Origin of the sequence: Streptomyces sp. NPDC048659, from assembly GCF_040650575.1 — a bacterium.
Taxonomy (GTDB): domain Bacteria; phylum Actinomycetota; class Actinomycetes; order Streptomycetales; family Streptomycetaceae; genus Streptomyces.
Genome location: NZ_JBEZHM010000009.1, coordinates 1 through 55742 on the forward strand (window position 1 = coordinate 1; position 55742 = coordinate 55742).

General features: G+C 72.1%; 66 protein-coding genes and 1 pseudogene (1 of these 67 running past the window's edge). 57 read left to right on the forward strand and 10 right to left on the reverse strand.

Going from position 1 to position 55742, the window contains the following annotated elements; all coding sequences use genetic code 11:
* The first annotated feature begins 116 nt into the window (after positions 1–116).
* The 3 genes from AB0C99_RS09480 to AB0C99_RS09490 all read left to right on the forward strand — a co-directional run bounded on the left by AB0C99_RS09480 (position 117) and on the right by AB0C99_RS09490 (position 2177).
* Entirely contained in the window at positions 117–1016 is a 900-nt protein-coding gene (locus tag AB0C99_RS09480; protein ID WP_362471836.1) for a F510_1955 family glycosylhydrolase, read from the forward strand.
* Between the two features lie 81 nt (positions 1017–1097).
* Positions 1098–1622 carry a DUF4396 domain-containing protein gene (locus AB0C99_RS09485; RefSeq protein WP_362471839.1) on the forward strand — a complete coding sequence of 175 codons (525 nt, stop codon included), beginning with the start codon at positions 1098–1100 and terminating at the stop codon, positions 1620–1622.
* 144 nt (positions 1623–1766) lie between these two features.
* A complete protein-coding gene (locus AB0C99_RS09490) occupies positions 1767–2177 on the forward strand; it encodes a four-helix bundle copper-binding protein (protein WP_362471842.1) in 411 nt (136 codons plus the stop codon).
* Positions 2178–2350: 173 nt separating this feature from the next.
* On the opposite strand, the gene AB0C99_RS09495 is transcribed toward AB0C99_RS09490, so the two are convergent.
* From AB0C99_RS09495 to AB0C99_RS09505, 3 genes are read right to left on the reverse strand one after another with little or no spacing between them, the layout of a single operon-like run.
* Positions 2351–2857: an N-acetyltransferase family protein gene (locus AB0C99_RS09495; RefSeq protein ID WP_362472320.1), complete on the reverse strand. Its 507-nt coding sequence runs from the start codon at positions 2855–2857 to the stop codon at positions 2351–2353.
* A gap of 25 nt (positions 2858–2882) precedes the next feature.
* Positions 2883–3257, reverse strand: a complete 375-nt coding sequence (locus AB0C99_RS09500) for a metalloregulator ArsR/SmtB family transcription factor (RefSeq protein WP_362471844.1) — start codon at positions 3255–3257, stop codon at positions 2883–2885.
* A gap of 42 nt (positions 3258–3299) precedes the next feature.
* Positions 3300–4361: an FAD-dependent oxidoreductase gene (locus tag AB0C99_RS09505; protein WP_362471847.1), complete on the reverse strand. Its 1062-nt coding sequence runs from the start codon at positions 4359–4361 to the stop codon at positions 3300–3302.
* A gap of 110 nt (positions 4362–4471) precedes the next feature.
* Between AB0C99_RS09505 and AB0C99_RS09510 the strand changes: the two genes are divergently transcribed.
* The 31 genes and pseudogenes from AB0C99_RS09510 (at position 4472) to AB0C99_RS09660 (ending at position 30268) form a co-directional block, all read left to right on the forward strand.
* Positions 4472–5875: an NAD(P)-binding domain-containing protein gene (locus AB0C99_RS09510; protein WP_362471850.1), complete on the forward strand. Its 1404-nt coding sequence runs from the start codon at positions 4472–4474 to the stop codon at positions 5873–5875.
* Positions 5872–7098, forward strand: a complete 1227-nt coding sequence (locus tag AB0C99_RS09515) for an MFS transporter (protein ID WP_362471853.1) — start codon at positions 5872–5874, stop codon at positions 7096–7098. Before AB0C99_RS09510 ends, AB0C99_RS09515 begins: the two co-directional genes overlap by 4 nt.
* Positions 7099–7623: 525 nt before the next feature.
* Positions 7624–8001: a hypothetical protein gene (locus AB0C99_RS09520; protein ID WP_350572394.1), complete on the forward strand. Its 378-nt coding sequence runs from the start codon at positions 7624–7626 to the stop codon at positions 7999–8001.
* A gap of 155 nt (positions 8002–8156) precedes the next feature.
* Positions 8157–8669: a hypothetical protein gene (locus tag AB0C99_RS09525; protein ID WP_362471856.1), complete on the forward strand. Its 513-nt coding sequence runs from the start codon at positions 8157–8159 to the stop codon at positions 8667–8669.
* Positions 8670–8949: 280 nt separating this feature from the next.
* A complete protein-coding gene (locus AB0C99_RS09530) occupies positions 8950–9501 on the forward strand; it encodes a hypothetical protein (protein WP_362471859.1) in 552 nt (183 codons plus the stop codon).
* Between the two features lie 167 nt (positions 9502–9668).
* Entirely contained in the window at positions 9669–9953 is a 285-nt protein-coding gene (locus AB0C99_RS09535; protein ID WP_362471861.1) for a hypothetical protein, read from the forward strand.
* A gap of 115 nt (positions 9954–10068) precedes the next feature.
* A pseudogene (locus AB0C99_RS09540) lies at positions 10069–10302 on the forward strand (BRCT domain-containing protein); the annotation flags it as partial.
* A gap of 79 nt (positions 10303–10381) precedes the next feature.
* Positions 10382–10762 carry a hypothetical protein gene (locus AB0C99_RS09545; protein ID WP_362471864.1) on the forward strand — a complete coding sequence of 127 codons (381 nt, stop codon included), beginning with the start codon at positions 10382–10384 and terminating at the stop codon, positions 10760–10762.
* 174 nt (positions 10763–10936) lie between these two features.
* The gene (locus tag AB0C99_RS09550) at positions 10937–12073 is read left to right on the forward strand and encodes a hypothetical protein (protein ID WP_362471866.1); all 1137 of its coding nucleotides are present in this window, start codon (positions 10937–10939) and stop codon (positions 12071–12073) included.
* A gap of 77 nt (positions 12074–12150) precedes the next feature.
* Complete coding sequence (locus AB0C99_RS09555) at positions 12151–12636, forward strand: hypothetical protein (RefSeq protein ID WP_362471869.1); 486 nt, start codon at positions 12151–12153, stop codon at positions 12634–12636.
* On the forward strand, positions 12633–12893 hold the full coding sequence (locus tag AB0C99_RS09560) for a hypothetical protein (protein WP_362471872.1): 261 nt from the start codon (positions 12633–12635) through the stop codon (positions 12891–12893). The genes AB0C99_RS09555 and AB0C99_RS09560 overlap by 4 nt, the downstream gene beginning before the upstream one ends.
* The gene (locus tag AB0C99_RS09565) at positions 12890–13399 is read left to right on the forward strand and encodes a hypothetical protein (RefSeq protein ID WP_362471875.1); all 510 of its coding nucleotides are present in this window, start codon (positions 12890–12892) and stop codon (positions 13397–13399) included. The genes AB0C99_RS09560 and AB0C99_RS09565 overlap by 4 nt, the downstream gene beginning before the upstream one ends.
* A gap of 60 nt (positions 13400–13459) precedes the next feature.
* On the forward strand, positions 13460–13708 hold the full coding sequence (locus AB0C99_RS09570; RefSeq protein WP_362471878.1) for a hypothetical protein: 249 nt from the start codon (positions 13460–13462) through the stop codon (positions 13706–13708).
* The gene (locus tag AB0C99_RS09575) at positions 13705–14115 is read left to right on the forward strand and encodes a hypothetical protein (protein ID WP_362471881.1); all 411 of its coding nucleotides are present in this window, start codon (positions 13705–13707) and stop codon (positions 14113–14115) included. The genes AB0C99_RS09570 and AB0C99_RS09575 overlap by 4 nt, the downstream gene beginning before the upstream one ends.
* Positions 14116–14397: 282 nt before the next feature.
* The gene (locus AB0C99_RS09580; RefSeq protein WP_362471883.1) at positions 14398–15174 is read left to right on the forward strand and encodes a hypothetical protein; all 777 of its coding nucleotides are present in this window, start codon (positions 14398–14400) and stop codon (positions 15172–15174) included.
* Positions 15175–15306: 132 nt separating this feature from the next.
* Positions 15307–16029, forward strand: coding sequence for an HNH endonuclease family protein (locus AB0C99_RS09585; RefSeq protein ID WP_362471884.1), 723 nt, complete (start codon positions 15307–15309; stop codon positions 16027–16029).
* Positions 16030–16076: 47 nt separating this feature from the next.
* Positions 16077–17066: a hypothetical protein gene (locus AB0C99_RS09590; protein WP_362471887.1), complete on the forward strand. Its 990-nt coding sequence runs from the start codon at positions 16077–16079 to the stop codon at positions 17064–17066.
* Positions 17053–17460 (forward strand): hypothetical protein, encoded by a 408-nt coding sequence (locus tag AB0C99_RS09595; protein ID WP_362471889.1) that lies wholly within the window; start codon positions 17053–17055, stop codon positions 17458–17460. The genes AB0C99_RS09590 and AB0C99_RS09595 overlap by 14 nt, the downstream gene beginning before the upstream one ends.
* 440 nt (positions 17461–17900) lie before the next feature.
* Entirely contained in the window at positions 17901–18362 is a 462-nt protein-coding gene (locus AB0C99_RS09600; protein ID WP_362471892.1) for a helix-turn-helix domain-containing protein, read from the forward strand.
* Between the two features lie 252 nt (positions 18363–18614).
* Positions 18615–19184 carry a hypothetical protein gene (locus tag AB0C99_RS09605; protein WP_362471895.1) on the forward strand — a complete coding sequence of 190 codons (570 nt, stop codon included), beginning with the start codon at positions 18615–18617 and terminating at the stop codon, positions 19182–19184.
* The gene (locus tag AB0C99_RS09610) at positions 19178–20131 is read left to right on the forward strand and encodes an ATP-binding protein (RefSeq protein ID WP_362471898.1); all 954 of its coding nucleotides are present in this window, start codon (positions 19178–19180) and stop codon (positions 20129–20131) included. The genes AB0C99_RS09605 and AB0C99_RS09610 overlap by 7 nt, the downstream gene beginning before the upstream one ends.
* A gap of 88 nt (positions 20132–20219) precedes the next feature.
* The gene (locus AB0C99_RS09615; protein ID WP_362471900.1) at positions 20220–20849 is read left to right on the forward strand and encodes an SAF domain-containing protein; all 630 of its coding nucleotides are present in this window, start codon (positions 20220–20222) and stop codon (positions 20847–20849) included.
* Positions 20849–21670 (forward strand): hypothetical protein, encoded by an 822-nt coding sequence (locus AB0C99_RS09620; RefSeq protein ID WP_362471902.1) that lies wholly within the window; start codon positions 20849–20851, stop codon positions 21668–21670. The genes AB0C99_RS09615 and AB0C99_RS09620 overlap by 1 nt, the downstream gene beginning before the upstream one ends.
* Positions 21667–23229 (forward strand): CpaF/VirB11 family protein, encoded by a 1563-nt coding sequence (locus tag AB0C99_RS09625; protein ID WP_362471905.1) that lies wholly within the window; start codon positions 21667–21669, stop codon positions 23227–23229. The genes AB0C99_RS09620 and AB0C99_RS09625 overlap by 4 nt, the downstream gene beginning before the upstream one ends.
* Positions 23226–24155, forward strand: a complete 930-nt coding sequence (locus AB0C99_RS09630) for a type II secretion system F family protein (protein WP_362471907.1) — start codon at positions 23226–23228, stop codon at positions 24153–24155. The genes AB0C99_RS09625 and AB0C99_RS09630 overlap by 4 nt, the downstream gene beginning before the upstream one ends.
* Positions 24152–25051: a type II secretion system F family protein gene (locus AB0C99_RS09635; protein ID WP_362471910.1), complete on the forward strand. Its 900-nt coding sequence runs from the start codon at positions 24152–24154 to the stop codon at positions 25049–25051. Before AB0C99_RS09630 ends, AB0C99_RS09635 begins: the two co-directional genes overlap by 4 nt.
* Before the next feature lie 27 nt (positions 25052–25078).
* Complete coding sequence (locus AB0C99_RS09640) at positions 25079–25276, forward strand: hypothetical protein (RefSeq protein ID WP_362471912.1); 198 nt, start codon at positions 25079–25081, stop codon at positions 25274–25276.
* Entirely contained in the window at positions 25273–25695 is a 423-nt protein-coding gene (locus tag AB0C99_RS09645; protein WP_362471914.1) for a TadE family protein, read from the forward strand. The genes AB0C99_RS09640 and AB0C99_RS09645 overlap by 4 nt, the downstream gene beginning before the upstream one ends.
* The gene (locus AB0C99_RS09650; protein ID WP_362471916.1) at positions 25692–26129 is read left to right on the forward strand and encodes a TadE/TadG family type IV pilus assembly protein; all 438 of its coding nucleotides are present in this window, start codon (positions 25692–25694) and stop codon (positions 26127–26129) included. The genes AB0C99_RS09645 and AB0C99_RS09650 overlap by 4 nt, the downstream gene beginning before the upstream one ends.
* 78 nt (positions 26130–26207) lie before the next feature.
* Positions 26208–26579: a hypothetical protein gene (locus AB0C99_RS09655; RefSeq protein WP_362471918.1), complete on the forward strand. Its 372-nt coding sequence runs from the start codon at positions 26208–26210 to the stop codon at positions 26577–26579.
* 5 nt (positions 26580–26584) lie between these two features.
* On the forward strand, positions 26585–30268 hold the full coding sequence (locus AB0C99_RS09660) for a LysM peptidoglycan-binding domain-containing protein (RefSeq protein WP_362471921.1): 3684 nt from the start codon (positions 26585–26587) through the stop codon (positions 30266–30268).
* A gap of 75 nt (positions 30269–30343) precedes the next feature.
* On the opposite strand, the gene AB0C99_RS09665 is transcribed toward AB0C99_RS09660, so the two are convergent.
* Positions 30344–30997, reverse strand: coding sequence for a hypothetical protein (locus AB0C99_RS09665; protein ID WP_362471924.1), 654 nt, complete (start codon positions 30995–30997; stop codon positions 30344–30346).
* A gap of 304 nt (positions 30998–31301) precedes the next feature.
* On the opposite strand from AB0C99_RS09665, the gene AB0C99_RS09670 reads away from it, so the two are divergent.
* Positions 31302–31955, forward strand: coding sequence for a hypothetical protein (locus tag AB0C99_RS09670; protein ID WP_362471927.1), 654 nt, complete (start codon positions 31302–31304; stop codon positions 31953–31955).
* Between the two features lie 296 nt (positions 31956–32251).
* Positions 32252–32827, forward strand: a complete 576-nt coding sequence (locus tag AB0C99_RS09675) for a hypothetical protein (protein ID WP_362471930.1) — start codon at positions 32252–32254, stop codon at positions 32825–32827.
* A 431-nt stretch (positions 32828–33258) separates the two neighbouring features.
* On the opposite strand, the gene AB0C99_RS09680 is transcribed toward AB0C99_RS09675, so the two are convergent.
* Both AB0C99_RS09680 and AB0C99_RS09685 read right to left on the reverse strand, forming a co-directional pair.
* Complete coding sequence (locus AB0C99_RS09680; RefSeq protein WP_362471933.1) at positions 33259–33954, reverse strand: N-acetyltransferase; 696 nt, start codon at positions 33952–33954, stop codon at positions 33259–33261.
* Positions 33955–33994: 40 nt separating this feature from the next.
* Positions 33995–34726 (reverse strand): hypothetical protein, encoded by a 732-nt coding sequence (locus AB0C99_RS09685; RefSeq protein ID WP_362471935.1) that lies wholly within the window; start codon positions 34724–34726, stop codon positions 33995–33997.
* Between the two features lie 301 nt (positions 34727–35027).
* On the opposite strand from AB0C99_RS09685, the gene AB0C99_RS09690 reads away from it, so the two are divergent.
* The 16 genes from AB0C99_RS09690 (at position 35028) to AB0C99_RS09765 (ending at position 48033) form a co-directional block, all read left to right on the forward strand.
* Entirely contained in the window at positions 35028–35606 is a 579-nt protein-coding gene (locus AB0C99_RS09690) for a hypothetical protein (RefSeq protein ID WP_362471938.1), read from the forward strand.
* Positions 35603–36082 carry a hypothetical protein gene (locus AB0C99_RS09695; RefSeq protein ID WP_362471941.1) on the forward strand — a complete coding sequence of 160 codons (480 nt, stop codon included), beginning with the start codon at positions 35603–35605 and terminating at the stop codon, positions 36080–36082. Before AB0C99_RS09690 ends, AB0C99_RS09695 begins: the two co-directional genes overlap by 4 nt.
* Positions 36083–36113: 31 nt before the next feature.
* Positions 36114–36740 carry a hypothetical protein gene (locus tag AB0C99_RS09700; RefSeq protein ID WP_362471944.1) on the forward strand — a complete coding sequence of 209 codons (627 nt, stop codon included), beginning with the start codon at positions 36114–36116 and terminating at the stop codon, positions 36738–36740.
* Between the two features lie 58 nt (positions 36741–36798).
* Positions 36799–37437, forward strand: coding sequence for a hypothetical protein (locus AB0C99_RS09705; RefSeq protein ID WP_362471947.1), 639 nt, complete (start codon positions 36799–36801; stop codon positions 37435–37437).
* 96 nt (positions 37438–37533) lie between these two features.
* Positions 37534–38118, forward strand: a complete 585-nt coding sequence (locus AB0C99_RS09710) for a hypothetical protein (protein ID WP_362471950.1) — start codon at positions 37534–37536, stop codon at positions 38116–38118.
* A 97-nt stretch (positions 38119–38215) separates the two neighbouring features.
* The gene (locus AB0C99_RS09715; protein ID WP_362471953.1) at positions 38216–38881 is read left to right on the forward strand and encodes a hypothetical protein; all 666 of its coding nucleotides are present in this window, start codon (positions 38216–38218) and stop codon (positions 38879–38881) included.
* A 101-nt stretch (positions 38882–38982) separates the two neighbouring features.
* Complete coding sequence (locus tag AB0C99_RS09720; protein WP_362471956.1) at positions 38983–40236, forward strand: hypothetical protein; 1254 nt, start codon at positions 38983–38985, stop codon at positions 40234–40236.
* Between the two features lie 134 nt (positions 40237–40370).
* A complete protein-coding gene (locus AB0C99_RS09725) occupies positions 40371–41402 on the forward strand; it encodes an AAA family ATPase (protein WP_362471959.1) in 1032 nt (343 codons plus the stop codon).
* A 196-nt stretch (positions 41403–41598) separates the two neighbouring features.
* Positions 41599–43062, forward strand: a complete 1464-nt coding sequence (gene dndC / locus AB0C99_RS09730; RefSeq protein ID WP_362472323.1) for a DNA phosphorothioation system sulfurtransferase DndC — start codon at positions 41599–41601, stop codon at positions 43060–43062.
* Positions 43059–43451, forward strand: coding sequence for a hypothetical protein (locus AB0C99_RS09735; protein WP_362471961.1), 393 nt, complete (start codon positions 43059–43061; stop codon positions 43449–43451). The genes dndC and AB0C99_RS09735 overlap by 4 nt, the downstream gene beginning before the upstream one ends.
* Before the next feature lie 44 nt (positions 43452–43495).
* Complete coding sequence (locus AB0C99_RS09740; protein WP_362471964.1) at positions 43496–44119, forward strand: hypothetical protein; 624 nt, start codon at positions 43496–43498, stop codon at positions 44117–44119.
* Positions 44120–44158: 39 nt separating this feature from the next.
* A complete protein-coding gene (locus tag AB0C99_RS09745; RefSeq protein WP_362471967.1) occupies positions 44159–44797 on the forward strand; it encodes a hypothetical protein in 639 nt (212 codons plus the stop codon).
* 133 nt (positions 44798–44930) lie between these two features.
* A complete protein-coding gene (locus tag AB0C99_RS09750; protein WP_362471970.1) occupies positions 44931–46787 on the forward strand; it encodes an RNB domain-containing ribonuclease in 1857 nt (618 codons plus the stop codon).
* A gap of 134 nt (positions 46788–46921) precedes the next feature.
* Complete coding sequence (locus tag AB0C99_RS09755; RefSeq protein WP_362471972.1) at positions 46922–47143, forward strand: hypothetical protein; 222 nt, start codon at positions 46922–46924, stop codon at positions 47141–47143.
* A gap of 143 nt (positions 47144–47286) precedes the next feature.
* Positions 47287–47697: a hypothetical protein gene (locus tag AB0C99_RS09760; RefSeq protein ID WP_362471975.1), complete on the forward strand. Its 411-nt coding sequence runs from the start codon at positions 47287–47289 to the stop codon at positions 47695–47697.
* 36 nt (positions 47698–47733) lie between these two features.
* Positions 47734–48033, forward strand: coding sequence for a hypothetical protein (locus AB0C99_RS09765; RefSeq protein WP_350572461.1), 300 nt, complete (start codon positions 47734–47736; stop codon positions 48031–48033).
* 86 nt (positions 48034–48119) lie between these two features.
* Here AB0C99_RS09765 and AB0C99_RS09770 read toward each other — a convergent pair whose 3' ends face one another.
* Positions 48120–48710 carry a hypothetical protein gene (locus AB0C99_RS09770; protein ID WP_362471978.1) on the reverse strand — a complete coding sequence of 197 codons (591 nt, stop codon included), beginning with the start codon at positions 48708–48710 and terminating at the stop codon, positions 48120–48122.
* 319 nt (positions 48711–49029) lie between these two features.
* On the reverse strand, positions 49030–49923 hold the full coding sequence (locus tag AB0C99_RS09775) for a hypothetical protein (RefSeq protein ID WP_362471981.1): 894 nt from the start codon (positions 49921–49923) through the stop codon (positions 49030–49032).
* Positions 49924–50228: 305 nt separating this feature from the next.
* On the opposite strand from AB0C99_RS09775, the gene AB0C99_RS09780 reads away from it, so the two are divergent.
* On the forward strand, positions 50229–50810 hold the full coding sequence (locus tag AB0C99_RS09780; protein ID WP_362471983.1) for a hypothetical protein: 582 nt from the start codon (positions 50229–50231) through the stop codon (positions 50808–50810).
* Between the two features lie 102 nt (positions 50811–50912).
* Here AB0C99_RS09780 and AB0C99_RS09785 read toward each other — a convergent pair whose 3' ends face one another.
* Together AB0C99_RS09785 and AB0C99_RS09790 are read right to left on the reverse strand one after the other, a co-directional pair.
* Complete coding sequence (locus AB0C99_RS09785) at positions 50913–52403, reverse strand: hypothetical protein (RefSeq protein ID WP_362471986.1); 1491 nt, start codon at positions 52401–52403, stop codon at positions 50913–50915.
* Between the two features lie 52 nt (positions 52404–52455).
* A complete protein-coding gene (locus tag AB0C99_RS09790) occupies positions 52456–52980 on the reverse strand; it encodes a hypothetical protein (protein WP_362471988.1) in 525 nt (174 codons plus the stop codon).
* Positions 52981–53440: 460 nt separating this feature from the next.
* Between AB0C99_RS09790 and AB0C99_RS09795 the strand changes: the two genes are divergently transcribed.
* From AB0C99_RS09795 to AB0C99_RS09810, 4 genes are all read left to right on the forward strand, one after another.
* Positions 53441–53899, forward strand: coding sequence for a hypothetical protein (locus AB0C99_RS09795; RefSeq protein ID WP_362471991.1), 459 nt, complete (start codon positions 53441–53443; stop codon positions 53897–53899).
* 69 nt (positions 53900–53968) lie between these two features.
* Complete coding sequence (locus AB0C99_RS09800; protein ID WP_362471993.1) at positions 53969–54181, forward strand: hypothetical protein; 213 nt, start codon at positions 53969–53971, stop codon at positions 54179–54181.
* A gap of 86 nt (positions 54182–54267) precedes the next feature.
* Positions 54268–55098, forward strand: coding sequence for a hypothetical protein (locus AB0C99_RS09805; protein WP_362471996.1), 831 nt, complete (start codon positions 54268–54270; stop codon positions 55096–55098).
* 249 nt (positions 55099–55347) lie between these two features.
* A protein-coding gene (locus AB0C99_RS09810; protein WP_362471999.1) for a hypothetical protein crosses the window boundary here: on the forward strand, positions 55348–55742 show its 5' portion. Its footprint extends 160 nt past the window's final position; only the first 395 of its 555 coding nucleotides appear in the window; the start codon lies at positions 55348–55350; the stop codon falls past the right edge of the window.

Consider the following 55742-nt stretch of genomic DNA (forward strand, 5'->3'; position numbering starts at 1 on the left):
GCCACCAGGTCATCCAGGCGGGGAGCGGGGGAGGGGACGGCCGGAGGCTCACGGGTGGCTTCTCCTTCGGGAGGGACGGGCCCCGCTCCGATTCCCGCCGACAGCTTGGACCCGACGTGATCACCCCTGCCCGCACACTCCAGCGCCGCGGCTGGATGGCCGCCCTACTGGCAGCAGCCGTTGCCCTGCTCGCCGCCTGCTCCACCTCCGGCCCCGACCAGAACACCACCGCCGCCGCAGACCCCGGCACCGGTCACCTGCACGGGCTCGGCGTCGACCCGGCCGACAACGCCGTCTACGCCGCCGGCCACCACGGCGTCTTCCGCCTCACCGGCAAGAAGGCAACCCGGGTGGCCGACCGCTACCAGGACACCATGGGCTTCACCGTCACCGGCCCGTCCACCTTCCTGGCCAGCGGCCACCCCTCCCCGGCCGACCCGGACGCCCCACCGCACCTGGGCCTGATCCGCAGCACGGACGCCGGCCGCACGTGGAGCACGCTGTCCACCGAAGGCGAAGCCGACTTCCACGCCCTCGAACAGGCCGGCAGCACGCTGTACGGATTCGACAGCCAGAGCGGAAAGCTGTGGGCCAGCACCGACGGCGGCCGCAGCTGGGACCAGCGCGCCGCCCTGCCCCTGCTCGACCTCGCCGCCCACCCCCAAAACCCCCGCACCCTCTGGGCGGCCACCGGGAAGGGCCTTGAGCGCAGCACGGACAACGGACGCACCTTCCGGGCCGTCCCCGCGGCGCCGGGGCTGGTCGCCATCGACGAGCCGGGGCCCGGCCTCCTCATCGCGCTGGCCGCGGACGGCCGCGTCGTCAGCAGCCGCGGCGGCCAGACGTGGACGGAGAGCGGCCGCCTGCCCGAAGGCGGCGAGCCCACCGTGCTCACCGCGGTGACCGCGCAGCGGCTGCTGGCCGCCGACAGCACCGACACCGTCTACGAGTCCACCGACACCGGCCGCACCTGGACCGTCCTCCACCGCCCCTCCGCACCCGCCGACAACCACTAGAGGAATACCCCTGGGGGGTATATGGTTCTGGGTGTGGGACCCGGGAACGGGCCACACAGGACGGGAATGGGGATGAACGTCATGGACCACACCGCTCACCACACCGGCACCGCGCACGACCACGCCGCCCATCAGGCACACCAGGGTCACGACCACGGCGGCCATGCGGCCGGGGCGTCCTGGCCGACGGCGGCGAAGGCGACGCTGCACTGCCTGACCGGGTGCGCCATCGGCGAGATCCTCGGCATGGTCATCGGCACCGCCCTGATGTGGGGCAACGTGGAGACGATGGTCCTGGCGATCGCGCTGGCGTTCGTCTTCGGCTATTCCTTCACCCTGTTCGCGGTCCGCCGGGCCGGCCTGGACTTCAAGACCGCGGTCAAGGTCGCGCTCGCCGCCGACACCGTCTCGATCGCGGTGATGGAGCTCGTCGACAACGGCATCATCGCTCTCGTGCCCGGCGCGATGGACGCCCACCTCTCGGACGGGCTGTTCTGGTCGGCGCTCCTGGGCGGTTTCGCGGTCGCCTTCGTGATCACGACGCCGGTGAACAAGTGGATGATCGGCCGCGGCAAGGGCCACGCCGTCGTCCACGCCTACCACTGACTCGGCCGCTGCCCCCACCGCCCGGCGCACCCCACGGTGCGCCGGGCGCGTTCGCGCCGGCGGGGGTTAGCTGGAGGTGTACCGAGGGCTCGCGAGGCGGCCGAACGGATCCGCCGGCCCGCGGTGCGTGAGGAGGCATCCGCGATGTCCAGCACCGTCAAGGACATGCTCGCCACCTACCCGGCCGACCTCGGCGACATCGATCAGGCCAAGCTCACCGCCTGCATCGAAGCATGCATCGCCTGCGCGCAGGCGTGTACGGCGTGCGCGGACGCCTGCCTGTCGGAGGGCATGGTGGGCGATCTGACCAAGTGCATCCGGACCGACATGGACTGCGCCGACATCTGCACCGCCACCGCCTCGGTGCTCTCCCGCCACACCGGCTACGACGCCAACATCACCCGCGCGATGCTCCAGGCGTGCGCCATGGTCTGCAAGGCGTGCGGCGACGAGTGCGCATCCCACGCCGACATGCACGAGCACTGCCGCGTCTGCGCCGAAGCCTGCCGTTCCTGCGAGAGTGCCTGCAACGAACTGATCGAGGCCCTGGGCTGAGATGCGCGCTGCCGGTCCGCAGACCGGCCGGTTCAACGCAGAACTCCGCGATCTCCTTGGCGACGACGGCTTCAACCGCACCTCGGCCGCGCTGCACAAGCTCGCACAGTGGAACCCGTAACCCGGTCTCGTCGCCCCGGCCCACCAAAACGATCAAAGGCAGCCACTGACAACTATGTGAGGGCGGCACTGCGACGCTCGACCAGCACGACGTCGCGCCAGACACCGTGATGGCGCCCGATCCGCTCCCGCGTGCCGATGACACGGAAGCCGGCCCGCTGGTGAACAGCGAGGCTGGCGGTGTTCTCAGGGAAGATCCCCGACTGGATCGTCCAGATCCCGGCCCGTTCCGTGGAATCCACCAGAGCCTTCAGCAGCGCGGAGGCGACGCCGCGGCCGCGGGCAGCCGGGTGGACGTAGACGGAGTGCTCGACCACCCCCGCGTACGCGCACCGGTCGGAGACCCGGCTCGCGGCCACCCAACCCAGCATCGCCCCGCTCTCGTCGAGCGCGGCGAAGCGGTGCTCGGGCAGCTTCGCCGCATCGAACGCCTCCCAGGTCGGCGCGACGGTCTCGAAGGTGGCGTTCCCCTCGTCGATCCCCGCCTGGTAGATAGCCAGCACCTGCCCCGCGTGTTCCGGTGCCAGCAGCACGATCACCGCGCTCGCCGATCCACTCACCACGACGTCCCCCTCCCCGTCCCGGTCAGGCCGCGGCCGGCATCGTCAGCAGCTTGCCCATCGCGGCGAGCACCGACGGCTCGACCCGGTAGTAGACCCAGGTGCCGCGCCGCTCGGAGGTGAGCAGCCCGGCCTCCTTGAGCTTCTTCAGGTGGTGGGACACGGTGGGCTGGGAGACGCCGACGTCGGAGATGTCGCACACGCACGCTTCCCCGCCCTCGTGCGAGGCCACCGCGGAGAACAGCCGCAGCCGGACCGGGTCACCGAGGGCCTTGAACATCCGCGCGGCCGTCTCGGCCTCCTCGGCGGTCATCGGGCGCTCGGTCAGCGGCGGGCAGCACGGCACCACACCCTGGCCGTCGACGGGCTCGAGCAGCGGCAGCACCTTCGCATTCGACATGCGTCTATGTTGACACATGTCGAACCAGTGCGGGAAGTTCCGTCACCGGCCTGCGAGGTGGGCGGCCAGACCCCGGGCGATGCGCTCCGCGTCCCGGCCTACACCGCGCAGTGAGTTCGACGACAGGCTGCGCTGCCATTCCAGCCCGACGAACGCCAGCCCCGGCACCCCGGTGGCGATCCCTTCGCGGTGCCGGGGGTCCCCTTCGGTGTCGAGAGCGCCGTCGAGGCCGGCGAGGTAGGGCAGGTCGGGGCGGTAACCGGTGGCGAGCACGATCGCGTCCACCTCCTCCCGCTGCCCGTCCGGCCAGACGAGCTTGGCTCCGTCGGCGCCGGTGAAGATCTCTCGCCGCTCGGGCCGCCCGGCGGCAAGGGCAGCCCGGTATCGGCCGTCGTCGAGGACCGGCTGCGCCGGCGGGCGCGTAAGGAACCGGCCGAGGGGCGCGGTGTCCAGGCCGGTGCGGGCCGTCCAGAAGTGCAAGTCGCGACCGAGGACGCGCTGGGCTGCGAACTTCACCGGCCCGCGGGTGGCGAGCGTGACGCGAGCGGTCTCGGCGAGCTCGGCGGCGATCTGCACCGCAGAGTTCCCGGCCCCGACCACGACCACCCGGCGACCGGCGAAGGGGGCCGGACTGCGGTAGTCGGCGGCGTGCAGCACCTGCCCGGTGAACTCCTGAAGGCCCGCCAGCGCGGGCCGGTGCGGGTGGCCGAATGTCCCCGAGGCCGCGACGACGGCCCGCGCGGACAGCCGGCCGCCGCCCTCCAGCTCCACCGCGAAGCCGTCACCGGTGCCGTGGACCGCGCTGACGCGGCAGCCGGTGCGGATCTCGGCGTCCAGGCGGTCGGCGTAGGCGGTGAGGTAGGCGACGACCTCGTCGCGGTGCGGGTAGCGGTCGCGGTCGGCGCCGGGGAACGGCATCCCGGGCAGGGAGCTGTACCGGGCGGGTGAGAACAGCGTGAGGCTGTTGTAGTAGTGCGGCCACGACCCGGCCGCCCGGTCGGACGCCTCCAGTACCACCGGCCGCAGCCCGCGCCGCAGCAGTGCGTGGGCGGTGGCGAGGCCGGACTGGCCGCCGCCGATCACGGCGACGTCGATGTACTCCATCAGCGAATCCCCCTGGGTTCGACGAATGTCTATGTTGACGCTCATCAATACAGGTGCCATGCTGGGCCGCGCAAGCCATCGACAGATGTCGAAACACGCAAGGAGTCGCCGTGAACGCGCCCGCCACCACCGAGCTGCCCGTCCTCGTGATCGGAGCCGGACCCGCCGGCCTGGCTGCCGCCGCCCACCTCCTCGACCAGGGCATCGAGCCCTTGGTCCTGGAAGCGGGGCCTACCGCTGGCGCCGCGGTGCGCGAGTGGTCGCATGTGCGGCTGTTCTCCACCTGGGGCGAGGTCGTCGACCCCGCCGCCGAGAAGCTCCTCGCCCCCACCGGATGGGCCCGCCCCGACCCGGCCGCCTACCCCTCCGGCGGCGATTGGGCCGACCTCTACCTGCAGCCGCTCGCCGATGTCCTCGGCGACCGCGTCCGCACCGGCGCCACCGTCACCGGCGTCTCCCGGACGGGCCGGGACCGGATCGTGGACGCCGACCGCGAGGCCCAGCCGTTTGTCGTGCACGTCGCCCACACCGACGGCCGTGAGGAGCGCCTCTTCGCCCGCGCCGTCATCGACGCCTCCGGCACCTGGGCCACGCCGTCCCCGGCCGGCGGCAGCGGACTGCCCGCGCTCGGTGAGAAGGCCGCCGCGGACCGGATCACCTACCGCGTACCGGACCTGGTGGACCCCGCCGTCCGGGCCCGGTACGCGGGCAAGCGCACCGCCGTCATCGGCTCCGGCGCCTCCGCGTTCACTGCCCTCGCCTACCTCGCCGACCTCGCCAAGTCCGACGACGGCGCGGGCACGAAGGGCGTGTGGATCCTGCGACGGGGCATCTCGGGCTCCACCTTCGGCGGCGGAGAAGCCGACCAGCTCCCGGCGCGCGGCGCCCTCGGCCTGGCGGCCAAGGCCGCCGTCGACGAGGGCCACGCCGACGCGGTCACCGGCTTCCGCACCGAGGCGATCGAGCGCACCGGCGACGGCCGCCTGGTCCTGGTAGGCGAGGACGGACGCCGCCTGGACCCGGTCGACGAGGTCATCGTGCTGACCGGCTTCCGCCCCGACCTCACCTTCCTCGACGAGCTGCGCCTCGGCCTCGACGAGCGCCTCCAGGCCCCGGTCGAGCTCGCGCCGCTGATCGACCCCAACCAGCACTCCTGCGGCACCGTCTACCCCCACGGCCACCGCGAGCTCTCCCACCCCGAACAGGGCGTTTACCTGGTCGGCATGAAGTCCTACGGCCGCGCCCCGACCTTCCTCGCCATGACCGGCTACGAGCAGGTCCGCTCCGTCGCCGCCGCGATCGCCGGCGACCTCGACGCGGCCGACCGCGTCGAACTCACCCTGCCCGAGACCGGAGTCTGCGGCGGAGCCGGCCTGTTCGACACCCCCGACGCCGCTGAGGCCGACGGCGGCTGCTGCGCGCCCGCGCCGCAGCTCGTCCAGCTCGCCGCCCCCGCCACGGTCGGTGCGGCGGCTGCCGAGGAGGCCCCGGCGGGCGGCTGCTGCGGCTCGTGACCGACCTGGGCACCCCTGCGCGCGGGGTCGCGACCGGAACAGGGGACCGGTCGCGACCCCGCGCCGCCCTGCCCGCCCTCTGCGCCACGCAGATCGTGAGCTGGGGCATCGTCTACTACGCCTTCCCCGTCCTCAACCCCCAGATCACCGCCGCCACCGGCTGGCCGGCCGGGGCGACCACCGCCGCGTTCTCCCTCGCTCTGGTCGTCTCCGCCCTCGCCGGAATCCGCGTCGGCCGCATCCTCGACCGAAGCGGCCCGCGCACCGTCATGACCGCCGGATCCGTACTCGGCGTCGTCAGCCTGCTGATCGTGGCCGCGGCCCCGAACTTGCGGGTCTTCTTCGCCGGTTGGGCGCTGGCCGGGCTCACGATGGCGGCCACCTTCTACCAGCCCGCGTTCGCCGCCCTCACCCGTTGGTGGGCCCCCGACCACATCCGGGCCCTGACCATCGTCACCCTCGCCGGCGGGCTCGCCTCCACCGTCTTCGCACCCCTGACCGCGACCCTCGCCGACCATCTGTCCTGGCGCCACACCTACCTCGTACTCGCCGCGATCCTCGCCGCCGTCACCATCCCCGCCCACGCCCTGGCCCTGCGCGCACCCTGGCCCGAGGCTCCAACCAGCCCTGCACACCCGGCCGAAGGCGCTTCCGAAGTCAGTCGCAGCCGACCGTTCCTGCTGCTCGCCGCCACCTTCACCCTGTCGGCCTTCGCGATGTACGCCGTCGTCGTCGCCCTCGTCCCACTCCTGCTGGAACGCGGGTATACCACCAGCCAGGCCGCCTGGGCCCTCGGCATCGGCGGCGCCGGACAAACCCTCGGCCGCACCCTGTACGCCGCCCTCGCCCGACACACCACCACCACGGCCCGCACGACGATCCTCATCGCGCTCGGCGCTCTGACCACCGCGGCCTTCGCCGCCGTCCCCGGGCCGTACGCCCTGCTCATCGCCGTGTCGGTCGTGGCCGGCATGGTCCGCGGCAACCTCACCCTCCTCCAGGCCACCGCCATCACCGACCGCTGGGGCACCACCCACTACGGCCGCCTCTCCGGACTTCTCGCCGCACCCGCCCACACAGCAGCAGCACTCGCGCCGTTCGCCGGTGCTGCCCTCGCCGTACCGCTCAACGGCTACGGACCGCTGTTCTTCCTCCTTGCCACCGTCTCCATGGCCGCCGCGCTCATCACCCCGTGGACAGCCACCGACGCCGTACGCCGCTGATCCCCACGTGCTCTGACGGTCGTCACATGCCCCGCAGGCACAGACGAACCCGCCCTCGTTCCCGCCTCCAACCGGGCGACGACGCGCGGGTTCAGCGGTTGGCACCTCCAAGAATCTGCGAACTCGCGCGCTTCGGCTCGGTCTCGGGCCAAGCTGACCGGCCGCGAGCCCGGGGCCGCAGGGGTGGAAAGCCGGCTGGCCGCTCTCGGGGCACCGCCCCGCACGGCCGGCGAATCCCCGGCGCAGTGGCTACCGAGGGCCCTGGAGCACCTCGGAGCCCGCTCAGTACGCCACCCCGGCAACTTCCGATACGTCCTAGCTGTGGGCCGCACACGGGCCGAGCGATCGCGCACCGTCATCGCGATGGGAGCAGAGCCCTACCCGAAGGATGTTGCTTAATTCCATGAGAGTGCGTATGGTTTCTGTCAGTCGGGCAAGCCGCTCGCCAATCTGGCCCCTCTTCCCATCAGGAGTGTCGTGTCCTACATAGCCACCACCGCGTCCGCCCTCGCCCCGGGATACCCCGTGAGCTTCCAGGTGTACGGCGACCACCCCGTCCAGGACTACATCGCCGAAGGCACAGTCACCGCGATCAAGCGGATTGCCTTCGTGGCGACTGAGGTGTCCTTGGACAACGGCAGCACGTACCAGCTGCCGGTCACTCGCCGAGTGCGCGTGTATGCCGCCTTCCTCAAGGACGGGTACGCGAGCGAGGTGGCGAACTCCGGTCCGGCCATCGACTGGCTCGCCGACGCGGCGCAAATCTGGACGGAGAGCCTGACCGACCAGCTCAAGGCGCAGCTCAAGTCCAACACCGAGGCCTTCTTCGCGTCCTGGTGGCCCGGGCGTGACAGGCTCATCGCCGAGCTGCGGGCTCGGGCCGCGCAACAGCGGACTCGGTGAACAGCACCCGTCAGACCCGCAGCACCGCTATTCGCAGCCCTCTCCGACGACCGCCGGGCAGCGCTCCGGGCGGTCGGCGACGCCAGCACGGCCCCCGCTGCACCGTCAGCCGCTGCGCGCCTATCGCAGCGCCCCACCCGACTTGGAGCCCAACGATGCCCAAGGCCCTGTCCGACTCCGAGCGTTGCGCCCAGGACGCCGTACTCCGCGCCGCCGAAGGCGACCTGAAGCGAGCCTTCAGCGCCTTGGCGACCGCACCCAAGGCCCTGGGGCCGGACCTCGGCGCCACGGCCCTTCAGGCCCTTCCGGCGGAGCTCGTCGCCGCGCTGCGCGCCGCCTTTCCCGCTCCTCGGGGCCCCGCGCACGATGTGTACCCCCAGGTTCCGGAGGAGCTGCGCGTGGACCTCCGCGACGCTCTGATCGAGTTCTTCGCGGACCGCCCGGAGCACCCGCTGCCGAGCGCGGTCACGTTCATCGTGACCAACGACTACGACGACGGGCCGGCGTGGAACACCTACGGCGCGACGCTCCACTACGGCCCCCACCTCGCGGTCGAGGCCCCTGACTTCGATCGGACGTTCGTGGCTGACGCCCTGATCGAGATCGGCGATGACGAGCAGCCGTACGGGACGCCGAGCCCCGTCCTCTTCGTGCCGCTCCCCGCTTGAACCAACACCTCGGGGCCGTGCACGCCGCACGGCCCCGGCCATCGCTCCAAGAGGTAGACCGATGACCCCCACCACGGAAATCGCAGTCGACGTCCCCCGCGACGCCGCACCCCCGTGTCCCGCAGGTGAACCCGATCCCGCCCCGCCCGCGACGCCGTGCCCGGACTGCGACGGGAACGAGGGGTGCTGGACATGCTCCACGTGTGCGGACTGCGACGGAAACCAGGACTGCACCACGTGCGGGGGATCCCAGCGCTGCACCCGCTGTCAGGAAACGATCATGGATGACAATCGCGCCGAGAACGGCGACGGCAAGGAGTGCCACTACTGCTTCAACCGGCCTCGGCCCCCTGCTCCCGCTCGGCCGTCGGGCGCCGCACCGGAGTGCCGCATCCCGCTCACCCGGGCGATGCTCACCAAGGAGCAGCTTGAGCCGCTGCTGCCGCAGCTGAGCCGAGACGAGCTGTACGAGCTCGGTAGCTGGCTGCGTGACGCTGCGCACGAACGGGTCGAGCAGGAGCTGCTCCAGGTGTTGCGGGCCATGTGCGCCCGCTGCCCTGACCAGGCCGGCACCAGGGCGACCAGCGTCGAGTTCGTGACCTACTCGGACGCCCCGGACGGCATGTACTGGGACGAGGAGGTATGGCTCCTGGCGGATGGTCAGGCATGGCGGTACGAGGGCCCGGAGCAGCACGACGACGCGGCCACCGCGTTGGAGGGCCGGTTCCGGGACCTCCTTGGGGTCTACTCCCGCTTCGACCGGCCGAAGCTCAACGCGAACCTCACCGTGGACCTCTCCAGTGGTGCCTTCGAGGTCACGCCCCCGCCGTAGGCGCAGAGACGGTCCGTCCGTGGACGGCGCAGAGGTACGCGAGCCCGTCGCCTTCGGGCAGCCGGCACACCGGTATCCGGCTGGTGCGCCGAGGTCGACAGCACTCTTCCCACACCGCCGCGCCGGCCGGAGCCGCGCAGGGCGTCCGCACATGATCGGAACTCCGCATGACTGCGCAAGTGGTGGTCTTCATCGCCTCCAGGAACACAAGCACCACCCACCGGCGGGTGCTCTGGCGGGTGAGCGAAGCGGACGCACGCAAGATCTGCTCCGACGAGCGGACCTCGGGCCGCAACCACATGCTCTGCTGGACCGCCCATTCCATCGACGATCCTGAGATCAACCGCTACGTGCGCGACAGCGGCGCGTACGCGCAGGTGCTGACCGACCACGACGTCACGGTCCTCCGCTCGCTCGAAGTCCTTGAGCAGCGGGGCGGGAACCAGCGCTGAAAGCCAGATCGGCCGACCGGTCGCCTGACGAGGCCCAGGATCACCGATGAGTTGCCGGCGGCCTTCTGGCGGTCGCCGATGGCTGCATCACGCTCCCCGCCCCGCCTCGCCGCCAACCTTCGTGGTGACGGGGGCCATGACCGGGCGCCTCGAACCGCTGTCGCGCACCGGCATGAACGAGCTGATTGAGAAGGCGGGAGGCCGGTCCGGGTCCAGCGTCTCGAAGAAGAGCACCAGCCTGGTCGTCGCCGGAGAAAAGGCCGGCTCGAAGAAGGAGAAGGCGAAGCAGCTGGGCATCCCCGTCATCGGGCCGGACGAGTTCGCGCAGATGGTCAGCGCCTACCTGTGACCGCGAGGTGGGGGCCGGGCGCGGCCCGGCCCCCATCGCCCTCGACACCAACCGGCACCCCGACCGCAACGGAGGACGCATGAAGAAGAAGACCTCGATCGGCACCGCCCGGCACCTGCACCCAGTGGGAACCCCCGGCGAGCTGTGCCGCTGGCACAACCGCGCGGCGCTCGCCACGACGGTGGCCGCCATCGCCCGCCGCCACGGCCTGAACGCGAGCGCCGGCGACGAGGAGCTGGCGGCCTGTGCGGCGGAGGCCAAGGCCGCGCCGCTGAAGGCGCCCCTGTCGGCGGACACCCTGGCGGCCATCCGCTCCGCCCTCGGGCCGGCGCTGAGCGGCGACAGTGCGCCGGAGGCCGTGACGGAGGCGGTGTTCGGCGCGCTGCCGGACCGGCCGATCCGCGTGGCAGTCGAGGGCGGCCAGGAGTTCTTCCTGGTGCCCATCCCCGCCACACCGTAATTGCTTAACTCTACGAATATGCGTTATGGTTAGGGCATCTTCGGTGCGAACGGGCCATCTGCCCGGCGAAGCCCACTGGCCGCTCCGCACCGGTTCCTCCCCTGGTGGACTGCCTTCCAGCGGTCTACCAGGACGCCCCGGCCCGTAGGGCCCGTAACCACAGGGATCGCCAAGATGAACCGCCGACACTCCCGCGCGCTCAGGAGCCGCGACATCAGCGAGGTCTTCGTCGAAGAGCTGACCGAACGTGAGAGCGCTCTGCGCGGCACCCACTTGTGGCTCGCCCCCAAGCTCGACCAGCTCTCCACCGGGCGGCCGGTCACCCTCGGGCACACCGCGCCGCCGGGCCTGACGCTCGCCGAGCAGGCCGACCTGATCGACGTCGCCAGCCACGTGGGGGTCTTCCGCATGTGGGCCAGGCGGGGCCGGGTCACCTACGACCTCAACCAGCACCTGGCCGCAGAGTTGTACCGCTCGACCTCTGAGACACTGCCCGGCAACATCTTCAGCCAGCTCCCGCACATCAATCCGCTCGTCGTCCTGCCCGAGCCCTGGCCCATCCGGTACAAGGAGTCGGACGGCCTGGTCCGAGGCTTCTACCTCTTCGGCTTCAACCAGACGCCCGAGCAGCAGACCTACACCGACGAGGAGATCGAAGGGCTCGGCCTGCTCTTCGTGATCGACCTTCTCGACGAGGAGACGTGGGAGGTGCGCGGCCAGACCTACATACGCATGAACATCCCCACCGGGATGGAGAAGTTCACCGTGGCCCAGGCCGTGGACTTCGCCGCCGCGAGGGCCGAGGCCCACTGGAGTCGGACCCGGGACAAGGCCGCCGCGTACACCCTGTTCGAGGAGCTGCTGCGCCCCGCCCTGAGCGTCCTGATCTACCTCTGCTGCGACAACCGGGACCTGGCCGAGCCGCCCGTCATCAGGCCGTCGAAGAAGAAGCGCCGGACGATCCACAAGAACCGCGACCCGTTCTTCGTCGAGATCGGCTGGCGCGTCGGCCCCGCCTTGCACGCCGCCCGCCGGGCGACCGGCCGCGTGCTGGACGGCGACGGCATCCCCTCCGGCGTCCAGCAGGCACCCCACCAGCGGTGCGGCCACTTCCGCCGGTTCCGGATCGGCAAGCGGCGCCAGGGCGAGACCACCCGCTGGGTGATGCCCTACTGGGTCCGCCTGGACCTGCTCCCCGAGGACACCGACCCGATCACCACCGTGGTCCCCGTGGACGAGCAGCGCCACGACCCGCTCCGTACGCGGGGGCTGAAAAAGCGCCAGCGCCCGGACACCGCCCTCGCGGCCTGAACTGCCCCGGGGCGGTGCTGATCGGCACCGCCCCGGCCACCTGCCCCACCACCCGATCACACGACAGGAGAATCGTCATGTCCGACCGCTCGCCGTTCCAGCTGTACGTCTACGCCGTCCACGAGGACGAGCAAGACGCCGTGCTCCGAGTCATCGCCGACGAAGAGCTGGGCCTCGACTGGGGAGACACCGAAGAGCCGGAACCCAAGTCACTGGTGCTCGGCTCGTGCTACGGCGCCCACGAGATGCCGCTCGGCAGTTCACACCGTCTCGCGGAAGCCCTCCAGGCGCAGGCCCCCACCGCCGTCTTCAAGCTCTGGCAGGACCCCCACTGGAACGGCGCGGACGGCCACCTCATCGCCCACGTGCCCGGAGTCGGCACCTACGAGACCGACTGCACCGCGGACGGGGCGCCCCACGTCGGCGTCGCCGGCCTCGCCAAGCAGCTGTCCGGGGTTCCCGCAGGGACCTCGGTGCAGGACTGGCTGGCCGGTGCCGGGGACCAGGTCCTCGGCGTCACCGTGTTCGCCGCGCTGGAGCCGTACGAGAAGAGCTGCCGATGAGCCCCGGGCCCCTCGCCGGACCGGCGGCGACCGCCCTGGCCGGCACCCCGGCCGACCACGTGCTGCCCCCGGCGATCGCCTGGGACGACTACCCGCTGCTCGACTCCGGCGACCCCGCCAAGCACGACCTCGAACTGATCCACCTCGGATGTGGAGAGCACCTGTGCGACGCGGAGTCCGGCGACGTGCTGCCCACGCTGATCGGCATGGTCACCGACCACCACGCGGTGTGCGCCGGACGGCGGGCCGAGCGATGAGCTGCCCGGCCACTGCTGTTCTCCAGCCCTGGCAGGCGTCCGAGTTCGAGTCGCTCCTGCGCGCCTGCCTCGACGACAACACGGCGAACCGGGGGCAAGTCGCCACCTTCGCCGAAACTGGCTGCACCCACAGCCGGTACGGACTGCGGCTGACCCTCCCCACCAGCGCCGAGGTCTACCTCCAGATCGTGGCCGCCCGTCCGCCGGACGCACGCGCCGAACAGCAGGGAGCCCCACCGCCGAGGCTGCGCGCCGCCGCGCTGCCGGCCGTCGGCAAGACGCCGCTCGCCGCCGTCGAGCGGCACTTGATCGGCGTGCTGACCGCGCGGCGGGACCCCTTCATCCGCCGGGTCGAGCCGCTCAGCGCGGCGAACGGCGCGATCCCCTACGGCCTGCACGTCACCTTCCACTGCGGCGCCGCCGTCTGCTGCTACGTCGCCTACCTCGTCCCCGCCGGCTACAGCAGGCCCCTCGGCGGCCCGTACCCCGCGCTGCACCAGGTCTGACCCGGCCAGCGACAACGTCCGGACCTCCAGCTCCTCCACCCCTTCCAAGGAACACCCCACATGAACACCATCGACCGCGAGACCGTGCGCGAGCGGGCTCGGCAGCACAGCGCCCGGGTGGCCGACTTTCGCCTGGCCCTCCGCGGCGGCGACCCGGCCACGATCGAACGGGCCCGCGCCGGGGCGCAGACCGCCGCGCGCACCCTGTTCGACGCTCAGCTGGAGACCGGCCTCATCACCGCCGAGCAGCACCGACGGTGCACCGCCGCGATCAGCAGCGAGTACCCCGGAGCGGAGGCGCAGGCGTGATCCTCCAGCCGTTCTCCCTGGCGTTCGCCGCTGCCCAGGCGTTCGCCGAACACGTAGGCCGTCTCCCGGACGCTGACGACAACGGTGAGGCCATCGAGGCGTGGGCGAACCGCGCGGCCGAGTTGTCTCGCACCGCCGCCGATGCCGGAGCGGAGTACGCCGACGAGTCGTACCGCCTGGGCCTGATCAACGCCGATCTCCTGTTCGGTCGCCTGATCGAGGCCGAAGCCTTCCATTCCAGGAACCAGCGGGACGTCCGCGAGGGGCTGGCCGCCGTCGCCCAGGCCCGCGAGGACACCGGCCAGGCCGCCGGGAGCGGGCGCCCCGCCCCCGAGGCAGTACTCGGAGCACCGGGCCCGCGTCACCGGCGTGTGCTGCCCGGCGCGACCGCTGCCCGGCAGCTCTGAGGTTCGGCCTCCGGCTGTTTTGGCATGATCCCCGTTCAGGAGCGCGATCGCGCGCCATGACCGAGGGGAAGAATCATGCGGAGCACACGGGGATGGGCCGCCGTAGTCGTGATGGCAGTCGCGGCGCTGTCGGCGGGGTGCGCCGGCTCTACGTCAGGGCCGTCTGCTCCCGGCCCGGCGTCCGCTTCGGCCGCCGGCGGTGCCACGCCGACCGGGCTGCCGTCCGGGATCACCGAGCTGGGGCGTGCCGTCCCCGTCGCGGCGCAGGGTTGGACCCTGGCGGTGGCTCCGTTCAAGGAGGCCAGCTCCTCCTCCGGCGAGGTGCCGGCCGGCTGGTCCGTGCTCCGCACGACGGCGACGTTCACCAACACCAGCGACCGGATCACCCTGCTTCCGGACACCGCGCTCACCGTGCGCTACGGCTCGCTGGGGCGCCAGGCCGTCCCGGTCACGGATCAGACCCTCTCCGGGCTCCCCGCACACGACGCTGGGACGAAGGTCGCGCCGGGCGCCACCTTCACCGCCGAGATAAGGGTGGCCGTTCCCCCGCAGGGCCTGGGCCAGCGGGTCACCGTCACCGCCGAGGCCACCCAGGAGGGGATGGCGGAGGCGGACGACCTCTTCTTCGAGGGCACCCTTCCCGGGAGCGCCCCCTCGTCCGGCGGCTCTCCCGAGCCCACCGGCACGACGCCGGCGTCGCCCGGCCCCCTTCTCTCCCTGGGTGCGTGGTCGCCGGCGGGCCTGCGGATCTCCCCGATCACGCTCGGGCCGGACACCGGCGGCAGGCGGACGGCGACGGCCGACCTCACCGTCACCAACGGCGATCCCCGGCCGCGGCCGGGCCTGGGGATCACCCTGCGGGTGATGACCGGCGCCGGCCTGACCGACGCCGCGAGCGTCACCCCGAGCCTGGACTACCCCGACGCTCCGATCGCGCCCTCGCGCTCGGCCACCGTCACCGTGCGGTTCACCCTGCCCGCCTCTGCCGTCCCCGGCCCGGTCACGGTCGAAGCCCTCGACCGCGGCGACCGGATCACCTTCAGCGGCACGCTCGGCTGACGGCGAGGCGCGCCGTCGGCCAGGGCGCGCCGAACTTCTCGACACCGGTGGGGCGGGAGTGGTCACACGGATACGCCGCGCGGCACCTCTATGGGATGACGCGCACCTCCGACCAGTCAGGAGCACCACTCCATGCCCCACTCTCTTCGCGCCGCGGCCATCGGCGCCGCCCTCGCTGCGGCGGCCACGCTCGCCGCCTGCACCCCCGCCGACGTCGTGAAGTCGGCACCCGAGGCCGCGGCCGGGCCCATGGTGTCGGCCACCGCCGCTCTCCAGGAGCTCGACCGGCTCCCGGTGAAGGGGAGAGCTCCCCAGACCGGGTACAGCCGCGACCAGTTCGGTCCGGCATGGAGCGACAGCGGCACCGCGTCGGGAAGCCATGGCGGCTGCTCGACCCGGAACGAGATCCTCGCCCGCGATCTGACCGATATCGTGCGGCAGGGGCCGTGCACGGTCGTCTCCGGGGTGCTCCACGACCCGTACACCGCGCGCACGATTTCCTTCACCCGCGGCGTCAAGACGTCGTTGGCCGTGCAGATCGACCACGTCGTTCCCCTAAGCCTCAGCTGGCAGACCGGCGCGCAGCAGCTGAGTGCGGCCGAGCGGCTTAGCCTCGCGCGCGACCCGCTCAACCTGGTGGCGGTCGACGGCCCGACGAACGGGGCGAAGGGGGACGGCGATGCCGCCACCTGGCTTCCGCCGAACAAGCCGATCCGCTGCGGCTACGCGCAGCGCCAGATCGAGGTGAAGGTGAAGTACAAGCTCTGGGTGACCCCGCCGGAGAAGGAGGCGTTGCGCCGCGTCCTGGGCAGTTGCCCCGGGCCGGCTCTGCCGGGTGAGGGGGCGTCCAAGTGATAGGCGAGTTCGGGGACCGGCTTCGGCCGCTCCCCTACGGCGGGGACGTGGACCGCTGGCACCGCGAAACGGTTCACGCCCTGCAGTACCACCTCGCCGCGTCGGGCGAGAGCCGCGCCGGCGCCGCGGCCTTCGAGTCCGCCGTCGGCGCGGTGCGGCCGGTGGAGCGCACAGAGTGGGGCTGGGTCCGGTGGGGGTACCCGCTGGATTCGCAGGCGCGGTTCGAGGACGCCTTCCCCGCGGAGGTCGGGGTGCTCGCCCCGGCCTCGGGGGCAGGGTGGAAGTCGCTTCTCGCCCGTACGGTGTGGGGGCGGCGGCCGGCCCCGTTCCTGCGGAGGATCGGCGGCGCCGAGCTGCCGGCCGCGGTGAGTGTGGGGCGCCTGGCCGTGGTCACGGCCGCGGTCCTGCTGCTGCCGCCGACGCTGGGTGATCACCTTTCCGTGGGAGCGGCCCTGATAGTGGCCGTAGCGGCCGGCGTCGCGCTGGTCTGGGGCGGGCCGGTCCTCGCCGCCCTCGTCACCCGTCGCCACGTGCGGGTCGTTGATGCCGCCGTCCCTCGGGCCGAGTGCATCCACCGGCTCCTGGCACTGCAGCAGCAGGTGGCCGCGGCGGCAACAGCGTCGGGAGTGGCCGAGCTTCGGCGCGCGGCCGAGGCCGGACACCGGTTCCTGTGGGACGCCGCTGGCCTGGTGCTGGCCGCCGGCGAGGACGGAGCCGGTCTCGACGTCGTCCAGGAGTACGAAGCCGCCTACCGGCGGCTGGGCGTGGCGGCGACTGCGGCCCTGGGCGAGCAGGAGCGTCTGGAGCACCGGCTGGCGGACATTGATGAAGCGGGCCGAGGGCCCGAAGCACCCGGTGCCTACCTCGGCAGCCGACGGTCCCGGCTCGTCGAGGACGCAGCGCCGGCGCAGCTTCTCGACGAACTCTCCGTCGGGCTGAACGAGCTGGCCGCTGGCCTGCGGGACGCCCAGCACGCCGTCGCGCGGACGGCCGAAATGACACCTGTGACCGAGGAGGAGTGCTATGAAGGCCGGTGAACGGTGGGCCGCGCCCCAAGCCGCGCGCGAGGGTGCGCGGGACCCGCTGACGGCCGAGCGGGCGCGCCTGGCCGCGGCGTCGTTCGGCCGGGGCGTGGTGTGGGCGGTGCTGACGGTCAGCCTGCTGGGGACGGTGGTCACGGCGCCCTACCTTCCGAGCCCCTGGGGCAGGCCGGTGCTGCTGCTCGCGCTCCTGGGCGGCCTGGTGTCCGGACTGGTCACGCTCTACCGCCTGTTCATCGGCTTCCTGGCGCTGCTCGCGCTCGGCCGTGTCGCCGTCCCGGGCCGGCTGAGTTCGCGCTCGAAGTCCGCTGCGGAGCCCCCGGCCAGGAAGAGGGGCCGTGATCTCCGCCACAGGCGGCACGGGACGTCTCGGCGGCACTCCGTGCCTTGACCGGCAACCGGGCGGGCCCTTCGGCATGGCCGAAAGTACGGGGTCGCCGGGTACTCCACCGACCGCCGCCGAGCAGATGGCCAGGTCAGCGCCACGCTAGGACGGATCGGACATAAGCCGCACAACGCAAGATCATCGTCAGAATAGATCTTGACGACCGGAAAAGGCCGTGCAAGATTCGTATAAGTTACCGGTCAGATTCAGTCACGGGGCGAGCACTATCCGCACACATACGTGCGGTCGCGGGGAGGGGGGTCGTGTGCATTTCAACGGAATGCTGACTCCCTATCAGATTCGGGGCGCAAGCCAATCCGAAGAGGTGCGGACGTACTTGGCGGCCGGGCAGCACGCACCCGCCACGTCACCGACGACTTCCCGCACGGGCGAGACCAGCCCGTCCAGCGAGGAGCACCTCGAGATCCCCGTCGAGACGGAGCCAGGTGGCGAACCGCGGAGTATCAGCTTTCAGCGCCGCCGCCCTGCGCCGACTGCGCACCACGGCCTCCCTGTCGCAGGACGACCTGGCGGCCATGGCTCGCACGCGCGGCGCGCGGGTGGCCGGCACCCACATCTGCCTGTACGAACAGGGGCGACGAAAGCCCCAGTTGCCGACGGCCCAAGCCCTCGCCGACAGCCTGAGAGTGCCACTGGATGCGCTCTTGTCGACCGGCAGACCGGACGATGTGCAGAGGCTGCGGCTGTTGGCCGGCTGGAGCCAGCGCGCGCTGGCGCACCGGCTGGGCATCGCCCAGGCCCGGTGGTCGCGGATCGAGCGGGGCCTTTCCTCGCTCGACGAGTCCAAGTTCCGGCTGGCCGCCGAACTGCTGAAGGTCACGGTCGAGCAGTTGTTGCGCTCGCTGAACGCCGCCACCGGCAGCCGACTGCCGCACGGCCGTCGCTAAAAGCATGTGACGCCTCCACAGCAGGCAATCTAGGCTCCTTATCCATTTGATCACCCGCTCCAATGCGGAGCGCCACGGCCGCTGCCTTTGGCATCCATTACGGGTGCTGCCTGCAGAAATTCGGGGGCCGTTCGGCAGCGCCGCCACGTAGCCTCCCCAGCCCTCACCGTCTGCCTTCCCGAGCCCCCTCAAGGGCCCCGGGCACCCATGCCATCCATCGACTGACCGCGACTCACACACGGGGATATGCCAGTGTCATTCACCACCAGGACTCGAATACGTACTGCTGGCCTGGCCGTCGCGATGGTCACCGCCACGGCCTCTGTGCTGACCGCCTGCAGCGAGGGGACGCCGGCGAAGCCGGCGGCCACCTCGAGCCCGTCTCAGTCCCCCACGGCGGATCCGCAGGCCGAGGCGAAGAAGGCGGTCGAGCAGAGCTACCGAAGCTACTGGGATGCTCAGGCCAAGGCGTTCGAGAAGGTCGACGTCCGTGACACCGGCCTGGAGAAGTACAGCTTCGATCAGGCCTACTCCAAGGTCCTCGCGGACGTGGCGAACATGAAGATCAAGGGCAGCGCGATGCGCGGCGCCCCGCAGATCAAGCCCGAAGTCACCGCGGTCAGCCTCGACGAGTCGCCTAAGAAGGCCACCATCACCGACTGCGTGGACGTGTCCAAGTGGACGCTCGTGGACGCCAAGACGGGCAAGGAGCTGGAGCTGCCGAAGAACCGCCTGACGCGCTTCGTCGTCAGCGCCTCGGCACGCACCGTCGGCGACGAGTGGAAGATCGTCGAGCTGACTCGTCAGGACCGCACGTGCTGAGACGACGCGCTGCGGCGCTCCTCACTGCTCTCGTGGCGGTCCTGAGCCTGCTGGTGCTGACGACGCCCGCCAGTGCCGACGGCGGAGGCGGGGGCGGCACGGACGTCGGTCACTGCGACAACGACTGGGTCTGTGGCGGTGTCGAGATACCCGGCGGCAACGGGAAGCCGGGCACCGGAGGCGGTGGCGGCGGAGGCGGCGGCGGAGGCGGAGGCGGCTCGTCGAAGAAGACGTGCGCCACCGGCGCCACCAGCTACGGCCAGTGGCCGTGCCACATCGACGGCATCGGAACGCTCGACGAGTCCAAGATGTGCTACATCGGTTTGGCCAACCCTCAGCCGCCCAAGTCGGATCCGGTGTGGCAGGGGCACACCACGGGCGCGATCTACTACTACGCCTGCCTGTCCCAGACGCACGGGCTGCCCAACGGGCAGAACGGCGGTTTCGTGCAGTGGCACGAGACCAACCCACTCGACACCGGGCCTTCGGCCGCCGAACTCGCCCAGCAGGCGTTCGAGCGGATGCGGCTGGACGGAGCGAAGATCGGCTCCGCGCCTCCGGCCGGCGCGAAGGGCCTGGTCGGCCTTCCGGTGTGGCTGTGGACCGCGCAGTCCCCGCAGACGTGGGGTCCGCAGACCATGACGGTCTCCGCCGGCGGCCTGTCGGTCACGGTGACGGCCAAGGTGAAGAGCATCGCCTGGGCCATGGGTGACGGCACCACGGTGACCTGCACCAAGCCCGGGACGCCGTACGAGAAGAGCTTCGGCGACACCGACTCCCCGGACTGCGGTCACCGCTACACCAAGGTTGGCGAGTACACCGTCACGGCCACCAGCACCTGGGCCGTGGACTGGACCGCCACCAATGGCGAGACCGGCACGCTCCCGGACACCACCCGCAACTCTGCGACCACGGCCCGCATCGGCGAGCTCCAGGTCGTCAACTAGTACGAGGAACCACGAGACGATGGCGACGACCCTCTCACCGCGAAAGCCCAAGGGAGCCGACTCAACGGCTACGCCCCCTGCGGGTCCCGTGCCGATCACCCAGGACGCGCCTCGGCGCCGCCGCCGGCCCGTAGTCGTCGGCGCCGGACTGGCCCTGGCCGCTGTCGGCGCGCTCCTCGCCGTATGGCAGGTCGACGAAGCCGGCAACCGCGTGCCGGTGATCGCGCTCGCCCACGACGTCAAGGCCGGCGAGACCGTCAAGAAGACCGACCTGGTCGTGGCACAGATCGCTCCCGACGCCGCGCTCGCGCCGGTGCCGGTCAGCCGCAGCAGCGAGATCGTCGGCAAGACCGCGGCCGCCGATCTACCCAAGGGAAGCCTCATCACCGACGCGTCCGTGCATGAGGGCACACCGGTCGCCAAGGGCCGCGACACCGTGGGCATCCTGGCCAAGCCCGGACAGCTCCCGGCGCAGCGACTGCGTACCGGCGACGCGGTCACGCTCGTCTACACCCCGCAGGACAACGCCGACGCGGCGAAGTCAGGTGGTACGCAGAAGGCCCCCGACAGCATCAGCGCCGTCGTCGTCGGCCTGTCCTCTCCCGACGCGAACGGGGCGGTCGTCGTGGACGTAGCCGTCGCCGGGACGGACAGCCCGTCGCTGGCCACCTGGACTGCGCGGGGCGCGGTGACCATCGTGCTGAAGGCGGCCAGCTGATGTCGGTCATCGCGCTGGTCTCCGGCAAGTCCTCCGGTGTCACCTGCTCTGCGCTCGCCCTCGCCCTGTCCTCGCCGAAGCCCTCCCTGCTGGTGGAGGCCGACCCGGCCGGCGGCACGATCCGGGCTGGCTATCTCGGCGGAGAAGGCAACGCCTCCACCGGTCTGCACCGTCTGGCGGCAGCGGACCGGCAGGGCACGCTCGCCAGGGAGTTCAGCCAGCACTTCGTGAGCCTGGACCGCGACAACACCGGTCAGCGCCTCCTCCTGCCGGGTCTGACCGACCCCACCCAGGCCGCCTCGCTCAGCCGCACCTGGGAGCCGATCTCCCGGCTGCTCGGCGTGATGGACCAGACCGGCCACGACGTGATCATCGACGCTGGCCGCGTCCTGACCGAGTCCGAGACCCGGCTGTCCACGACCCGCTACCCGACACCGCTGCTCCACCGCGCCGACGCCGTGCTCATGGTGGTGCGCACCACGCAGGCCTCCATCGCGGCGGCGGCGCCCGCGATGCGGGTTCTGCGGGAGGAACTGGCGCATCACGGAACGGGCTCCGACGCGCTCGGCCTGCTGCTGATCGAGGAGGGCTCCTTCAACTCCAGCCAGGTCCAGCAGCATCTGCAGGCCCCCGTGGTCGGCATGCTCGCGTGGGACGCCGACAGCGCCGACGTTCTCACCCACGGGGCCTACAAGAAGCTGCCGAAGACGCTGCTGCGCTCTGCCCGGACGGCCCACCAAACGATCAACGAACTGGTGACCAGGCGCCGCGTCCAGCTGCATCCGGCCGCGCTGCCGACGGTTGCCGGGAGGGCATCATGACCGACACCAGGCCGGAGTCCCCGGCCAGCCTCGACGCCCTCTTCGCCCAGGCCCTCGGCGAGCAGCCCGCGCAGGGTGCGCCGGTCCTCCGACCGGTTCCCGCCCAGGTGTCCCCGGCCAGCCTGCCCAAGAGCGTCGTCCCTGTACACGACACCTCGGCCCCGGCCACGCTGCCGGTCGGGCACGAGGTGCTGGCCGAGCTGCGTTCCCGCGCCAGCATGAAGATCGGCGAGGCCGCGGGCGCCGATGCGTCCATGAGCGAGGAGGACCGTCGGCAGCGCGGTCAGTCGATCATCGTGCAGGTCGTCTCGGAGTGGGCGACGAAGTACGCGGCCAGCGGCCAGGACCTGACGCCCCAGCAGGAGCGCGCTGTCCGCGAGGCCGTCTTCGACGAGCTGTTTCGCGCCGGGCGTCTCCAGCCGCTGCTGGACGACCGGCACGTCGAGAACATCATCATCTACGGCGACCAGGTCCGCGTGGACTACGCCGACCGTCCGACGCGGACCTGGGACCCGATCGCGAAGAGCGACCGGGACCTGATCAGCCTCATCAACCACCTTGCCCGGATGCAGGGGCAGGGCGAGCGCGCGTTGACGCCCGCCACGCCGAACCTGAACCTCCGGCTGGCCGACGGCTCCCGCCTGGCGGCCTCGGCGTACGTTACGCCGCGGCCGAGCATCGTCATCCGCCGCCACCGCACACGCGGCCAGGGCCTGGACGACCTGGTGCGCTGGGGCACGATCGACGCCTCCCTCGCCCACTTCCTGAAGGCTGCGGTCAAGGGCCGCAAGAACATCATCGTGGTCGGATCCCAGGGTGTTGGAAAAACGTCTCTGCTGCGGGCCATGGCCCGGGAGATCCCGAGCAAGGAACGTGTGGGCACCCTGGAGTCGGAGTACGAGCTCTACCTCCACGAGGACCCTGACGGCCCCGAGGTTGTCGCCTACGAGGGACGCGAGTCCAACGGCGAGCGCGGCCCGGACGGCAAGCTCCAGGGCGAGCTGACCCTGTCCGACCTGTTCCCGCAGCTGCTGCGTATGTCGCTGCGGCGCGTGATCGTGGGCGAGGTCCGCTCCAAGGAAGTGGTGCCGATGCTCCACGCCATGAACGAGGGCGAGGGCGGGTCGATGGCCACGCTCCACGCCCGCAGCCCGCAGCTGTCGATCGAGCGTCTGGCCACCCTGTGTCTGGAGGCCGGCATCGGCATGACCGAGGCCCTGGCCTACCGGCTCATCGCCCAGGCCGTCGACCTCGTCGTGTACGTGCGCCTGGTCGACGAGACCGAACTCGTCGGTCCCGGCGGCCAGCACGGACGCAAGCACCGCTTCGTGTCCCACGTCATGGAGATCACCGGCATCGGTGAAGGCGGCCGGCCCTCGCACCAGATGGTCTTCGCCCCGCGCGAGCAGGACGGACGGCGCGAGCCGCGGGCCGTGCCGCACGGCAACATCTCCCAGGCCTGCCTGGATGACCTGGTGCGGGCCGGGCTGGACCGCAGCGTCCTGCAGCGGCCGTGGGGAAGCTGGGGCGCGCCGCTGGAGACGGTGGTGCCGCTGTGACGCTCACCCTCACCTCCCTCATCGCCGCGTTCGGCGGACTCGCCGCAGTCGGCGGTCTCGTCCTTGCCGTGGCCGGCGGCGTCGGCTGGGCCCCGTCGGCCACCGTGCGCCGCCGCAGCCGCCTGGAGCGCAAGGTCCGCGCCCTTTTCGTCAAGGACGCCCGCACGCCCACCTCTTGGTGGGCGCGCGGCCAGGCCCGGATGGCCGGCGCCGCTCTGGCGGGCCTGGGCGTGTGGCTGTTCACCGGCTGGCTGACCGGCGGGCTCGTCACGGTCGCCGTCGTCCTCGGTCTGCCCTGGCTGCTCAACACCTCCGGCAGCGGCAAGACGCAGATCGACAAGCTCGAAGCGATCGAGGAGTGGGTGCGGCGCATGTCCGACATCCACACCGTCGGCGTGAGCCTGGAAGCCACCATCCAGCGCAGCCTGGAGACCGTCCCGAAGGCGATCCGCGAGGAGGTCCAGCTTCTCGTCTCGCGGCAGCAGGCCGGCTGGGTGCCCCAGGATGCCTACCGGGCCTTCGCCGACGACCTCAACGACGCCATGGTCGACGAGGTCGTCGCCCTGCTGATCCTGCACGTCGAGGACCGCGGCAGCGGCCTGAGCAAGGCCATGCGCGAGCTCGCCGACGCTCTCCAGCACGAGGTCCTCGCGCGCCGTGAAGTCGAAGCCGACCGGCAGAAGCCACGCACCAACGACCGCTGGGTCACCATTTTCTGCCTCGGGATCTTCGGTATCACCGCGTTCTCCGGCACCTACGTCGAGCCCTACAACACCCTCACCGGGCAGTTCGTCCTCGCCTTCGTCGCCGTCGCGTTCGTCCTGGTCAAGATCTGGATGCGTCGCATGGCGATCCTCGAGCCCGCGCCCCGGTTCCTGTCGCCGGCCGACCGTTCCGGCGGCCAGATCACCGAGGAGGCGCCGTGATCTTCTCCCCGTACGCCGTCGTCGGCGGCGCCGTCGCAGGCCTGGGCCTGGTGATCGCCGCGCGCGGCATCCTGCCCGGCCGGCCCGACCTCGGCGACGTCCTGTCCCGGATGGACGCCACCCGGCTGGAGAACCTGGACCGCAACCGCGCCAGCCAGCCCAACACCCTGATGGAGAAGGCCGGCGCGCTCCTGCTGCGCACCGCCGGGGAAGGCACCCTGCGCCTGCCCCGCCAGCAGCTGGAACTCGTGGGGCGCACCCCCGCCGCCCACCTGGGCCGCAAGATCGGCCTCGCTCTGTACGGACTGCTGCTGCCCGTCCTGGCGGTGAGCCTGGCGAACCTGGCCGGATACCCGTTCCCCTTCGCGGTCCCAGCGATCGCCGGCCTCGGTCTCGCGGTCGTCTTCTGGCTCCTGCCCGACCTCCAGCTCAAGCAGCAGGCGGTGGAGGCGAAGGAGGACTTCCGGCACGCGGTCAAGGCCTACCTGCGTCTGGTCCAGCTCGAGCGCGCCGCAGACGCGGCCCCCACCCAGGCCCTGAAGAAGGCCGCCGAGGTCGGCGAAGGCTGGGTCTTCGCAAAAATCCGCGACACCATCACCCGCGCCGAACTCGAAGGCATCAGCCCCTGGGAGGGCCTCAAGCGCCTGTCCATCGAGCTCGACGTCCCCGAACTCGGCGCACCGGCCGACATCATCGCGATCGCCGGCGAGGAGGGCGCGGCCGTCGGCGACACCCTCGGCGCGCAGGCCAAGTCGCTCTCCGGCGCCCTGGTCACCTCCGCAAAAGCCCAGGCGAACATGGCCAGCGAAAAGATGGTCATGCCCGTCGCGATGCTCGTCCTGATCATGACCGTCTACATCGGCTATCCCGCGCTCTCGCGGATCATGGCCAGCTAACTCCCGCACAAGAAAAGGAAATTCACGATGGGAACTGACCCCAACTTCACGTTTCTGAAGGCCTTCTTCGGAGCCCAGGTCGACAAGCTGCGCAACGCCCGCGACGACCGCGGCGCCATCTCCATCGAGACGATGATGATCGTGGCGGGCCTCGTGGTCGTCGCCGCCATCGCCGCCGGCGTCATCCTCACCAAGGTCAACGAGAAGGCGAAAGAGATCAAGTGACACGCCTCCGCAGGGCTGTCGGCCGCTGGTCCCGCGCGCTCGCCGACCGCGACGCGCGGGACCGCGGAGCCATCTCCCTGGAGATGCTCATCGTCTTCCCCGGCGTGCTCCTGGCGATTCTGCTGATCGTGCACGTCGGGCTGTGGTGGCACGCCCGCGATGTCGCGATGTCGGCCGCCCAGCTCGGAGTCGAGTCGGCCCGCGTCCGCGGCGCGTCCGCCGGCACCGGCACCGCCGAGGCCCGCGACTTCCTCTCCCGGGCCGGCGGCAGCATCTCCGGCCTGTCGGTCAGCGGCAGCAAGGGAGCAACGGTGCGGATCCGGGTCACCGGCTACGTCGACACGATGATCCCCGGCCTCAAGCTCAAGATCGACCAGCACGCGGACGCGGCCGCCGAGCGCATCACGGAGGCCCGGTGACCATCACCCGAAGGCTCAAGGACGACCGCGGCGCGCTGTCGCTGGAGGCGGTCGTCTTGTTCCCCGTCCTCATCATGGTGCTGCTGCTGGTCGTCGCGTGCGGCCGCATCGGGTCCGCCAGCAACGCGGTCGACACCGCAGCCCGCAACGCCGCGCGCGCCGCCTCGCTGGAACGCAACGGCGGCTCGGCCAGCACCGCGGGGTCACAGGTGGCGCACAGCATCCTGGGTCAGCAGGGACTGGAATGCACCTCCACGTCCGTGGCCATCTCCACGGGCGGGTTCTCCGCCGCGATCGGCGAGCCGGCCTCCACCACGGCCACGGTGACATGCACGGTCCGGCTCTCCGACATCGGGCTGCCGGGCTTGCCCGGATCCAAGACTCTGACCAGCAGCTTTACCTCGTCGATCGACTCCTACCGCCAGCGCGGCTGACAGGAACACCGCATGACTCCCGCCCGCTCCCCTCTCGACGCCCGGATCCGTCGCGCCCTACACGACGACCGCGGCGCGATGAGCTTGTTCGTGCTCGTCACCGTCGTGGCGCTCTTCCTCGTGGCCGCCCTGGTCTACGACGGCGCCGGCAGGCTCCGGGCCCTCACCCACGCCGAGGGCATCGCCCACGAGGCGGCGCGGGCCGGCGGGCAGGCCGTCGACGCGGGCAAGGCGATCTCCGGCGGCGGCATCACCGTCGACCGCAACGCGGCCGTCGCCGCCGCGCGCACCTACCTCAGCCGCGCGGGAGTCAGCGGCACGGTGAGCGTGAGCGAGGACGGCGCGTCCCTGGAGGTCGACGTGACCGGATCGTACCGGGCCGTGTTCCTCGCAGGGGCCAGCGGCACGGTCACCGGCCACGGCAGCGCCAATCTCGTCTACCGGGGATGACGATCATGAACAACCGCAGCACCGCAGCCCGCCTCGTCCGCGCGCTCTTCGCCCTGGTGGCCCTGATCGCCCTCCTGGTCGGCGTGCCCGCCGTCCTGCTCGGCATCGGAGTCCTGCCCGACCACCTCCCGGGCATCGACGAGATCGCCACGGCGCTCACCAGCCCCGACTCCGGCCAGCTGTTCCTGGGCGCCGTCACCCTCATCGGCTGGTACGGCTACCTCAGCTTCGTGATCTCGGTCGTCCTGGAGACGGGCGCCGCGCTGCGCCACGTCCGGGCGCCCCGGATCCGCATGCTGGGCGGGTCCCAGCAGCTCGCCGGCGCGCTCGTCGGCGGCATCCTCGTCCTGCTGCCGGCGGGCACCGCGATGGCCACGCCCGCCAGCGCCGCCCCCGCCCCCGCCCCCGCCACCGTGGCCACGGCCACGGCCACGGCCAGCGTGACCGCCGACACTCCCACCGCGGCGGCCACCGCGACCAAGTCCTCTGCTTCTTCGGCATGGGACGGGCCCGTCCACCGGGTGCAGGACGGCGACACCCTCTGGGACATCGCCGAGAAGCGCCTGGGCGCTGGCATCGAGTGGCACCGGATCATCGACGTCAACGCGGGCGTCCCCCAGGCGGACGGCTCCCTCATCACCGCCGACACCACCGTCCTGCAACCGGGCTGGACCCTGCGGCTTCCCGCGGATGCCTCGCCCGGCCCGTCCGCCGATCAGGGCGGAGCCCAGGCGCAGACTGCCGGATCCAAGGCCGCGGCCGAAACCCACACCGTGCGCGCGGGCGAGACCCTCACTGGCATCGCCGAGGACGAGCTCGGCGACGCCGACGCCTACCCCCGGATCGTCGAGGCGAACAAGGGGGTCAAGCAGGACGACGGGCGCGTCCTCGGCGACCCCGACGAGATCTATCCCGGCTGGAAGCTGCAGATCCCCGCCACGACCGGCGCCGACGACAGCGACCGGAGCGACTCGAAGCCGGAAGAGGCTCAGCCGCCGCGCGAGCAGCCCACCGACCAGGGCAAGGGTGAGGAACGGCCCGGCGCCGAGCAGACGCAGCCGCCCGTCCAGGACAAGCCGAGCCCGGGTGTCGACCAGGGAGGGAAGGGTGAGTCTGCCCAGCCCCCCAGTGGCCTGGGCGCGGATAAGGACCGGCCGGGCGGTGGGCTGCCGACCGCCCATCCGGACGCCCCGGCCGAGCAGTCCCAGACCCCCGTCGCGGCGTCGGCCGACGATGCCGACGACTCCTCCGTCGCGTCGGTGGCCTTGGCCGCCACCAGCCTGTTCGCCGCCGCCGTCCTGGCCGTCCTCGGCGGCCGGCGCGCGCTCCAGCAACGCCGCCGCCGCCCGCGCCGGCGCATCCCGATGCCGCAGCAGGCCACCGCCACGGCCGACCTGGAGAAGCAGCTGCGAGTCGCCTCCGACCCCGAGGGCCTCGACCTGGTCGACGTCGCCCTGCGCACCCTGGCGGCCAACTGCGCCAAGGCCGGCCAACCGCTCCCGCCGCTGGAGGCCGTCCGCGTCACCGCCAAGGGCCTGGAGCTGTACCTGTCGGCGCCGACCCCGCAGATCGCGCCGTTCGCCGAGACGGAGGAAGGCCCGGACCGCTGGTGGTGCCCGGCCCGGGGCGCCCAGCTCCTGGACGAGGACCAGGCCCGCGACACCATGCCCCCCTACCCGGCGCTCGTCAGCCTCGGGGAGACCGCCGACGGTGAACCGGTGCTCGTCAACCTCGAGTCCGTCGGCGCGCTGCGCCTGACCGGCACCGGCGCCGACATCCGCGCCGTCATGCTGGGCATGGCCGTCGAGCTCGCCTCCTCCGGCCTGTCCGACGACACCACGCTGCTGTTGGCCGGTCTCGGCGAGGAACTCGCCGGCGTCTTCCCCATCCGCGTCGAGCACCAGGAGGCTCTGGCGCACGCCCTGCCGGAGCTGCGCGCGCACGACGCCCTGCAGCGCCGCGCTTTGGAAGCAGGCGACCTCGACGATCTCGCCCAGGCCCGCCTGTCCGAGGACGGCGGCGACACCTGGATCCCCAAGGTGCTCATCGCCCCCACCGCGCCCAGCGGCGACGAGGCGGAGGCACTGGCCGATCTGCTGTCCTCGCGGCCCCGTACCGCGACCGCGATCGTCACCGAGGCCGGGGACGAGCTCGAGATCCCGGGCGCCTGGACACTGCCGGCCGCGGCCGGCAGCCCGGTGCAGCTGCCCGGCCTGGACCTGACGATCACCCTGCAGAGGCTGGAGGAGGAGGCGTACCTGCCGCTGGTGCAGTTGCTCGTCACGGCCGCCCGTACCGACGACGTCCCGGCCCCGGCCTGGACCCACGCGCCCGACGGCACCTCCGTGCCGAACGGGCCGAGTCCCGTCCCGCAGCGGGGCGACTCCGCCCTCGCGCAGGACACCGCGGAAGACGGCGACGGCGATGGGGACACCGAGCCGGAGGAAGCCGACGGGCAGCAGCTCGCCGTGGCGCCGGCCGCTCCGATCGTGCAGGTGGGAGTCAGCGCTCTCCGGTCCTCCTCGGTCACTGCCGTACCCGACCTCGGCCTCAGCGCCCTGGCTCCCTCGGTCACCGGCGCGGCCGGCAGCGACCTCGTGGAGGAAGCCGAAGACGAAATCGCACCGGAGGCGGCGTTGCCCAAGGAGCTCTTCGACGAGACCCTCCAGGAGGTCCTGGACGAACGCGGCGACGAGGCCGAAGAGGACGAGGCGCCGCAGGGAGGCGAGGAGCCCGAGGACCTGGACGAGCTCGCCGCCAGGCAGTCGCCGGAAAACTCAGCTCTGTCCCCGGCGGCCCTGGCCCAGCCTGAGGAGGACCTCCCGGTCGAGCCGGAGGCCGCGCGTCCCGTACGTCCGGCCGCCCGGGTCACCGCCGTCACCTCGGGTGTGCTGGCGGCCCTGAACACGCCGCCGGACCCTCCGGCCGCCCCGCAGATCCGGGTCCTTGGGCCCGTCGACGTGATCGGCACCCTCGGCAAGGTCGAGTCGTACCGCCGCAACGGTCTCACCGAGATCGCTGCCTGGCTGGCCCTGCACCCGGGCAAGTCCCGCCATGAGCTCGACGAAGCGGTCTGGCCCGGTCAGCGGGTGCGCGCCGACACCCGCAACACGGCGATCTCCAAGTTGAGGGCGTGGCTCGGCCGCGACCCCCTCCTGGCGGCCGACGACCCCTCCGGCGCCTACCTGCCGACGATCAGCGGCGGCATCTACGCCTTCAACGATCAGGTCACCAGCGACTGGCAGCAGTTCCAGGCGTACTACCGGGAAGGGATGCACTACTCCGGCACGGAGGCCGACACCGCGCTGGCCAACGCGCTGGCGCTCGTCCGCGGCCGGCCGTTCAGCGACATCAACCAGTCCAAGTACGCATGGGCCGAGTACGACATCCAGGAGATGATCTCGGCCGTCGTCGACGTCGCGCACGAGCTCGCCACCCGACGCATGGCGGTACGCGACTACCGTGCCGCGCTCGCGGCGGCCTCCCGGGGACTGGTGTGCGACACGATGAGCGAGCTCCTCTATCGGGACCTGTTCACCGTCTACAGCGAGACCGGTGACCGCCAGGGGATGGAGCGGACGGCTCATCAGCTGACGCGCATCGAGATCGAAAGCGGGTCCGATTCCGCGCCCGAGACGGTGGCCCTGATCAATGCGCTGTTGGACGCGAACCGCATCGCGTCAGCCTGACCGGGCACGCGAAAGGGGCCTGTCCGCACCGGACTTCCGGTACGGACAGGCCCCCGACGTTTCGACCCGCTTCGTTCAGGCGTCGGCCGCAAGGCCGAGCGCGGCCACCCGGGCCTGTTCGAGGAGGGGCGGGAAGTCCTCTTGGCAGGTCCCGAGCGTGAGAGGCCGCTCGGACGGAGTGACCAGGTCCCAGCCGTGAGGCTGGAGACGAACCACGAGACAGGGCTTCGGAAACTGGTCGCCGAAGCGCATCGGCCCGGTCCGGGGCGCGATGACGAGCACGTGCAGACCGGCCAACGGCACGTCCTGCGATCGCACGGCGCGCACCGCCGCACCGAGGCGGTCAAGCTCCCGGGCCACCGCCGCTGTCTCTTCCGGGGTGGGCGAGCGCTCTACCCGCCACTCGATGTTGGCGGGATCCTTGCCGGGCCTGAAGTCCGGCCAGCTCAGAGAGGGATGCACGCTCTGCATCCACACGCCCATCGCGGTCCGTGCGTGACGCGCGTCCCGTCCACGACCTCGCTCCGTCCACCAGCGGAGGATGCCTTCCGCTCCCCCGCGGACCAAAGTCGCGGCACTCTGGGCCGCCACGATCCGCTCTTCCAGGTCCGTAACCTCGCGCTCCAGGGTCGTCACCCGGCCGCGCGCGCTCTCGAGCTCGGCGCGCACGGTGGCGAGTTGCTCACCGAGGTGCACCGGGTCGTCGGTCGGGCCCGTGGAACCAGCCATCTGCTACTGCCTCTTCTCTTCCGATCGGGCGTCAGCTCCCCTTGGCGCAGAGCACCGATCCCAGGTCGCTGTTCGTCCGGATTCCGGGCCCGGCGCCGACTGTTGACCAGGAAGGCCTTACCGGCCCGCCTCTGCTCGGCGGGTGGGGCCCTTGGCGGGGTGACAGCCGAACATTAACACTACCCATAGACTTAAGTAATATCTCGGTCCGTGCTCCATCTCCGCGAAAAGCCGGGCCGAAGGGAGGCGCCGTCGACTCCGCCCGGCCGCGGATGCGCGTCGGCGCTCTGGGAGGATCAGCGGCGTGGAAGAGATGCGAGCCCGTCCCGGGTGGAAGCAGGTCCCGATGCCGCCGGCCGTGGCCGGCCTGCCCCGTGACGGCCGGGGATATCCGGTGGGCTGGACGACACTCTGGGAGCCCCGCGACGCTCCAGGCCGGTCGTCGGTGATCCGCAGCCCCGAGGAGGGCGCGGTGCTGTGGTGCTACTGCGCGACCGGCACCGGGACTCCGCTGCTGGGACAGGTGTGTCCCCGGCGTCAGCGCACGGCGATGGCCCGGCGGCGCTGCCAGCTGTGCGGTACGTCGATCGACCGGGACGCGAAGGTGGTCTTCATCGCCGGCGAGTCGGAGGGGACGGCCGCCCAGCTCGTACGAGAGCCACCGCTGCACGCGGCGTGCGCCGCCTACGCCGCTCGCGTCTGCCCCTACCTGGTGGTCGGGAACCGTGCGGGGGCGCTGCGCGTCGCCGAGGCAGCGTCCTACCAGCTGTTCGAGGAGCGGGTCCGGCCCGACAGTCTGGATCCGCAGGCGGACATGCTCAGGGAGGTGTTCCCCCTCGGAAGCCGCGAGGCGCTGCGGTTCGGCGCGCTGGAGAACCTGTTGGCGGCTCCCGCGGGCACCTGGGTTCCCTTCGCAACGTGGTTCGCCAGCCTTCCCCTTTCATCTTCTCAGAGCTGACCCTGCGCCTTCCCGGCCGCGCGGTCACAGATCGAACGGGCCTCGTCCCAGACGTGCCCGAGTCACCACACGGCCCCGGCCGGGTTCGACCTGGCAGCCGCAGCCCAACGAACCCGAAGGCGCAGTTCACCGCCCTGGGAGTCTGAACTGCGGGCTGTGGTGGAGGACGCTGCGGCCGGCGCGTGTCCTTCGACATACTGATCTCGCCCGCCAGCTGACGGGATTCTCCCCGCGTGCGCGGGGATGCGGAGCCGCCGCCGTGACGGTTCCGAGCACATCCCTGCCCTGGAGGAGCCATGCCCCGACGTACCGAACCGACCGCGCTGGACGTCCACGCCGCGTGGAACATCACCCTCGACCTCGACCGCCAGGGCGATATCGTCCCCGACAACAGCAGTCGGGGCCTGGAGGCCGAGGTCTTCGTACGGACCCGCGTCATGCCGCACGGCTTCGAAGGAGTGGAGCGCGGCGCGGCCCGGCTGCTCGAAGTGGTCGGGGGCGTCGTTTTCGGCATCGAGCCGCCCCTGCTGGCCGTGAAGCCGCTGGAGTTCTACACCGACCCGATCGTGGGCTCCTCCGTCACCGCCGCGAGCCGCACGTTCGTGCCGGACCGGCGGGAGGCGTGCGCCGCGCTGGTGCGCGACCTGGTCGCCGCCTCGGTGCCGGGGCAGGCCGGCCCGTCGCCACTGGAGGTCTGGGACGGCTGGGCGGCCACCTACTCGCGAACGGCCCGTGACCCCCGCATCCGGTACGTACTGCTGCGCGCCGTCCTGGTGCTCGCCGCGCTCGGCGACACCGCGACCGGCGCGAAGGGCTTCACGCAGACGGCCGTGGACAACAAACTCGCCGCGCAGTTCCCGCTCCAGGCGTAGGGGAGTCGCCAGGGTGGGCCACGGGCCGCCGTGGCCGCTGGCTGGGAAGTCGTCTTCGGGCGCGAACACTGTCGATACCCCTAGATAGCCGTCGCAGGCGACTCGGTATCGCCGCTCGGATAGCGGGGGAAGAGGCGGGGATCCGGTCCAGGCGCGAAGGAGCCCGGAGTCGTAGGCCCCGGGGGTGCCGCGGTGGCGGAGCGGAAGCGGGGCATGGGGCTGTCCTCGGCGGGCGGTTTACAGAAGGAGGGTGAGCACGGTACTTCCCGTACGCGGTAGCGGTGCCAGGCGACGTGGTGGTCGCACAGGATGCGTTTCGTCTCGCCGTGGATGCAGCGTTCGGCGATGTGCAGGTGAGGCGGCAACGGGGGCTCCTGCCGGCGGGCCGGGCCGGCAGGTGGGTAAGCCGGGCCCGGCGGACGGTCGTCTCGTCAGTACTGGAGGCGTGTGCCGTCGAACACGGCGTCGGCCGGGAGGGACGCGCCGGGCAGCAGGCCGGTGATGACCCGGTGGGGAGCGCCGGGGACGTCGGCGAGCCGGACCGCCGGGTGCAGCGGCTTGGCCGACATGCGGGTGTCGTCGGTGGTCATGCCGATGAGGCGCTGCTGCGGGAGGTGGACCAGGAGGGCGTCGCCGATGGTGTAGCCGTGGCGGCGGTAGAAGCCGTCCAGGGCGGGCTCATGGTCGACCGTCACCAGGCCGTACCCGGCTCGCGCGAACCGCTGCTCGGCGGCGCCGATCAGGGCGGCGGCCACGCCCCGGCGGCGGTGGTCGGGGTGGACTGCGACGCCGTTGATGATGCCCAGGCTGCGGACCATGTGGTCCAACAGGGGAAGGCTGTCGATGCCGGGGTGGGTGAACAGCCAGCGCGGCGGCCCGCCGAACAACGCACCGATGAAGGTGCCGGTCTCCTTGTCCTCGGCGACCAGGGCCAGATTCCGGTCGTGGGAGAGGGGCGGCACGGGCGGTGAGGCCAGGACGACCCGCGCGAGGCCGAAGGGGTCGGGGTCGAGAGGGTCGGCGAGGGCGATCACCTGCATGAAGGCGTCGGTGTCGGCGGGGCGGGCGTCGCGCACAGTGAACGCGGCGCCGTCGGCGGAGAGGCGGTTGGGGGAAGACGCTGCCATGGCAAGGGCTCCTGAGGAGGGGAAGGGGCTGGTGGGCGGGTCAGCGGGAGGTCCGGCGGCTCAGGGCGCGCACCACGCTGGTGAGCGTGTAGTCGGAGACGGTGCGCATCGGGTCGCGGGTGGTGCCGCGCTCGGGGTCGTAGGCATACACCCGGGCCTTCGCGTCGAAGGAGCGCATCAAGGTGACGGCTGCCTCCAGGAGTTGAACCTCGTCGGGGAGGCTGCCGAAGTCCGGTTCGGTGTGCAGAGCGGCGAAGCGGCGCCGATCCGCGAACGGGGACTCGCCCCGGTGCATCCGGCCCGGGACGAAGCCCCACTGCTCGTGGAAGTTGTCCCAGTAGGCGTGAACGGCGGCGGAGGGGTGGCCCTCGTAGGGGTCGCGGGTGATCGTCGCGCCGGGCTCGTCGAGCAGCCAGGTGATGCGGTGCGGCTTGTCCCACATGGCGCCGCTGTCGATGAAGAGGCTGTCGCTGGGGGCCGTGGCCGTCCAGACCTCCGGCTCGGTCCACTCCCCTCCGTCCGCACCGGGAAGCTCCTTGGGCCCCACCCCGGAGACGACCGCCGTACTCGTTCCGTCTCCGTTGTCGCGCAGCCAGGCGTATTCGCCGGCGGTGGCGGTGAAATCGGGCCCGGGACTCCACTGCGGGGCATCGGGGAACGCCGATTCGGGGAATGAGAGCACGACCGTGACGCGGCCGCGACGGTCGAATCGGCGGGGGTTCCAGGTCTGGTTGATGGCGGCCTCTATGTGGCGGCGCAGGCTTCGCTTCATGTGCGGGAACTCCTCGGCTGGAACAGGGCGCGGCGCGGGACGAGCGGACGCGCGCCGGTGAGGGCGGGCCGGGCCGAGAAGGGTCATCGGCGTCCGGTCGCCTGCCGCCTCGTTCGGCGGATCTACACAGTAACTCAGATTCATAGACTTAAGCAACATGCCCAAGGTGCTTGACCTTCATTGATCTCACTCATAGAATTAGGCAATGAACGGGGTGTCTTCGCCCCCGCCTCACACCAACGCCGCCGAACCTTCGCGCAGGCCTGGCCGCACTGGCACACACCCCTGAGGACCCCTCTTCATGCTCTCCGCGCACCCCTGGGATCACGACCAGGCCGTCACCGCGCTCGCAGCGCCGCGCGGCACGGGCGACCGGCACCGCTGGCAGATCGCCGACACCGGCCGCACCTTCGCCGTGCACGGCTCCCACGCCTTCCCCGGCCACCCCATGTACGACATCTACGAGACGACCGACGGCGCCCCGCCGGTCCCGGCCGCCCGCCTCGCACAGCTCCACTCGCTTATGCGGGCCCGGCTGCTGATCGCCAAGCTCGCGCGCCCCGCCTTCACCACGAACTGGACGGCGTGGGAGACGGCCCTCGTCGTCGGCGAAGGCATCGACCTTGCCACCGCCCCCGTACGCGAACGCGGCACCTGGACCTTCACCTTCGACTACGCCCTGGACACCGAACAGGAGGGCTACCGGTACGACGCACAAGGCCCCCTCCTCGAAGCGGCGTTCCAGGCCGCCGCCGACTTCTTCCACGACAACGAGGTAACCGACCCGCAAGCCAACGAGGACGGCATCCTCGGCATCGTCCTGGCCTCCTACGCCCGCCGGTACCCCCTGCCCGGCCGGACGGCCGGAGCCCGGCCGTGACGGCCCGTCGGCGGCGGATGGACCGCACCGCCATGACCGGCTCCCTGGTGAACTGGCCGACCCACCTCGACAGCTACGGAGGCTGCGGCACCAGCGTCTACGCCGTGTGGCCCGAGGCGTTCGACGAGCCGATGCTGGTCTGCTTCCCCGGCCTGCTGCTGCACGCCCATCTGCAGGAAGAGCCCATCGGCGACCACGGCCCGTGGGCCGCGGTCTTCCCCGACCTCGACGACGGCGACCCCGAGGCCGCCGAGCGCTCTACCGGCCTCCTGGCCGCCCTCCTGCTGGGCACCACGGGCGCGAGCTGGGCGCTGCGCGACCCGGACGCCGCCCCGGCCACGCCGATCGCCGAGTGCTTCGCGGGCTTCTGGACCGCCGGCGAGCAGGACCTCACCGCCGCAGGCCGCGCGGTCGTCAACGCCCTCACCCAGTCCTACGGCCGCCCCCCGGTCTTCCTGACCGTCCAGGACACCTGACCATCCCCAACTCCCGACCGGAGAGACGAACATGCCCCAGCAGCCCACCCGCCCGACCCACCCCGGCGCGGCTCCCATCGTCGAACTGAGCGGCATCAGCGCCTCGTTCACCCCTCTCGAACTCGAGGGCCTCGTGCGCACCGCAGCCGAAGCCGTCTTCGGCGATCCAGACGATCTCAGCACCCGGCAGCACGAGCTGGCCGCCCGCGCCCGCGCGCTGATGGCCGAGGAGGACGCCGACGCCGACGAGGAGTCACCAGCCGCCGGCTACAGCCGGATGCTCGCCCTCCAGGAGTGGCTGCGCGTCGAGGCCGAGACCACCGCCGAGGAGTTCACCGCGCTCCTTCGCGTCCTGCTCCCCCACGCCGCGTACGTGGTGCTGCAGGTCCGCGGCGACGACACCTTCCGGACGGACCGCGCGGTCACCGCCGACGGCACGACCGTCTACGACTTCGACGAACCGCTCCCCGCCCTGCCCGAGGACCTGGCCCGCGCCTGGGGCAAGGACCCGCGCTTCGAGCCCGACCTCGACCACATCGTGGGCGAGCTCCAGGCCGCCGGAGTCACCTTCGGGTCGCTTCCCGAGACAGCCCGCGACCTGGACGTCGACGACCGGTACGAGTACCTGCCCTCCATCGACCTGGGAACCGTCGCATGACGACGTCCCCCATCCCTTCGTAGCCCCGTTCCACCAGCTTGTGAAAGGACCAACTGCTGTGACCGATCTGATCAACACCGGAAGTCACGCCCGCGAACTGCTGAGCCAGGACGCCCGCGGCGCCATCGGGGCCTCCCTGGTTGCGCTGGAACACGGGTTCCACGAGTCCATCCCCTGGGGCAGCCTGCCGGTCACCTGGATGCAGATCCGCCTTCCGCATCCGGAGCTGATCGGTCCAGGACCCGCCAGCCAAGCGGTCGCGGTCGAGGACATCGACGTCCCGGCCTGGGCCCGCGAAGGCGGGCCGAAGTTCCAGGACGCGATGGAGGAGTACGGGCAAGCACTGCTCGACGGCTCCGCAGGCCTGGGTGTCGACTCCAGGACCGACCCGATGGGCCCGATCGTAGGGCTGCTCGCCCTCGCCGAACGGTGGGCGCTCGACCAGAGCGGACTCATCGAAGGCGTGGACATCCTGGACACTCCCGGTGCCAAGCAGCAGCGCACCCTGACCGCGGTACTGGCCGACGGCACGGTCCTGGCCGTCACCCGCACCGCGGGTGAGCCGACGACACACCGCTCCCAGAACCACATCTCCCGGTGCTCCCGCGGGCGCACCCTTGCCCCCGCGCTGTGGCTGATGGGCCAGGGCGCGGGCGTCTTCCCGCTGGAGATGCCCCCGCCGGTGAAGCGCGTGTAGAGCGGCCGTCCCACCCGGGGCGCTGGAGCGCCCCGGGTGGGGCGAAGTCCGGGGATCGTCTGGTGTCGGGCTTGTCCGGGCGGCGACAATGACGGCATGCGTTTCGACCTGACCGATCTGCTGCACGCGACTGCCGAGGTGCTGGACGCAGCCGGCACGCTGGAGCCCCTGCGGCTCGCGCTCGCCGGCCGGGACGTGCAGGTCTCCTTCGCGGAGTTCACCACGATGGCGGACCAGCGCAGCAGCGTCGACCGGCTGGCCGCGGCGACCGGGGCGGACCCGGTGCTGTCCGAGCTCGGCGCGAGCGCCTACACCTACACCCTGACCGCGGACCTGCCCGGCGGGATGGTGCTGGTCGCAGGAACGCACCCGACCCTGAACCGGTCGCGCCCCGAACGCTCGACCTCCACCGCCGCCACAGCGGCGCTCCTGCGGGCCCTTGTGCCCTGGGCGCAGACCCTGGCCGGCCTGCCGGTCGCCGTCAGCGGGCTGGAGGTCACCGACACCGCACACCGGTTGGGAGTACAGCTACTCGTCGACGGCGCCGACGACCCCAAGGCGGCGATGGTCGCGGCCTCGACGGGGGTCACCGCGCTGCGGACCGCTCCCGCGATCCCGTTCGGGATCGACGGCCGGGGGCGCCTGCCCTCCGGGCACCCGGTGCTGATCAGCGTCATGTAGAGGAGCCTCGACCACCCGCCACACGGAAGTGTGCACCTGAGTGGACACTCGACAGAGCTGTGTGTACCTTCGTGCTCACTTATCGTGAACAGGCGAGGTGGCTGTGCCCGTACCCTTCGACCAGGTCGTGCCCGCCGGGGACATCCCCGATCTCGAGGACGCCCCGCTGTGGCGCGATGCGCGCGGCCGGCCCCTGCACAGACAGTGGGGCGGCGCGACCTACGAGGTCCGCAACCACCTCGACGGCTGCATCCTGGTGTGCCGCACCGCCGAGCCGACGGCGACCAACTACCCGCTGTCGCAGGAGGCCGAGCTCGCCTTCCACCGCGCCTTGGCCGACACCGTGTTCGCCGACGCGGCGATCAACAAGGGCTGGGACGCGGGCAACCGGGCGGCGGCTGGCGCGGAGCCCGGCGGGAGCCGGTGGGCCGCGGCCTGGATCAGCAACGGCGTGCCGGGCTTCACCGAGCACGACACCTGGGACGGAGCCCACCGCGCCGCCGCCGAGCGACTGGACGAGATGGCCGACGGCCTCGTCCTGACCGGGGACACCCTCACCGCGCAGATCGCCAGCGCCCACCTGAGGCGCTGCGCGAACCAGGTCCGGGACGTAGTGCTGACCGCCGAGCTGGGCGACGCGGTCCGCCGGGGCAAGGGGTGGATGAAGGAGGAACGGCTCGTCACGCAGATCGCCGCCGGCCTGGACATCAACCGCCGCTTCCTCTACCGGGTGTTCAACGGCACGGAATGGCGCCGGCTGTGACCGGGCCGGCCCGCTCCCCTGCGAGGCCGGCCACGACGCCGGGCGGCCGCGGACGCCGGCAGGAAGCGGACCGCGCCGCGCTGGACCGGTTCCTGTACGGCATGCCGTACGCCGATCTGCTCGCCCACGGCCCCAAGCTGCCCCTGAACACTGCCTGGCGGCGCCTGCTGTACCGCACTGGCGCGGTGGACGCCGTCCGGACGGCGTGCGGCGGATGGGCCCCGGCCGTCGACGCCCCGGAGTCGGAGCAGACGATCACCGCGCTGGTGCCCCGCACTGGCCCCCGCGCCGACACCGTGGTCGACGTGGTCGCCGTGGCCGGCAGCACCCTCGCCAGCGCCGGGCGACGCGACGAGGCATTCGCCCGCTACGACGAACGGTGGGCCCGTGGCCGCGGCGCCCTGCGCGACCTGGTGCCCGCTGACATCGGCGCGGTGCGCAGCCGGCTCACCCCTCCCGGAGCACTCCTGGCCCATCACGGCCTGGCGACCCCTCACCATCTGCAGGACGGGCGCCTGCTGCGCGTCTCGGCCGGCCTGGCCGCGTACAGCTCGGTGCCGCACTTCGTTCCCGGTCCGCTCGCCGAGGACGCCGCGACCACCGCGATGATGGACGCGCAGACCCGCGCGGAACTGACGCTGCCCGCCCCGTCGGTGCTGCTGTTCCACGACGGCGTGCCGTTCGACGCGGTGGCCGACGACAGCGACCTGATCGAAGCCGCCGGAGAAGGGCGCCTGCCCCTGGGCGATGCGCCGGTGGTGATGGGCGGCGTGCTCACCGCCCGCGAAGACGGGCACCTGGACGAGGGCCTGGGCTGGCTCCTCACCGCGGCCACCGACCGGCGCAGCGGCACTCCCCTCTACTCCCTGGTGCCGGTGCCCTACGGCGGTCATCCTGCCGGGCGCGCCCTGTACGGCTACGCGGCACTGCTGGCTTTCGAGAACTGGCGGCCGCCGCCCGAGCTTCCCCGGCGGGACGGTGCGGGCCGCCGGGACAGGGAGATCAAGAAGCTCGCGCGGACACGGCAGGCCCGCGACGGCGCCTTCCACGGCGTCCATCTCCTCGACTACGAGCCTCCGCCGGAGGAGCCAGCCGCGCGGACGCGCTCGGCCGCAGGGACGGGCGAGCTCACGGCCGGCACCTGGCGGCGCGCCCACGTCCGCCCGCGCGTGCGCTACGGGATCCGCGACGGAAACGGGCGCAAGGTCGGGCCGGTCTACAAGGAGAACGCCGTGCTCGGGGTGACCTACGAGTACCGGCACCGGTGGGTGGCACGGACCCGGATCAGGCCGGACCTGCCGCTCGCGGAACGGGAGACGGTGTACGCGCTGGGCGGCCCCGGCTGGAGGGCGTGAGGCCGCCCGATCGGGCTCAAGGCGGTTCGGGGCAGGGCAACTCATCACCAGACGTTGCTTAATTCAATGAATACACGTATGGTGGATGCCGCCGGGCCGGGTTGCCGCCCGGCCGCCCCGAACCGGGAGTTGCAGTGATCACCACCATCGCGATAGACGGCTTCAAGTCCTTCCAGGACTTCGAGTTCGAGTTCCCCTCGGGCCCACTCACCGTGCTGACCGGCCCCGCCGGCACCGGCAAGACCAACCTCCTCGACGCCCTCACCCTGGTCTCCCGGACCCTGACGGACGGCTGGGCGGCGGCCACCGCCTCCGGCCCCCGGCTGGCCGCTGACGCCCTCTTGCTCCAGAGCGAGCACGAAGGCCAGCCCAGGACCGCGCAGAGGATGCAGATCACGGTGCAGACCCTGATGCCCGGCGCGGCCGGGCCGGTCTCGGTGGAACTCACCGCTTTCCGGGCCCCCGACGGTCGCACAGCCGTCCTCGACACCGCTGGCAGCGGCGTACGGACAGCCGCGCGGACCGGGGCGGCGCAGCGCCTGATTCCGCTGGACGGCGGAGGGCCGCTGATGGACACGCTCCGGGAGCAGGCCAGGAACTGGCAGACGGCGTCCGACGGTGCGAGCGACGCCGCTTCGATGCTCGGGCGGCTCGGCCCGGAGGCGGCGGCCCGGCTGGATGCGGACCTCGCGGCTCTGGTGCACGGCTCCTTCGGCGTCCGGGCCGTCCAGGGACGGATCGAGGTCCGGATGGCGCACCAGGGCTGGGTGCCGATGGCCGCGATGCCCGCCGGGGCGCTGCGCATCCTGAAGGTCCTGACCGCCTGGCACACCCGGCCCGGCGTGCTGGTCCTGGACGGGATCGGGGAAGGGATCCACCCGAAGGCCGCCGCCGAACTGGTCCGGCGGATCTCCCGGCGGATCGGCGCCCCCTCCTCGCCCTTCCAGCTGATCGCCAGCGCGCACGCCCTGGATTTGGTCAACACTCTGTCCGGCGGCGACCACCGCGCCGTGGTCGTAATCGAGAAGGCCCACCGGGTCGACCCGGCGCAGCGGACCATCACGCCCGTCAGCATCGCCCTGCCCGTTCGGGAGCCGCGGCCGCAGGAGGAGCCGGGGCACTACGTGCGGCCCTCCCGGCTCGCCCAGATGCTCAGCGCCGCGTGAACCCCGCCGGGGTGCCGGGCCGCTTCCGGCCTTGTTCCTCCGGCCCGCTCCTCCCGCCGCCGGCTCATGCTCGGCGGCCGCCACCCCGCGTACTGAAAGGTCAGCCATGCCCCCGCCCCCGCCCGTCCTGGTGCCCGGCCTCGGCCCCACCCGCCGCAGCCCGTTCGGCGACCTCACCCCCCACCAGTACCTGGAGATGCTGCTGGAGGAGATCCGGGAGCTGTACCTCGCCGACCAGGTGCCCTGGGTGGTCGGCTACAGCGGCGGCAAGGACAGCACCCTGGTCACTGCCCTGGTCTGGTGGGCCCTGGCCTCCCTGTCGCCGGAGCAGCGGACCAAGACCGTCCACGTGATCTCCACCGACACCCTGGTGGAGAACCCTCTGGTGGCCGCGTGGGTGGGCCGGTCGCTGGACGCGATGCGCGAAGCCGCCGCCGCCCAGCAGCTGCCGATCGAGGTGCACCGGCTGACACCCGCCGTCGAGGACTCCTTCTGGATGTGCCTGATCGGGCGCGGCTACGCGGCGCCGAGGCCGAAGTTCAGGTGGTGCACCGAGCGGCTCAAGATCAAGCCGTCGAGCCGGTTCATCCGCTCCGTCGTCGCCGCCCACGGCGAGGCGATCCTCGTGCTGGGCATCCGCAAGGCCGAGAGCGCGGCACGGGCCAAGTCCATGGCCCGCCATGAGAAGGGCCGCGTGCGCGAGCGGCTCTCACCCAACGGCGACCTGCCCAACTCGCTGGTCTACAGCCCGATCGAGGTGCTGACCAACGACGAGGTGTGGATCTTGTTGATGCAGTACGACAACCCGTGGGGGCACAGCCACAAGGACCTGCTCGGCCTCTACCAGGGAGCGAGCCCGGACTCCGAATGCCCGCTGGTGGTCGACACCACCACCCCCTCGTGCGGCGACAGCCGGTTCGGGTGCTGGACGTGCACGATGGTCAGCCAGGACAAGTCCCTGAAGGCGATGATCGCCAACGACGACGACAACGTGTGGATGCGTCCGTTGCTGGAGCTGCGCAACGCGCTCGACATCGACGACGACCGGCATCTGCGGGACTACCGCAGGTCGAACGGCTCCCTCATGCTCTTCCACGGCCGGCTGGTGCACGGCCCCTACACCCAGGCGGCCCGGGAGGACTGGCTGCGTCGACTGCTGCGCGCCCAACACCAGATCCGCACCCGCGGGCCCGAGTACGTGCGCGACCTGGCCCTCATCAGGCTGGAGGAGCTGCACGCGATCCGCCACGAGTGGGTGGTCGTCAAGCACGAGGTCGAGGACCTCCTCCCGGCCATCTACCTGGAGGAGACCGGCGAGCCGTTCCCCGGTCCGGCCGTCCTGGACGGCGGCGTCGGCTTCGACGCCGACGCCATGGCCGTACTGCGGGAGGTCTGCGACGGCGACGAGAGCCAGTACCAGGGAGTCCGCGCGCTGCTGGGGCTGGAGCGCCGCTTCCGCACCGCCGGGCGCCGCGCCGGGTACTTCGAGGCCCTGGAGAAGACCGTCGCGCGGTACATGTTCACCGACGAGGACGACGCCCTCCGGTACGCGATCGCCCGCGAGCAGATCCGCTCCGGCCTCTACGATCAGAACGGTCCCGAGCCCCCGGACGCAGACGGGGACGGCGACAACCCGTACGGATCGAAGGAGAGTTCGTGACCGAGCAGCCGCCGGCCGCACCGCGCCCCGACCACCAGGGCATGCCCGCGCTGTACATGGCCGAGCTGGCCGTGCACCGGGACCGCTGGCAGCTGATCGTCGTCGCGCCGGGCCCCGAGGTCGTCGTCGCCCCGCTCGACCTCGGCCCCGCCGACACCCTCGCCGTCGCCGACCCGGACGGCCCCGGGCACCACCTGATCGCCCCGGGCCCGGAGCCCCACCCCGTTCCGCCGCTCACGGACGCGATCCGGCTGCTCCCCGCGGCGGGGTACACCATCGACCCGGCGGCCTGGGCCGACCCGGTCAAGCTCCACGGCTGGACCCAGGTCACCCACACCATGTGGACCGCCCCTTGCCATCCGGCCGCGCCCCCGGCACAGCGACTGTAGCGACCGAGCCCCCGAAGACCTTCAACGAGCAGGAGAGCGACGGTATGACGACCGCCGAGCCCGACCCGGCCTGCCCCGAGTGCGCCGAGGAGCTGGAGTACGACACCGCCGACGCCGTCTTCGCCTGCTCCAATGTGCAGTGCGCGGCCCTCGGGATGGAGCGGACGGTGTGGAGCGCGCTGGAGGAGGCCGGGATGCTGCTCGCTCCGGTCACCGGGCTGCCCCGGCCGATGCGCCAGGGCCTGCCGGTTCCCTGGGTGACCCCGTGGAGCGCGGCGCGGGTGTGGTGGCGGGCCATGGACTCCCGGCTCCTGGCCCGCGCCCACAACGAGTGGCGCTGCCAGGTGTGCGGAGACCTCCTCCCCGAGCAGGCGTGGGTGCTGGCCACGCCCGTCGGCGTGGTGCTGCAGGCCGCGCTGCACCAGGAGTGCAGGGATCTGGCGCGGGCGGCCTGCCCGCACCTGTCCGGCCCGGCCACCCGCAGCAGCGCCCACCTCGTCACCCGCGCGCAGTTGACCTCCGACGGCCGGCCGCTGCTCCAGTCACAGCCCTCCGACCCGTACTTCCTCCAGCAGTGGGAACTGGCCGCCCCTCCGGGCCAGCCCCAGCACCCCGCGCACGACGACCCTTCCGGCCCGGCCGCCCCGGCGGCCGCGGCACCGGCCTGACGCCCGCCCCCGGGCAATCCGACCTCGCAGGAGAGCACGATGAACGAACGGTCGCCCGATGCGGCCGACCTGCCCCGGCCCGGCCGCGCCCCGGCCGCCAGCGGCCTCCTGACCCCCGCCGAGACCGTCCTGATCCACTGCCTCCGGCAGTACGCCGCAGAGGTCGACCCGACCTCCGAGCCGGTCCTCGAAGGGTGGGCGTACCCCTCCCCCTTCCATCTGCTCCTCGATGTCGGCCGGCTCTTCACCCCGGCCCCACTCCCGCCCGCAGTCGCCCCGCTCATGGTGACCTTCTGCTACACCAACGCCGTTCAGACGATCGCGGACCAGGAGGACCCCGCCCTGGTGTACGTCGAGGGGTTCGCCAGCTGCACCGTCGACAGCGCCGTCCACCACGCCTCCCACGCCTGGGCCACCGACGGCACCCACGCCATCGACCCGACCTGGCCCGCCGATTCGGGCTGCGCCTACCTCGGCATCCCCTTCGCGGACCCCGCGATGTGGCCGCACCCGCTGTACGGCGACGGAATCCTCGAGCAGTACGCCACCCTGCTCCCGATCCTGCGCGAGGGTCTGCCTGCGGACGCGGTCGCCGACATAGGCCGACCGCTCCCGCGCCGGGCGCACCGCCGCCGTACCGAATCCGCGGGACCGCTCAGCCGCACGCCCTCCAGCTGACCCCCAACTCCCGCCCTTCGCCAGGAGCCGAATCCCCGACGCAGACAACGCCGTTGGAGATGATGCGAAGGACGGGCTGCCGGAGGCAGCACCCCACGACCAACCCACTCCGCCCCACGAAGGAACCGAACCGTTGTCTCAGCCTCTGGCCACCCAGCCCTCCGTCCTCTCCGGCCCGGCCCCCGCCGTCATGATCGACCGCCCCGGCTCCGTCGACCGCGACGACGCCATCGGCATCGAGCGCGTCGGCGACGGCTGGCGCCTGACCGTCTACATCGCCGACGTGGCATCCGGCGTCGCACCGGGCAGCGCCGCCGACCGGGAGGCGTTCACGCGGCGCGAGTCGGCGTACGGGGGCTGGCGGGGCACCCAGAAGATGCTGCCCGGGCCGGTGGAGGCCCGGTTGACCCTGACCGAGGGGAGGCCGTGCGCCGCGATCGCGATCCGCGTGCACGTCCTTCCGGACGGACAGGCCGGGCGCGTGGACGTCGAGCGGGCGACGGTGAGCGGCCTGGTGGCTCTGAGCCACTCCCAGGCCGCCGAAGCGGTCCGCGACCGCGCGCATCCCCTTCACGAGGTCCTGCGCGAAGCGGCGGCGGTGAGCGAGGTCCTGCTCGCCCGCCGGCGCCGGCAAGGGGCGCTCGCCCTGTACGACCTCCTCAGCGGGTGGGCGACCAGCGAGGACGGCGTCGTGGTCCGGCTCGCCTCCTACGAGCGGACCATCGGCTACAAGATCGTCCAGGAGTGCATGATCGCCGCGAACACCGCGCTGGCCTCCTGGGCGGCGCAGCGCGACCTCCCGCTGCTGTTCCGCAACCACGCCGCCGGCCGCGTCGCCGCCCCGCGCCAGACCCTGCTGGACGATCTCGACGTCGCCTTCGCCGACGGGTCCGCCGCCCGGCTGGAGGCACTGCGCGAGCGGACCCTGATGACCCTCAAGGCGGCGGAGTACGCGCCGTTCATGGGCGGCCACTGGGGCCTGAACCTGCCGGGATACCTGCATGCCACCTCGCCCCTGCGGCGCTACGCCGACCTGGTCGTGCAGCGGGTCGTCTCCAGCCATCTGGACGACGCCGCTTCCCCGTACGGGCAGGACGACCTGGCCTCGATCGCCGAGGCGCTGAACACTGGCGCCCGGCAGGACCGAGAGGCCGAGCGGGACTCGCGCAAGTCGGTCGCGCACTCCGCGGCCCGACGCGGTGCCGCGGCGACGGAGGCCGACTACACCGGCCTCGACACCTCCGCGTTCCACGCCCTCCTCAAGCGCGGCTGCAAGGAGAACATCGCCGGCGCGCCCCTGGTCGCCGAGACCGCGCGGCGGGCCACCGAAGGCCAGCTCACCTCGCTGGAGATGCAGATGGTGCTGCTCGTCGCCGGCGGGCCCGGCTGGGAAGAGGGGCGCACCGCCTGCCTGGACGCCATCGCGGCCGCGCCCGAGACGGCCGTGTCCGTCCTGTCCGTCCACTCGCAGGTCAACGGCCTGCCGCCGGTCGAGTTCACGGTCCAGACCTTCGGCCAGGCCCCCACCACCGTCTTCGCCGCCCAGGCGTCGTGGCCCGCGGGCGGAAGCCCCGTTGAAGGGTCCCGGCGGTCCGCGTCGACGAAGAAGGCGGCCCGGCACCAGGCGGCCCTCAGCCTGCTCGCCGCGCTCGCCGACCTGCCCGATCCATCCCTCGACCTCGCCCAGCCCGTCCCCGAGACCGCGCAGCCCCCGGCCGCCACGCCCGGCATCGAAGCGGTGGAGGGCCGCTCGCCGATCTCGGTCCTTAACGAGTACCAGCAGATCAAGGTCATCAGCGGTCTGAGCTACACGATGGCCTCCGAGGGCCCCAGTCACCTTCCGACGTTCACCTGCACCGCGCAGGCCACTCACGACGGCGCGGCCGTCCTCGCCTCGGCGTCGGCCTCGACCAAGGCGGCGGCCAAGACGGCGGCGGCCGCCGGTCTGCTGGAGCGGGTCGACGCGGCGCGGGCCGAGCACGCTGCCTGATGCCGGGACGGGTGCGCCGCGGGCCGAGCGTGCGCGAGGGAAGTGGGCAGATCCCGGCAACAGCCGTGGCCGACCCGTGGCCGCTCGTGGTCCGGGTGGCCGGCGGCCGGGTCAACCACCTGGCCCGTCCTCGTGTGACCCGAGCAGGCCGGCCGACCGGGTGGCTCGACCTGGCCTGCGGTGGCAGCTGCCTGGCCGGCGCACTGGACAACGACCTGCGGGAGAGCGAGTGCGTCCGGTGCGCCGAGCGGGCTGGGCGGGACCGCGACCCCAAGCGGTGGCGGATGGCCGCCGCCGAGCGTCGCGCGCAACTGGCGGCGGCCCGCGGCCAACACCCGCTGCCGTTCGCGGTGTGACGACGAGACAGCCGGTCGGCCAGCTGCGCGGTGCCGAAGGGGTCGAGGGTGTCGGTACCGGCCCGGCGGCCGGGCTCCAGACCGTACGATGGGCCGCAGCCGGCCGGTGGACGTGGGACCGGCACGAATTCCTAGGGGGCATAGTGACCGCGCAGCCGTCAGCCGTTGGCAGGGACTACCTTTCGCCCGATGGGCGCCGAGGTGTCCTGGCGGGCCTGGAGTCCGACACGGTCGCCGAGCTGCGTGCGGGCACGCCGGTCCACCTCGACCTCGCCCGGTTCGGGGTCTGCCCCCGGCCGCTGTCCCTCCTCGACGGGGACTGGATGGCGGCCCACCCCGACATGGGCCTGATGGCGATCGGCCCCGTGCTCGAGCTCACCGGGCCGGAGTTCGACGAGCTCGCCGCCGGCCGCGTCGTGGAGCGGGAGGTCGACGGGACGGCGCTGTGGGACGCGTTCCCCGTACGGATCGCCCAGGCCGAGACCACCGGCGAGCTCCAAGAGCGCTTCGCCGCGCTCGACGAGGGCCGCGTCGCCCCGCAGGTCGGCCAGTAGCCGTTTCCCGTTCGACCGGAGGACCAAGCCGTGCCCTTGCCCGAGCGACCTGAGATTGTCTGCATCTGCGGCTCTGCCCGGTTCGCGGCCCAGATGCGTGCGGCGAACCGTGAGCTGACCTTCGCGGGTGTCATCGTCGTCGCGCCTGGCGAAGCGGACGGACCGGTCACCGACGAGCAGAAGACCGTGCTGGACGCTCTCCACCTGCACAAGATCGACTTGGCTGACCGGGTTCTGGTCGTCAACCCCGGCGGGTATGTCGGCGAGTCCACAAGCAGGGAAATCGCATACGCCCACGCCAGCGGCAAGCCGGTCTCCTACACCGAGCCCGTCTGACCTCGTGGCGGTTTCGCACCGGAGTACCAGGGCGTGATCTACCCGAGCAGCTCGGGAACTGGACCTCGACGCAGGCCGGGGCGGGTTCAGCAGCCGTACGAGTCCAGGATCTGCCGAGCCTTCGCGTCGGTGGGGGTCAAGGCGTGCAGCCCGCCGCGGACAGCGTGGTCCAGCACCAGCGGCGGATAGGTCTTGTCCAGCGGGGTGACCGTCATCCGGCCCGGGGCCTGGTTGTCGTAGGTGACCTGCGAGGACTTCGGGAACTCCCGATCGCTGCCGTACGGGGTGTTGTGCAGGCACTGCCCCGGGCCGCCCAGCTCCCGGTGGTAGCGCTCCATCTGGTCGGGGAACACGTACGCGGCGGCGTCCGGGGCCTTGGCGCCCACGCAGCACAGCACCACCGTGGCGAGGATGATGTGCCACCAGTGCGCACCGAAGCGGCGGAAGAACGCCCTGGCCGCGAAGAACACCCCGGACGACGCGATGACCGTCACGGCGCACACCACGGCCAGGGCCACGTTGCGGTGGTCGTGGAAGAGCCGGGACTCCAGCGCGAAGTACATGGCCGCGATCATGACGACCCACATCGTGCCCACCGCGATCCCGCCCGCCGGCGCGGTGTAGTTCGGCTCGCCGTTCGCGTCGGCCGAGAGCTGGATGCGCGAGCTGAAGGTCACTTCTCCCCCTGTGCCCGACCGGGCCGGCTCCACTTTCTGCTGGTCGTTGCACCTTACGGCACCGCACCGTCAGGGCTGGCCGGAATGGCGGCGCTGCGCGGCCTGCCGAGCGACCCCTGCGGCAGGCGGTGCATGGTGGGCTCGGCCGGAGCAGCCCGGCTGCCGTCGACGGCGCGGGCGGGCCGGGTGACGGACCTCTCGCCGGATGCCGGGCGCCGCCGGGGCGGGGCCGGTGGAGCGCGGCACGGGATGGGCCTGGACAGGGGCGCGGCCCGCGCGCCGGCACGAACCGGTGGGCGGGCCGCGGTGGGGGCGCGGATCAGGTCTCGCGGGCGCTGAGGATCAGTGCCCGTTCTCGTACGAGGTCGCCGTGGACTGCGGGATCGGTGTCCACCGGCAGGCTCTCCATCGCCGTGCCGATGGAGGCCAGGGCGTCGTCGAAGCGGCGCAGGCGGCGCAGCGCCGCGGCCTGGCGGAAGAGCGCGACGGCGTCCGGGCCCTGGTTGAAGGGCGGTCGGTCGAGGAGGTCGAGGATCCGGTGGGGCTGGCCGGGGAGGTCGTGGCCGAGCCACAGGCCGTGCAGCAGCGCGTGGGCGACCTTGGGATGGTTCCCGGACTCCTCCAGCAGCGGGTCGATGAGGTCGAGCGTCGCTGGATCGGAGCGGCCGAGCCGGGCGAAGGCGTGCAGGGACCGGCTGAAGGGGTCCAGGTCCTCGGTCCGGCCACGGCGGTCGAACAGGTCGCCCAGCGCCTGGCAGCGGAAGTCGTAGCGAAGGCCGAGGCCGTACAGGTGCAGCCGGGTCCGCGCGGTGAGCGGCGGCGCGGCGCCCAGAACCTGCTCGGCCGTCAGGTGGACGAGTGCGCTGCTGCCGGCCCGGCGGCCTTGCCAGGCGATGCCGGAGAAGAGCTCGGCGGACTCCTGCCAGGAGGGGCGGATCACCTCCGCCCAGTGCTCCGCGCGGGCTGTCCACGGCCGTTCGAGGTGGTCCGCGATGTCGTAGCCGGCGATCTCCAGCACCGCGCCGCGGGTGAGTGAGGTGAACGCTGCCCGCTCCAGGACGGGGTGGATGTTGGGCGAGCGCAGCAGGCGCCGGGCGGCCTCCCTGCGGGCCCAGGCCGAGGAGGCGGGCAGCCGGGAGTAGGCGATCACGGCCGCTACGGCGTCGTCGAGCCAGTCCTCGGAGCTGGGGAGGTCGAGCACGGTGTCGGTCACGGAAAGACCCTTCGTCCGGTGGGTGAGGAGCGGTACGCCCACTAGAGGTGTGAGAAGGGCCGGCGGTGTGACCACCTGTCCGGACCCGGCGGCCGGAGAAGGGCCGTGGGAGTTGTCGGTGCCGATCGCTATGCTCGAAGGCAGCGCACCTCGCTGTGCGCGCCGGCCCGGGCCCACCCCCGGGATTTCGGTGAATCGTGCTGCCGCGCGGGTGCGAGTGACGACCGGTGCCCTCTTCCGAACCGCACCCTGGCCTGCTCGTGGTGGGACGAACCGCAGCGCCGGGACGCGACGAAGGAGAAGCGGTGACCCCGTCCTCGCCCAACACCAGCAACCACCAGCGCATCGCCCGTGCGCTGAACAGCTCGACCGGCTGCGGCTACCAGAAGGCCCTCCAGCGCGTGAAAGCCGCGGCCGACGCGGGCCGGCTGCCCGCCAAGCTCGACCAGGCCGGCCGTGAGGAAGCCGTGCGGATGCTCGCCGAGAGCCACCCTCAGGCCATCCCGGCTCCGAGCCCGGTCCCCGCACCGAGCGCTCCGCACGTGGGCACGCACCCCTCCGCCGTGGCGCTCGGGCTGGTCCGCGGGGGCCTGGACAAGACGGTCGCCGTGAGCGACATCAGCGCGTTGGGCCTGCCGGGTCACCAGGTGCTGCCGGTCGATCTGGGCGACCTGCCGTTCACCGAGCTGGTGCTCACGATGCACAGGTCGGCGGAGATGCACCGGGGCTTGATGCAGAAGGAGCGGGTCGTCGAGGCCATGCGAGCGGAGCGAGACCGGTGGCTGAACCCGTTCCTGCTGCCCGCCGTGCCCGAGGGTCTGCTCGAGCAGGTGGAGCGGCTGGTGGCGCAGGCCCGCCCGGAGCCGCGGAGCGGCGAGCCGCAGTGAGCCGCCGCTGGCCGGGCACGCTGCGGACTTCCGCAGGGTGCTCGTGCCGGTCCGGGGACTGGGCCGGCCCCGGCGCGGTGGCCGGGGCCGGTCGGGTTGGGGCTATGCGGTGGTGGCGGCCCGCTTGACTCCCCCGCGGCGGCCGAGGCCGTAGACGACCCGGTAGACGTCGGGCATGTCGAGCTGCCCGCTGGTGCGGCGGCTCAGCACTCCGGCGTCGACCAGCTCCTCCAGCAGCTGCGGGAGGCTGGCGGGGCTGCGCGGTCCGGTCCGGGCGCGGCCGGTGCCGTTTCCGGCCTCCCGGGCGGATTCCTGGAGCCGGTCGGCCAGGCTGCTGCGCTCCCACAGGCCGAAGACGTCTTCCTCCCAGATCGGGACCTGCTGCCCGGCCAACGGCTGTATGGCGAGGCGGACCCACGGCAGCGCCCGGTGGAGTTCGGCGGTGCGCGCCCCGCAGCGCATGCTGTTCCGCAGGTCGTCGTGGTGCAGCGGCCGGTCGTGTCCGGGGTGGTGGCGGCCGGTGTCCTCAAGGGCGGTGGCCAGCGCGGTGAGGAAGGGACGCGGGGTGATCGTGCCCAGCGCGTCCTGGAGGCGGTTGGGCAGGAAGGTGTAGGTGTAGCCGGTCCGGGCGTTGGCGCCCATGAACCGGCCGGCGAGGGCGGTGAAGAACTCCTCCTGGATCTTCGGGTCGCCGCTCAGCCCGGAGGGGGCGAGGAACCGGCCGTCCTGGCTCTGCTCCCAGGTGGGCCAGGCCGCGCGGAAGGCGGCGGCCTCCGCGCTGTCGTGGTTGCCCAGGAGGTGGATGAACAGGCCGTACAGCTCGGTCCTGCCGGTACGGCCGAGGTAGTCGTACCGGCCCCAGGAGAGGTCGGCGGCCCGGCCGGTCAGGAAGCCGCGGTCCGGGCGCGGGACCCCGGTCAGAGCCCCGTCCAGCATGTCCGGGCGGATGAACACCTTCGCGCGCAGCCTGGTGGTGCGGCGCGAGAGGGTGACGGCGAGGTTGAGCATGCCGGAGGCCAGGTGCTCGGCCAGGGCCCGGTCGGGGTTGAGCTGGTCCAGGGCGTCGAACAGGACGAGCCGCACGGTGTCGGTGGCCCGCGCGGCGGCTTCGAACTCGGCCAAGGACCGCTCGGTGGCCCCGGGGTTGCGGGTCAGCCAGTCGACGCGCTCGGTCCAGGTGGTGAGGGCGGCAAGGTCCGGAACGCCGAGCGCGGTCAGCGCGACGGCACTCCACAGGACGGTCGGCGGCACACCCCAACCTGTCAGGGCGCGCAGCTCCCCTGCGGTCGGCTGGCCGGCGTCCGGCCGTGCCCCGAAGGCGGTGACCGCCTCCGTCCGCTCCAGCCGGGGCATGCGGTACTCCCGCGCGGCGATGGCGCGCAGCTGCGGGTCCGCCAGGGCCCGGGCCCAGAACGTCTTGCCCTCGCCCGGCCGTCCGCGGACGACGGTGCTCTCCAGGTACAGAGCCGGGCGGTGGACGCCCGGGGTGTACATCAGCGGATCCGGGAGGGTGAGGGCGTCGGTGGCGAGCGCGGCCGAGAGCGCGTCGTGCAGCAGTGTCCGCAGTTCTACGACCGGGAGGGTGAGGGACATCAGGGCCTTCCAAGGTGGGGTTTCCGGGGCGTCGGACTTCGTTCCGCTCCGGTCACCACCAGTGCCGGAACAGGAAGTCGCCGCGCGGGAGTTCGCCACGACGGATGAGATCGGCCAGGACCAGTTTCAGCGACGGAGTGAACGCGCGATCGGCGTAGAAGCGGTTTTCGAACACGGCGTTCTCAAGGTCTTGCGTCTCCGGCGGGTTCGCCTCGACGGTGGCCGGGGTGTTCTCGTCGGCGATCCGGATGCTCAGCCAGTAGTCCAGCTCAGTCATGCCGGTCTTGCGGACGCTCTCGCGGGTACGGGAGTCCCAGCCCAGATACAGCTCGGTGTCATCGAACGCTTCGAGTGCTTCCAGGTAGTCATCGTCGGAGGTGAGTTCGTACAGCTTCACGCTGTCGTTGCCGATGTGTTCGTCGTCCCGCCGGCATCCGCTCAGCGAGCTGTACGCCTTGCCGTAGACGCGCTTGGCAATGGCTTCGATCGGGATGTGGCCGTTCTCAGCGGTCGCATAGGCAGCGTGCGGCTCCAGCACGTAGATGGTGTACGGCGTGTACTCGGGTGCATCGGGCATGACGGATTTTCCTCATAAGTGGTGAGTGCGTGATTGCCGGGAGGAGTGCGTGCGGCTCGGGAGCTGCTCCTCCCCAAACATAAAGCAACTCATAGAATTAAGCAATGCTTGCGATACCCCAGCCCCTCCCTGGCCGCCGGCGGCCGCCCTGCACGCCGGGAGGCGATACCGGCGACCGGCGTCGGGGCTGAACTCTGCGACCGCAGCGCCCCCAATACGCCCGCCACGGCCGAGCGCAGCGCCACCGGCCAAGCGGGAGACCGCACCCCGGGGGCCGTCGGCCAGCCGGGCGTGGCGAGGCCGCGAGGGGAGGGGCCCAATCTGGAGATATTGCTTAACTCTGTGAGTCTGTGTATCGTTTGAAATGTCGCCGGGCGAACGAGTGCTCCATCCGGGCCCGGGCCGTGCGACAGCCGCCCCTCCGCCGCGCCTTCTGGCCCGCCCACTTCTGGAGGCATCCGTGCCCAAGACCGCTCGCCGCCCCGCTCCCGCCGGTCGGACCCCGTCCAGCCGCTGGTGGCGCTGGAGCATCCTGTGTGCCCTGCCCAGCGCCGCTGTTGCCCTCGGCAGTTCCTGGCTCTACGAGCCGCACACCGCCGCCGATGCCCTGATGGCCGCCACCCTCTCCAGCGTCGCGGTCTACGTCTTCGCCACCACCATGCCGCTGCGCCGCCGCAGCACCACCTACCAGGCGCGCCGGGCCACCCTGGCCGTCGTGGAAGCGGACCCCGACCCCGACGGCGGCAGCCCCAGCGACACCTACGAGCTGCGGGTCTACGGCGTCAGCGTGCTGGTACGGCTGCGTCGGCACTGGAAGGGCGAGCACCTGGTCCCGTACGTGCACATCGACCACGAGGCCGACCGGCCACGGCTCCTGCTCGTCGAGGTCGACAACAAGGGCGAGACCGAGCACCGCTGAACCGACCCGCCCACCGCGCCCACGGCCGGGCCGCCCGCAGCGCCCGGCCCCCTCACCGAAGGAGCAGACGTGCAGCCCGAGTTCACTCCCGGAGACCGCATCAAGGTCGTCCTGTGCACCGACGAGCACGACCCCGTCCCCGCCGGGGCGACCGGTACCGTCACCCACTGGAATCCTCACCCGCTCATCCGGCAGCTCGGCGTCGCCTGGGACGCCCCGCACGACCACCGCCGCCTGATGCTGACCCTCACCGACGACGGCGACCGCGTCACCCGCATCTGACCCGCCCCGCTGCTGGGCGGCCTCGGACCGCCCAGCAGCACCCCGCCCGTCTGTCCGTTCACCTCGCCCCCTTGAGAGGCGCTCCCATGCCCGCGATCACCCCCGCCCCCGCAACCCTTGCCGAGGTCCGCGCCGCGATCGACCTCGAGTCCGAGTACGTCGTCCACTTCCGCGACAAGAACGCCTGGATCCGGCCCGAGTCCGCCGAGCACCGCCAGCTCCACGGCGTCGACGTCTGGCACACCGTGCGACGCTCCGGCCGCTACGAAGCCGCCGTGCACCTCTTCGAGGAGGGCGTCCTCACCCTCACCAGCCCCAGCGCGGCCGTGCGGTTCATCCCGACCGCGACCTACGAGGAGCGCTTCTGCTCGGCCGAGGACTGCGAGGAATCCACCGCGGACGGCGAAGGGTGGAAGGGGCTGTGCGGCAACTGCGCCGACCGCGCCGAAGCCGAACGCGAAGCAGAGACCGAGGAGGCCGACGCCGGCACCCCGCCGGGGCCGCCCGCGCTCCCGCCCTACACCACCGCCGATCTTCGCCACGCCGCCGCCACCGTCCACCACATGCTCCTGCTCGCCCTCGACTCCCAGTCCGGCATCGGCGAAAGCCTCTGCGACCAGCCGATCCCCCACACCGCAGGCACCGACGAGCCGCGCACCTGGCAGTCCCTCGGCGACGAGGCGGCCAGCACCGCCTACCGCGCTGTGGGGCAGCTCCTCGACAAAGCACCCGACCTCGCCGGATGGGCCATCGGACTGGCCACCGAAGACCTGGTCCCCGAGCCCGAGCCCCTCACCCGGTGGAAGGACGACGAAGCCACCGTCCGCCTCCACGTCGCCTTCGCGGACCACGTACCCGCCGACCGGCGCGCCGCGCTCTACGACGCGCTGCGCCTGGTCCTGCGTTCCGACCTCTGACCCCCGCCGGCCCGCGGCCACCCTCACACCTCGGACCCCGCCCCCCATGAACGCACCCGAGCACCGTGTCCCACTCCCCGGCGACCCGCTCCCGCGAGACCAGTTACCCGCCCCGCCCTCCCATCACCGCCGCCCAGCTCCACCAGAGCGCCGACGACGAACACGGGAAGGGGGGCGGCAACGGCGCCCCCGGCGCGTCCCGCCGCCCCCGCCCACCACCACCCCGCACCCACCAGCCTGGAGACCTCCGTGACTTCCCCCCATCCCCTGCCCGACCAGTGGGCGATCAACGTCAACCCCGTCGCCAACCTGGCGATCCTCACCCTCCTCGACGCCGACGGGATCCACCGCGACATCGGCTTCCACCCCCTCACCGCGCCCGGAACCGCGCAGCGCACCGTCCACACGCTGGCCGAGATCACCGACCCCGGCCTTCGCGCCAGCGCCCAGAAGCTGATCGACACCTTCTACCAGCGCACCGCCCGGGCCCGGGCCAACGCCGACGCCTTCGGCACGGTCGTCCCCGACCAGCAGCACCTCTTCGACCGGGTGCGCTCCGAACTCCCGGGCACCACGGTCGATCTCGGCATCGACGACGAGGCACTGACCATCGTCCTCAAGCTCACCGCCACCGGGCCCACCGC

Excerpts from the sequence above, each read along its gene's own strand:
- AB0C99_RS09660 (WP_362471921.1), top strand. The coding sequence starts at position 26,585 with ATGAACAACCGCAGCACCGCAGCCCGCCTCGTCCGCGCGCTCTTCGCC.
- AB0C99_RS09685 (WP_362471935.1), bottom strand. The coding sequence starts at position 34,726 with ATGAAGCGAAGCCTGCGCCGCCACATAGAGGCCGCCATCAACCAGACC.
- AB0C99_RS09570 (WP_362471878.1), top strand. The coding sequence starts at position 13,460 with ATGAACACCATCGACCGCGAGACCGTGCGCGAGCGGGCTCGGCAGCAC.
- AB0C99_RS09505 (WP_362471847.1), bottom strand. The coding sequence starts at position 4,361 with ATGGAGTACATCGACGTCGCCGTGATCGGCGGCGGCCAGTCCGGCCTC.
- AB0C99_RS09530 (WP_362471859.1), top strand. The coding sequence starts at position 8,950 with ATGGATGACAATCGCGCCGAGAACGGCGACGGCAAGGAGTGCCACTAC.
- AB0C99_RS09595 (WP_362471889.1), top strand. The coding sequence starts at position 17,053 with ATGAAGGCCGGTGAACGGTGGGCCGCGCCCCAAGCCGCGCGCGAGGGT.
- AB0C99_RS09710 (WP_362471950.1), top strand. The coding sequence starts at position 37,534 with ATGCGTTTCGACCTGACCGATCTGCTGCACGCGACTGCCGAGGTGCTG.
- AB0C99_RS09490 (WP_362471842.1), top strand. The coding sequence starts at position 1,767 with ATGTCCAGCACCGTCAAGGACATGCTCGCCACCTACCCGGCCGACCTC.
- AB0C99_RS09550 (WP_362471866.1), top strand. The coding sequence starts at position 10,937 with ATGAACCGCCGACACTCCCGCGCGCTCAGGAGCCGCGACATCAGCGAG.
- dndC (WP_362472323.1), top strand. The coding sequence starts at position 41,599 with ATGCTGCTGGAGGAGATCCGGGAGCTGTACCTCGCCGACCAGGTGCCC.
- AB0C99_RS09665 (WP_362471924.1), bottom strand. The coding sequence starts at position 30,997 with ATGGCTGGTTCCACGGGCCCGACCGACGACCCGGTGCACCTCGGTGAG.
- AB0C99_RS09560 (WP_362471872.1), top strand. The coding sequence starts at position 12,633 with ATGAGCCCCGGGCCCCTCGCCGGACCGGCGGCGACCGCCCTGGCCGGC.
- AB0C99_RS09485 (WP_362471839.1), top strand. The coding sequence starts at position 1,098 with ATGGACCACACCGCTCACCACACCGGCACCGCGCACGACCACGCCGCC.
- AB0C99_RS09740 (WP_362471964.1), top strand. The coding sequence starts at position 43,496 with ATGACGACCGCCGAGCCCGACCCGGCCTGCCCCGAGTGCGCCGAGGAG.
- AB0C99_RS09565 (WP_362471875.1), top strand. The coding sequence starts at position 12,890 with ATGAGCTGCCCGGCCACTGCTGTTCTCCAGCCCTGGCAGGCGTCCGAG.
- AB0C99_RS09585 (WP_362471884.1), top strand. The coding sequence starts at position 15,307 with ATGCCCCACTCTCTTCGCGCCGCGGCCATCGGCGCCGCCCTCGCTGCG.
- AB0C99_RS09700 (WP_362471944.1), top strand. The coding sequence starts at position 36,114 with ATGCCCCAGCAGCCCACCCGCCCGACCCACCCCGGCGCGGCTCCCATC.
- AB0C99_RS09620 (WP_362471902.1), top strand. The coding sequence starts at position 20,849 with ATGTCGGTCATCGCGCTGGTCTCCGGCAAGTCCTCCGGTGTCACCTGC.
- AB0C99_RS09545 (WP_362471864.1), top strand. The coding sequence starts at position 10,382 with ATGAAGAAGAAGACCTCGATCGGCACCGCCCGGCACCTGCACCCAGTG.
- AB0C99_RS09525 (WP_362471856.1), top strand. The coding sequence starts at position 8,157 with ATGCCCAAGGCCCTGTCCGACTCCGAGCGTTGCGCCCAGGACGCCGTA.
- AB0C99_RS09745 (WP_362471967.1), top strand. The coding sequence starts at position 44,159 with ATGAACGAACGGTCGCCCGATGCGGCCGACCTGCCCCGGCCCGGCCGC.
- AB0C99_RS09675 (WP_362471930.1), top strand. The coding sequence starts at position 32,252 with ATGCCCCGACGTACCGAACCGACCGCGCTGGACGTCCACGCCGCGTGG.
- AB0C99_RS09655 (WP_362471918.1), top strand. The coding sequence starts at position 26,208 with ATGAGCTTGTTCGTGCTCGTCACCGTCGTGGCGCTCTTCCTCGTGGCC.
- AB0C99_RS09805 (WP_362471996.1), top strand. The coding sequence starts at position 54,268 with ATGCCCGCGATCACCCCCGCCCCCGCAACCCTTGCCGAGGTCCGCGCC.
- AB0C99_RS09625 (WP_362471905.1), top strand. The coding sequence starts at position 21,667 with ATGACCGACACCAGGCCGGAGTCCCCGGCCAGCCTCGACGCCCTCTTC.
- AB0C99_RS09690 (WP_362471938.1), top strand. The coding sequence starts at position 35,028 with ATGCTCTCCGCGCACCCCTGGGATCACGACCAGGCCGTCACCGCGCTC.
- AB0C99_RS09785 (WP_362471986.1), bottom strand. The coding sequence starts at position 52,403 with ATGTCCCTCACCCTCCCGGTCGTAGAACTGCGGACACTGCTGCACGAC.
- AB0C99_RS09535 (WP_362471861.1), top strand. The coding sequence starts at position 9,669 with ATGACTGCGCAAGTGGTGGTCTTCATCGCCTCCAGGAACACAAGCACC.
- AB0C99_RS09680 (WP_362471933.1), bottom strand. The coding sequence starts at position 33,954 with ATGGCAGCGTCTTCCCCCAACCGCCTCTCCGCCGACGGCGCCGCGTTC.
- AB0C99_RS09500 (WP_362471844.1), bottom strand. The coding sequence starts at position 3,257 with ATGTCGAATGCGAAGGTGCTGCCGCTGCTCGAGCCCGTCGACGGCCAG.
- AB0C99_RS09640 (WP_362471912.1), top strand. The coding sequence starts at position 25,079 with ATGGGAACTGACCCCAACTTCACGTTTCTGAAGGCCTTCTTCGGAGCC.
- AB0C99_RS09555 (WP_362471869.1), top strand. The coding sequence starts at position 12,151 with ATGTCCGACCGCTCGCCGTTCCAGCTGTACGTCTACGCCGTCCACGAG.
- AB0C99_RS09790 (WP_362471988.1), bottom strand. The coding sequence starts at position 52,980 with ATGCCCGATGCACCCGAGTACACGCCGTACACCATCTACGTGCTGGAG.
- AB0C99_RS09720 (WP_362471956.1), top strand. The coding sequence starts at position 38,983 with ATGCCGTACGCCGATCTGCTCGCCCACGGCCCCAAGCTGCCCCTGAAC.